We start from the raw sequence: 56,602 nt of genomic DNA, 5'->3' as shown, positions 1-56,602 counted from the left end.
CGCCGCGTTCGAGCATGCCCTGGTAGAGGGAGGGCACCGCGTAGAAGGCGGTGATCCGCTGCTCGTGGAGCCAGCCGACGACGTCGCGCGGGAAGGCCCGCAGGACGTCGGGCATGAGGACGGCGCAGGCACCCGCCGCGGCGGTGCTGAACAGGTCGAAGGTCGTGAGGTCGAAGGTCAGCGCGGCCTGCGAGCCCACGCGGTCGGTCTCCGTCAGCCCGAGCTCGGCGGCGGCCCACAGCGCGAAGTGGGCGACGTTGGCGTGCGAGAGGAGCACCCCTTTGGGGCGGCCGGTGCTGCCGGAGGTGAACAGGACGTAGCCGCCGCTGCCGGCGGGCGCGGGCAGCGGGGCGGGCTTGTCCGCGCCCGCGAGCGTGCGAACCAGGTTCAGGCCGTGGTCCAGGGCGCCCTCTTCCGGCTCCGGGCCCGCGCCCGCCTCGGCGGCGGCGCGGCGGCAGCCCTCCAGGGAGCGGTCAGAGGCGAGCAGCAGGGAGATCCCGGCGCCGCGCACCATGTGGGCCGTGCGGACGGGCGGGTCGGCGACGTCGAGCGGGGCCACGACGGCCCCGGCCCGCAGTGCGGCGTAGATGCCGAGGACCGCCTCGGGGCCCTTGGGGGCCAGGACGCCCACCCGGTCCCCGGCCTCCAGGCCGGCCGCGCGGAGCTGCCGGGCCAGATCCCCGACGGCGCGGTCGAGTTCGGCGTAGGTCCAGGTGCGGCCCCGGGCGGTGAGGGCGGGGCGGGAGGGGTGCCGTCGCGCGGACGCGGCGAGCAGGCCGTCCAGGCGGACGTCGTCGAGGTCGCTCATGGCCGGATCTCCTGGTGCGTCGCCCGGCCGGCGGGGCCGGGGGCGGTGGCGAGGAAGGTCTGGACGGCGTCGACGACGTCGTCGGGCCGTTCGAGGTGCGGGGCGTGGCCGCAGCCGGCCAGCTCCAGGCGCTGCACGGGCCCGCCGAGGGCTCGCTCGGCGGCGTCGAGGTGGGCGAAGGTGCCGTACGGGTCGCTGTCGCCCTGGACGAGGAGGACGGGGGCGGTGGCGCCGGCGAGATCGCCCTCGATGTCCCAGTCACGGAAGGCCTCGGAGAGCCACAGCCCGCTCCAGCGCCGGAACACGGTGAGCGGGTCCTGGTGGTAGAAGGCCAGCTCCTTGGCGAGCGGCCCGGACGCGTGGGCCTCGCGGGCCGCGGCGACGCCGCGGAGCGTCCGCGGCTCGGCGAACAGGTGCGGGGCGAGGGCGACGACGGCTTCGACGGGGTGCCCGGCCGCGTGCAGCAGCGCGATCGAGGCGCCTTCGCTGTGGCCGACGAGCACGGGGCGGTGGACGCCGAGCCGGTCGAGCAGCTCGGGGAGGACCTCGTGGGCCTCCTCGTGCAGGGAGCGCGGGGTGCGCTCCTGCGGGGCCGGGCCCGAACCGCCGTGCCCGTGGCGGGAGAAGACCAGGGCCCGGCGGCCGGTGGCCGCCGCCAGGCGGGCCGGGAAGCGCCGCCACATGGCGATGCAGCCGAGGCCTTCGTGGAGGAGGACGAGCGGGGCGGCTCCGGAGTCGCCTTCGAGGACGGTGTATTCGACAGGCCCTCGGGATATCGCGATGGTGGGCATGAAGTGTCCTTGGTGTGAGGGCCGGTTGTCCGAAAGGAAGCGCCGGCCGTCGCCGGGAACCGATAATTGCGAAGGTCAATGGCGGCGTCAACTGCTTTATTTTTTCATGGGGTTGAGGCAACCGTTCCGAGGGGCGTGGTAAAATGCGGCAAAACTTGGAATATGTAATTCCCCCGCATGGATATGGAGGTTTGCCTCCATGGCGCGGCGGTGTCTTCCGCCACCGCAGGGCGGGGTCGGGAGGGAATGCCGCCGCCTGTTCCGCGGCCCGCCGAACGCCTGATCGAGCGCGGTGTCCGGCGCGGCCTCCGTCCCGCAGGTGCTCCGCATCCTTCCGCCGGACGGCCGAGTCCCGCCGCAAGCCCGTTGCGGCGACTGTGCCAGGACCCGTGCGGACGCCTGTCACCTGCGGTAGGACTGAGGCATGGTGAAGATCCTGATCTCCGCGGACATGGAGGGCGCCACCGGTGTCACCTGGCCGGCCGACGTGCTGCCCGGCGCCTCGCAGTGGGAACGGTGCCGCCATCTGTTCACCTCGGACGTGAATGCGGCCGTCGCGGGCTTCTACGACGGAGGGGCCGACGAGGTCGTCATCAACGAAGCGCACTGGGGGATGCGCAATCTGCTGCTGGAGAAACTGGACGACCGGGCCCAGATGCTCACCGGCAGGCACAAGAGCCTGAGCATGGTCGAGGGCGTGCAGCACGGCGATGTCGACGGCATCGCCTTCGTGGGCTATCACACGGGGGCCGGCACCCCGGGCGTCCTCGCCCACACCTACCTCGCCAACACCATCACCGGCGTCTGGGTGGACGGCGCGCGGGCGAGCGAGGGGTTGCTCAACTCCCTCGTCGTCGCGGAATACGGTGTCCCTGTGGTGTTGGTGACGGGCGACGACCTGACCTGTGCGGACGCCAAGGGATATGCCCCGCTGGCCCGTTCGGTGGCCGTCAAGGACTGTGTCTCCCGCTATGCGGCCGTCTGCCGAACCCCCGCGCGCACGGCCGCGGACATCCGCGCCGCGGCCCGGGAGGCGACGGCCCTGGCCGTGCGGTACGAGCCCGTCACCGGCGGCGGCCCCTTCACCGTCGACATCGAGTTCGACGCCGACCACCTGGCCGGGGCGGCGACGGTGATCCCGGGCGTCGTGCCCAGCGGCGAGCGCCGGGTCTCGTACACCACGGCGACCATGTACGACGGCATCCGCTGCTTCAAGGCGGTCACGACCGTCGTGTCGGCCGCGGTGGAGGAGCAGTATGGCTGAGATCACGACGGAAGAGGCGGTAGGAGCGGAGCAGGCGGACGCCCGGGCGGATGCCCGGGTGGACGAGCGCGCCCTCGACGAGGCGGTGCGCTTCACCTCCGATCTGATCCGCATCGACACGACCAACCGCGGCGCGGGCGACTGCCGGGAGCGGCCCGCCGCCGAGTACGTGGCCGCGGCGCTGAGCGAGGCCGGCATCGAGCCGGTGCTGCTGGAGAAGGAGCCCGGCCGGACGAACGTGGTCGCCCGCGTCCCGGGCACCGACCCGGGCGCCCCCGCGCTGCTCGTCCACGGCCACCTCGACGTGGTCCCCGCCGACCCCGCCGAGTGGAGCGTCCACCCCTTCTCGGGCGAGGTCCGCGACGGCGTGGTGTGGGGCCGCGGCGCCGTCGACATGAAGAACACGGACGCCATGGTCCTGTCGGTCGTCCGGGCCTGGGCGCGCACCGGCGCCCGGCCCCCGTGCGACATCGTGCTCGCCTTCACCGCCGACGAGGAGGACCGGGCCTGGACGGGCGCCGCCTTCCTGGCCGAGGAGCACCCGGGCCTGTTCGAGGGCTGCCGGTACGCGATCGGCGAGTCGGGCGCCTACACCTTCCACGCGGACGGCGGGCTGCGGCTGTACCCGGTGGCGGCGGGGGAGCGGGGCACGGCCTGGCTCAAGCTCACGGCGCGCGGCAGGGCGGGCCACGGCTCGAAGCCCAATGAGGCCAACGCCGTCACCCGGCTGGCCGAGGCGCTGGCCCGGATCGGCAGGCACCGCTGGCCGGTGCGGCTGTCCCCGGTCGTGCGCGCCGCCCTCGTGGAGATCGCCGCCCTGCACGGCATCGAGGCCGACCCCGGCGCTCCGGGCTTCGACGCCGACGCGCTGCTGGAGGAGCTGGGCTCCGCGGCCCGGCTCCTGGCCCCGACGGTCCGCAACAGCTCCAACCCGACGATGCTGGACGCGGGGTACAAGGTCAACGTGATCCCGGGGGCCGCCGTCGGGCACGTGGACGGGCGCGTCGTGCCGGGCGGCGAGGAGGAGTTCCGCACCACGCTCGACGGGCTCACCGGGCCGCACGTGGAGTGGGAGTACTACCAGAAGGGCACGGCGCTGCAGGCCCCGCTCGCCACCCCGCTGTTCGCCCTGATGCGGGAGGCGCTCGAGCGCTTCGACCCCGAAGGGCACGCGGTGCCGTTCTGCATGTCCGGCGGCACCGACGCCAACCAGTTCTCGCGGCTGGGCATCGACTGCTACGGGTTCGCCCCGCTGAAGCTGCCCCCGGGCTTCGACTACCAGGCGCTGTTCCACGGCGTCGACGAGCGGGTGCCCTGCGACGCGCTGCACTTCGGCGTGCGGGTGCTCGACCACTTCTTGATGAATGCGGCCTGACGAACGCAGCTTGCCGCACACGGCTTGACGAACACAGCGTGACGACCACGGCCTGACGGGCCGTTTCGAGGAGGCGTAACAGATCATGGTGTCCACGGCGCCCTACGGAGCCTGGCAGTCCCCGGTCGGCGCGGAGCTCGCCGCGTCGGCCGGCGGCGGACCCGACTTCGTGGGAACGGTCGGCGACGAGCTGTGGTGGGCCGCACCACGCCCGGCGGAGGAGGGCCGCTTCACCCTCGTGCGGCGGCGGGCCGGAGGGGCCGAGGAGACGGTGCTGCCCGCCCCCTGGAACGTGCGCAACCGGGTGCTGGAGTACGGCGGCCTGCCGTGGGCGGCGGTGGCCCGCGCCTCCGGCGGCCCGCTGGTGGTCTTCACCCACTTCGCCGACCAGCGGCTCTACGCCTTCGAGCCCGACGTCCCCGGTGCCGTTCCGCGGCCCCTGACCCCGCTGTCGTCGGTGGGGGGCGGGCTGCGCTGGGCCGATCCGGTGCTGCTGCCCGGCCGCGGCGAGGTGTGGTGCGTGCTGGAGGAGTTCACCGGCGAGGGGCCGTGCGACGTGCGCCGGCTGCTCGCGGCCGTCCCGCTGGACGGCTCCGCGGCACGGGACCGTGGGGCCGTCCGGGAGCTGACCGACGGCCGGAACCGCTTCGTCACCGGGCCGCGGCTCTCCCCGGACGGCCGGCAGGCGGCCTGGATCGCCTGGGACCACCCCCGGATGCCCTGGGAGGGCACCGAGCTGAAGACCGCTCAGGTCTGCGCGGACGGCCGGCTCGCGGACGCCCGTACGGTCATGGGCGGGCCCGAGGAGTCCGTGGCCCAGGTGGAGTGGGCCGAGGACGGCTCGCTGGTCGCGGCGAGCGACCGCACCGGCTGGTGGAACCTCTACCGCGTCGACCCGGCGACGGGGGAGAGCACGGCGCTGTGCCGCCGCGAGGAGGAGTTCGCGGGGCCGCTGTGGCGCGTGGGGACGCGCTGGTTCGCGCCGCTGCCGGGAGGGCTCGTCGCCGCGCTCCACGGCCGCGGCGCCGCGGTCCTCGGCGTCCTCGACCCCCGCAGCGGGGAGATCGCGGACGTCGCCGGGCCGTGGACCGAGTGGGCGCCGACCCTCGCCGTGAGCGGCACCCGTGCCGTGGGTGTCGCCGCGAGCCCGCACAGCGCGTACGAGGTCGTCGAGCTCGACGTGTGCACGGGCCGGGCCCGGACCGTCGGCGCCCGCCACACCGACCGCGTGGACCCCGCCTATTACCCCGAGCCGCTGACGCGCACCTTCGGCGGGCCGGGCGGGCGCGAGGTGCACGCCCACCTCTACCCGCCGCGCAACCCCGGCCACGCCGCCCCGGACGGGGAGCTGCCGCCGTACGTGGTGTGGGCGCACGGCGGCCCCACCGGCCGCACGCCCCTCGTCCTCGACCTGGCGGTCGCCTTCTTCACCTCCCGCGGCATCGGCGTCGCCGAGGTGAACTACGGCGGCTCGACCGGCTACGGGCGCGCGTACCGCGAGCGGCTGCGCGGGCAGTGGGGCGTGGTGGACGTCGAGGACTGCGCGGCGGTGGCCGCGGCGCTGGCCCGCGAGGGCGTCGCCGACCCGGCCCGGATCGCGATCCGCGGCGGCAGCGCGGGCGGCTGGACGGCGGCGGCCTCGCTCGCCGCCACCTCGCTCTACGCCTGCGGCACCATCCTCTACCCGGTGCTGGACCCGGAGGCCTGGACGGCGGAGGGCGGCACGCACGACTTCGAGTCGCGCTACCTGGAGTCGCTGATCGGCCCCCGCGAGGAGGTGCCCGAGCGCTACCGGGAGCGCTCGCCGCTGCACCGGGCGAGCCGGATCTCCGCGCCCTTCCTGCTGCTGCAGGGGCTGGCCGACCCCGTCTGCCCGCCCGCGCAGAGCGAGCGGCTGCTGGCGGCGATGGCCGGCCGCGGGGTGCCGCACACCTACATCGCCTTCGAGGGCGAGGGCCACGGCTTCCGCCGGGCCGCCACGGTCGTGCGCGCGCTGGAGGCGGAACTGTCCCTGTACGCACAGACCTTCGGGGTCGCCGCGCCGGGCATGGCGGCCCTGGAGCTCGTGACCTGACGGGCCGGAACCTCGCGCCCCGCAGGGGGTGGCCGCCGGGCAGCCGGGGGCCACCCCCCTATAGGCAAGAGCGTGAGGTTAGCCTAACCTAAGCCTTGCTCGTGCGCCCCCCGCGCACGGATGGAGCAAGGCGCCCCCTCCGTGCGGCCGTTCGATCCGGCCGGGCGGGTCATGTAAGGTAAGGCTTACCTTAGTTCGAATTGGGAATCGGGGGAACCGCAAGTGCAGGAGTCAGAACTCTCCGGCCGCGTCGCGCTGGTCACCGGCGCCGGCCAGGGCATAGGCGAGGCCGTGACCCGTGCCCTCGTCGCCCGGGGAGCGCGCGTCGCGGCCCTCGACTGGACCCCGGACGGGATCAAGGACCTGGAGGCCGAATTCGGCCGCGACAAGGTCACCGCCCACACCGCCGACGTCGCCGACAGCGCCGCCGTCGAGGCCGTCGTCGAAGAGGTCGAGGACACCCTCGGCCCCCTCGCCATCCTCGTCAACGTCGCCGGGGTGCTGCGCACCTCGCCCGTCGTCGACATCACCGACGACACCTGGCACCGCACCTTCGCCGTGAACTCCACCGGCGTCTTCAACGCCTCGCGCGCCGCGGCCCGCCGCATGACGGAGCGTCGCTCCGGCTGCATCGTCACCGTCGGCTCCAACGCCGCCGGCGTGCCGCGCACCAGCATGGCCGCGTACGCCGCCTCCAAGGCCGCCGCCACCATGTTCACCAAGTGCCTCGGGCTCGAGCTCGCCCGCAGCGGCATCCGCTGCAACGTCGTCTCGCCCGGCTCCACCGACACCGCCATGCAGCGCGGGCTGTGGGCCGACGAGGAGGCGCCCCAGCGCGTCATCGACGGCGACCCCGAGTCGTACCGCGTCGGCATCCCCCTCGGCCGGATCGCCGAGCCCGCCGACATCGCCGACGCCGTCGCCTTCCTCGTCTCCGACCGCGCGCGGCACATCACGATGCACGACCTCTACGTCGACGGCGGCGCCACGCTGCGCGCCTGAGCGCACCGTTGTCCGGGGCTCCGCCCCGGACCCCGGTCCTCAATCGCCGGACGGGCTCAAGGAATTTGAGCCCGTCCGGCGACTGAGGACACCGCGCGCAGCGCGGTGCGGGGGGTTGGGGGCGCGCCCCCAAGAAACGGCGAAAGGGCGGGTCAGGGGCACCGATGGCCCACAAGGCCGGCCCCCACCCGGACACTTCACGAAACACCACCCGGTGCGACCCACCGGAGGAACGGAGCAGTAAAGGTGACCACCGCTCACCACGTCGCGGATCGGCCGGGCGGCAGCGAGCCCGGCACCCCCGTCGGGGGTGACACCGTCGGCGCCGCGACCTCGCTCCTCGACGCCTACGAACCCGGGCGCGCCCGGTTCTTCGCCTCGCCCACCCGCACCCTCCTCGCCCACGGCGTGCGCGCCGAAGTGCCGCACGGCACCGCCCCCGTGGCGCAGCGCGTCGCCGAGACGCTCGCCGCCCGGGTGCTGGCCGGCGACGAGGCGCCGGTCGTCGTCGGCGCGGTCCCCTTCGACCAGGGCGCGCCCGCCGCGCTGGCCGTGCCCGAGGCCGTCCGCTGGGCGCCGCCGCTCGCCGAGGACCCCCTGATCGCCCTGCCCGCGGCCGCGCCCGGCGCCGCCCGCTGGGACGTGCGGCCCGTGCCCGAGCCCGCCGGCTACGGCGCCGCGGTCGCCGAGGCCGTCGCCCGCATGCAGCGCGGCGACTTCGCCAAGGTCGTCCTCGCCCGCACCCTGGAGCTGTCCTCCGACCGCGACCTCGACCTGCCGGCCCTCCTGCAGCGCCTGGCCCGCCGCGACCCGGCCGGCTACACCTTCGCCCTGCCCACCGGCCCCGGCCGCACCCTGCTCGGTGCGAGCCCCGAGCTGCTGGTCTCCCGCCGGGGCGGCACCCTGGTGGCCAACCCGCTGGCCGGCTCCACGCCGCGCAGCGCCGACCTCGCCGAGGACGTCCGCCGCGCCGCCGCCCTCCTGCAGTCGGAGAAGGACCTGCACGAGCACGCCGTCGTCGTCGACGCCGTCCGCGAGGCCCTCGCCCCGTACTGCCGCACGTTGCACGTGCCCGAGCGCCCCACGCTGGTGCGCACCGCCGCCATGTGGCACCTGTCGACGACCGTCACCGGCGAGCCGGCCGACCCCGCGGTGTCCGCGCTGGAGCTGGCCTCCGCGCTGCACCCCACGCCCGCCGTCTGCGGCACCCCGACCGCCACCGCGCGCGGCGTCATCGGCGAGCTGGAGCCCTTCGACCGCGGCTTCTTCACGGGCATGGTCGGCTGGGGCGACGCGAACGGCGACGGCGAATGGGTCGTCACCATCCGCTGCGCCGAGGCGGAGGAGCGCACCCTGCGGCTGTACGCGGGCGCGGGTGTCGTCGCGCAGTCCTCGCCGGAGGCCGAGACGGCCGAGACCGGCGCCAAGTTCCAGACGTTCCTGCAGGCTGTGGGGGTTGACCAGTGACCGAGACGACCGACGCTCCGGGCTATCCGGCCGAGTTCGCCGAGCGCTACCGCGCGGCGGGCTACTGGCGTGGAGAAACGTTCGGGCAGATGCTGCGCGACCGCGCGCAGGCCCACCCGGACCGGATCGCGATCGTGGACCCCGCCGGCGACGGGCGGCGCTGGACGTACGGCGAGCTCGACCTGCGCGCCGACCGGCTGGCCGCCGGCTTCCTGGCCCGCGGCATCGGCAAGGGCGACCGCGTCGTCGTCCAGCTGCCGAATGTCGCCGAGTTCTTCGAGGTCGTCTTCGCGCTCTTCCGTATCGGCGCCCTGCCCGTCTTCGCGCTGCCCGCCCACCGCGAGACCGAGATCCGCCACTTCTGCGCCTTCACCGAGGCCGCGGCCTACGTCATCGCCGACGTCAGCGAGGGCTACGACTACCGCGAGCTGGCCACGAAGGTCCGCGCCGAGGTCCCCGGCCTCAAGCACGTCTTCGTCGCCGGCGAGCCCGGCGAGCACACCGCGCTGGCCGGCGTCCCCACCGAGCCGGTGGCCGTCGAGAACGCCCCGGCCCCGCACGAGCTGGCCTTCCTCCAGCTCTCCGGCGGCTCCACGGGCGTGCCCAAGCTCATCCCGCGCACCCACGACGACTACATCTACTCGCTGTGGGGCTCCAACGAGATCTGCGGCGTGGACGAGAACAGCGTCTACCTCTGCGCGCTGCCCGCCGCCCACAACTTCCCCCTGAGCTCCCCGGGCACCCTCGGCGCGCTCTACGCCGGCGCCCGCGTCGTCCTCGCCCCCCGCCCCAGCCCCGACGTGGCCTTCCCGCTGATCGCCGCCGAGGGCGTCACGATCACCGGCCTGGTGCCCCCGCTCGCCCTCGTGTGGACCGAGGCCGCGGCGGAGACCCCGCACGACCTGAGCAGCCTTCAGGTCCTGCTGGTGGGCGGCGCGAAGTTCAGCGAGGAGGCGGCCCGCCGGGTGCGCCCGGCCCTCGGCTGCACCCTCCAGCAGGTCTTCGGCATGGCGGAGGGCCTGGTGAACTACACCCGGCTGGACGACCCCGAGGCCACGATCGTCACCACCCAGGGCCGCCCCATCTCACCCGACGACGAGATCCGCATCGTCGACGACGAGGACAACGAGCTGCCCGCGGGCGGGACCGGCCACCTGCTGACCCGCGGCCCGTACACCATCCGCGGCTACTGGCGGGCCCCCGAGCACAACGCGACGGCCTTCACCGCCGACGGCTTCTACCGCACCGGCGACGTCGTCCGGATGACGGAGACGGGCCACATCGTCGTCGAGGGACGGGCCAAGGACCAGATCAACCGCGGCGGCGAGAAGGTCGCCGCCGAGGAGATCGAGAACCACATCCTCGCCCACCCGGCCGTACACGACGTCGCCGTCGTCTCCATGCCCGACGCCTACCTGGGCGAGCGCACCTGCGCCTACGTCGTCCTGCGCGAAGGGGCCGGGACCGTCAAGTCGATCGCCATCAAGAAGTTCGTCCGCGAGCGCGGCCTCGCCGCCTTCAAGGTCCCCGACCGGGTGGAGTTCGTGACGGAGTTCCCGCAGACGGGCATCGGCAAGGTGTCGAAGAAGGACCTCCGCGCGGCCATCGCCGCACAGGTCGCCGCCGCAGCAGCAGCACAGCACTGAGAACCGAGAAAGGCTCACCGACCACCATGGCACTTCCTGCCATCGCCCCGTATCCCATGCCGCGGGAGGCCGACCTCCCCGCGAACAAGGTCGGCTGGACCGTCGACCCGAGCCGCGCGGTGCTGCTCGTGCACGACCTGCAGAACTACTTCCTCGACGCGTTCGAGGCCGGGGCGTCGCCCGTCACCGAGCTGCTCGCCAACGTCGCCGCGGTGAAGAAGGACTGCGACCGCCTCGGCGTCCCCGTCGTCTACTCCGCCCAGCCCGGCGGCCAGAGCCCCGCCGAGCGCGGCCTGCAGCAGGACTTCTGGGGCCCCGGCCTGCCGGACGACGAGCGCGCCAAGGCCATCGCCGACGCCGTCGCGCCGACGGCCGCCGACACGGTCCTGACCAAGTGGAAGTACAGCGCCTTCGTGCGGACCGACCTCGCGGAGCGCATGGCCGCCCAGGGCCGCGACCAGCTGATCATCGTCGGCGTGTACGCGCACATCGGCGTCATGATGAGCGCCTGCGACGCCTGGATGCGCGACATCCAGTCCTTCCTCGTCGCCGACGCCGTCGCCGACTTCTCGGCCGAGGACCACGCCATGGCGCTGCGCTGGGCTGCCGCCAAGTGCGCCGTGGTGACCACCACCGACCGGCTCTTCGAAGGGGCGTAACACCCATGGCACTCACCCTCGAACAGATCCGGGCCGACGTCGCCGACGTGCTCGGCGAGGACCCCGCCGACATCCCCGACGACGAGAACCTCGTCGACTACGGGCTCGACTCCGTCCGCATCATGACCCTGGTCGAGCGCTGGCGCCGCGACCACGGCACCGAGGTCACCTTCGTGGCCCTCGCCGAGCAGCCGGCCATAGAGCAGTGGGCACCGCTGCTGGGGGCGGGGACGTGAACGCCCGCACCCTCGACCGGGCGGGGGCACTCCCCCTGACCGGCACCTCCGGCGCGGGACGGTCCCCCGCGCCGGAGGGCCTCCCCCTGACCGCCGCCCAGTCGGGCATGTGGTTCGCCCAGGCCCTCGACCCGGGCAGCCCCGCCCTCGGCACCGCCGAGTACCTCGAGATCCACGGCGACATCGACCCCGCGCGCTTCGCCGAGGCCCTGCACCGCACCGTCGGCGAGGCCGACGCCCTGCGGGTGCGCATCACCGACACCCCCGGCGGCCCGCGCCAGCTGCCCATCGCCGTCGAGGCCCCCGGCCACGGCTTCCCGCTGCACACCGCCGACCTGCGCGACGAGCGCGACCCGGACGCGAGCGCCCTCGCCCGGATGCGCGCCGACCTCGCCGAGCCCTTCGACCTGGCGCGCGGCCCGCTCTTCTCCCACGCCCTCTTCCGCGTGGGCGACGAGCGCTGGCTGTGGTACCAGCGCGTCCACCACGCCGTCCTCGACGGCTACGGCTACTCCCTCGTCGCCCGCCGCGTCGCCGAGCTCTACACGGCCCTGGCCACCGGCGAGGACCCCGCCCCGAGCCCCTTCGGCCGGCTCGCCGACCTCGTCGCCGAGGACGCCGCCTACCGCGAGTCCGCCACGCGCACCCGCGACCGCGCCCACTGGCTGACGGTCTTCGCCGACCGCCCCGAGGCGCCGAGCCTCGCCTCCGCGGGCCCCGCCGCGCGCCCCGCCCTGCCCTCCCGCAGCCACCTGCGCGCCACCGCGCACCTCGCCCCCGAGGCGACCGCCAGGCTGCGCCGGCTGGCCGCGTCCGTGCGGGCCACCTGGACCGACGTCCTCTTCGCCGCCCAGGCCCTCTACGTCGCCCGCGCCACCCGCAGCGAGGACGTCGTCCTCGGCCTGCCCATGATGGGCCGCATGGGCTCCGTCGCCCTGCGCGTCCCCGGCATGGTCATGAACGTGCTGCCGCTGCGCATGACCGTCACCCCCGGCACGACCTTCGCCGAACTCGTCCACCAGGCCGTCCTCGGCATCCGGGCCGCCCGCCGCCACCAGCGCTACCGCTACGAGGACATCCGCCGCGACCTCGGCCTCCTCGGCGAGGGACGGCCGCTCACCGGCCCGCTCGTCAACGTCATGCCGTTCGACTACGGGCTGACCTTCGCCGGCGCCCGCTCCGACGCGCACAACCTCGCCCCCGGCCCCGTCGACGACCTCACCGTGGGCATCTACGACCGCGCCGACGGCAGCGGCCTGCGCATCGACTACGACGCCAACCCCGCCCGCTACGGCCAGGACGAACTCGGCGCGCACCAGGCCCGCTTCCTGGACCTGCTGACCCGCCTCGCCGAACGCGACCCGCACCTGCCGCTCGGCGGCCTCCCGCTGGCCACCGACGCCGAGCGCGAACAGGTCCTCACGGAGTTCAACGACACCGCGACCGCGGTGCCGCCCACAACCCTCATCGGCCCCGTGGAGGCCCGCGCCGCCCGCACCCCGCACGCCACCGCGCTCGTCGACGGCGACCGGTCCCTCAGCTACGCGGCGCTCAACGCCCGCGCCAACCGCCTCGCCCGCCACCTGCGCACGCTGGGCGTCGCCCCGGGCACCCTCGCCGCCGTCGCCCTGCCGCGCTCCACCGAGCTCGTCGTGGCCCTGCTCGCCGTCCTCAAGGCGGGCGGCGCGTACGTGCCGCTCGACACCGCGGACCCGGCCGTGCGCCTGCGCGGGACGCTGGACACCGCCGCACCGGTGTGCGTCCTGACCGACCGCGCCGGGGCCGCCGCCCTGCCCGCCGGCGCCGCGCCCGTCGTCGTGCTCGACGACCCCGCGCTCGGCGAGGCGCTGGCCGCGCACCTGCCCACCGACCCCGGCCGGGCCCTGACCCCGCAGCACCCCGCGTACGTCCTGCACACCTCCGGCACCACCGGAGCCCCCAAGGGCGTCGTCGTCCCGCACTCGGCCATCGACAACCGGCTGCGCTGGATGCAGGCGCAGTACCCGCTCGCCCCCGGTGACCGCGTCCTGCACAAGACCCCCGTGGGCTTCGACGTCTCGGTGTGGGAGCTGTTCTGGCCGCTGCGCGAGGGCGCCACCCTCGTCCTGGCCGGGCCCGGCGCCCACCGCGACCCCGCGGAACTCGCCCGCACCATCCGCGAACAGGGCGTCACCGTCACCCACTTCGTGCCCTCGGTGCTGCAGCTCTTCCTCGCCGCACCCGGCGCGGCCGCGTGCACCGGCCTGCGGCACGTCTTCAGCAGCGGCGAGGTCCTGCCGCGCGCCACGGCCGAGGACTTCCACCGGCTGCTGCCCGGCGCCGCCCTGCACAACCTCTACGGCCCGACCGAGGCGGCCGTCGACGTCACCCACCACACCTGCCGGCCGGGCGCGACCGGGCCCGTCCCCATCGGGCGGCCCGCCTGGAACACCCGCCTCTACATCCTCGACGCGGCCCTGCAGCCCTGCCCGCCCGGCGTCCCCGGCGAGCTCTACCTGGCGGGCGCCCAGCTCGCCACCGGCTACCTCGGCCGGCCGGACCTGACGGCCGAACGGTTCGTGGACGACCCGTTCGCGGAGCCCGGCGCACGCATGTACCGCACGGGCGACCTCGCCCGCTGGCGGGAGGACGGCGAGGCCGAGTACCTCGGCCGCACCGACCGCCAGGTCAAGCTGCACGGGCGACGCATCGAACCCGACGGCGTCGAGGCCGTCCTGCTGGCCGACCCCCGCGTGCAGGCGGCCTGCGCCGTCGTCCGCGAGGACCGGCCCGGCGACCGCCGCCTGGTCGCCTACGTGACTCCGGTCTCGGCGGATGCCGCCGCCGAGACCGGCACCATCCCGCGGCCCGCCCCGGACGCCCTGCGCGAGTCGCTGGCCGCGCAGCTGCCCGAGGCCATGGTGCCGGGCGCCGTCGTGGTCCTGGACGCCTTCCCCACGGGCCCCAACGGCAAGCTGGACCGCGCGGCACTGCCCGCGCCCGGCCCGCAGGCCGATGCCGGGGGCCGGGCCCCCGCCGGGCCCTGCGAGGAGACCCTGACGCGTCTGTTCGCCGAGGTCCTCGGGCTGCCCCACGTCGGCGTCGACGACAGCTTCTTCGCCCTGGGCGGCACGTCGCTGCTCGCGGTCCGGCTCGTCGCCCGCGTCCGGGACGTCTTCGGCGAAGGCCTCGGCGTCACCGGTGACTCCGCCGGCGGAGCGGCGGACGACGGGGAGGACGGCCCGTTCGCCATGGGCACCCTCTTCCGGGCCCCGACCCCGGCCGCCCTCGCCCGCAGGCTGGACGGCCCGGACGGCACCGCGGACACGGACGGCCCGGACGGCGCGCTGCTGGAGCCCGTGCTGCCGCTGCGCGCCACCGGCAGCCGTACGCCGCTGTTCGCCCTGCCCCCGGCGGCGGGCCTCGGCTGGTGCTACGCGTCGCTGCTCGCCGGCCTCGGCCCCGACCAGCCCCTCCACGCGCTCAGGTCCCGCGGGCTGGCGCCCGGCGAGCCGCTGCCCGCGACGCTGGAGGAGATGGCCGCGGACCACGCGGAGCGCATCCGGGAGATCCAGCCCCAGGGCCCCTACCGGCTGCTGGGCTGGTCGGCGGGCGGCGTCCTCGCGCACGCCGTCGCCGTACGGCTGCAGGAGGCCGGGGAGAAGGTCGAGCTGCTCGCGATGCTCGACGCCTACCCCGCGGCCGCCGCGTTCGAGAAACAGGCCGTCCTGGGCGCCCTGCTGGACATGGCGGGCTGCGCGCACGGCGACGGCGCCCCGCTCACCCGGGACGGCGTCCTCGCCGCCCTGCGCGCCGACGGCGGCGCCTTCGCCGCGCTGACCCCGCGCACCCTGCAGGCGGTGGTGGACGTCGCGCTCGGCACGACGGCCCTCGCCGGGCGGCACCCGCACCGCGTCTTCGACGGCGACGTGCTGTTCTTCACGGCCACGGGTACGGCTACGGCCACGGGTGCGGCCGGGGCTGCGGGAACGGCCGCGGACGGCCCGGGCGCACCGGGTGCACCGGGCGCGGGATCCGTGACGCGGGAGGCGTGGCGGCCCTACGTCACGGGTAGGGTGATCAACCGCGATGTCGCCTGCCCGCACGCGCACATGACGCAGCCGGGGCCGGCCGCGGAGGTCGCCGAGGCGGTGACCCGCCACCTGGGGGAGAGCTGATGCGCGTGAGCGACGGGCCGGGCACCACGCCCCGGGTCCTCGGCGAGGACTCCCTTCCGGGGGTGTGGACGCCCGGCCCGCCGCACGTGTGGCTCCTGCGGACCGACCGGCCCCTGCCCGGCCCCGCGCAGGACCCGGAGCGCATCCTCGACGCCGGGGAGCGGGCGCGCGCCGCGGCGTTCGTGCGCGACCTGCACCGCGAGCGCTACGTCGCCTCGCACACCGGGCTGCGGCTGCTCCTCGGCGCCTACCTGGGCACCGACCCGGCCGCGGTCGCGCTCGTGCGCGAGCCCTGCCCCGGCTGCGGCGGGCCGCACGGCCGCCCGGCCGCCGCCGACGCCCCCCTGCACTTCAACCTCTCGCACGCGGGCGACCTCGCGCTCATCGCCTTCGCGGACACGCCCGTCGGCGCGGACGTCGAGGAGGTGCAGCCCGCCGCGACGGCCCGGGAGCTGGCGGGCGTCCTGCACCCGGCCGAGACCGCGGAGCTGACCGCGCTGCCCGCGCCGTTGCTCCCGGAGGCCTTCGCGCGCTGCTGGACGCGCAAGGAGGCCTACCTGAAGGGCACCGGCACGGGCCTGTCGGAGAACCCGTCGGTGACGTACGTCGGCGCGGGGCCCGTTCCGGCCTCGCCCGCCGGGTGGGTGCTGGAGGACGTCCCCGCGGCGCCGGGTTACGCCGCGGCCGTCGCGGTCGCGGTCGGGGGCGCGGCGACGAACGCCCCGCGCTGAACGGGGCGCGGGGCGCATTCCGGGGGCGTGCAGTGGTGAACGGCTGAATAAGCGGCGCACGGCCCGAGGGTATTCATCTGAATTACCTATAGCCTGACTGTTCCGCGGAGGGTCATGATGCGCGTCGGGGGGAACCATGCCGACCTCTGCTTCGATCATCTTATGCGTCTTCGGGGGCCTCATGGTCCTCATCTCCCTGCTCGGCAGCGGATTTTCCGTCAGGGAAATCTCCTTTCCCCGGATCAGTCCCGTGATCCGGTCCACCGCGGCCCTCCTCGGGGCCGGACTCGTGGTGACGAGCATTGTCCTGATGGAGAACGGGAATTCCCGCGGGGGCCCGCCCGGGACCGTGGTGGCGACCACCACGCCGCCGCCCTCGCCGCAGCCCTCGCCGCCGTCCGTCCCGCCTTCCGCGCCGCCCTCCACCGGCCGGCCGCCCGGCACGCCGGCACCGCCACCACCGCCGTCGCCCGCACCGCCCACGGCACCGGCCCCGGGATCCACCCGCTCCGCGACGGCAGCCCTGATCGAGCGCGTGCCCGACGCCATCCGTCCCAGCTGCTCCGACGGCGACGCGTCCAAGTTCCCGCCGTCCGTCGTCGCCGTGGTCGCCTGCACGCCGCCCGGCGGATTTCCGGTGATCTACGCCCAGTTCGTGGACGGCATCAGCATGAGCGGCGCCTATGACAGGCTGACCGGAAAGGCCACGGTCACGCAGGACGCGTGCGGCCCCTCGGTCCCGCTCGACGGGCGGCAGAGGTACAAAGTCGGCGGAAAGACCGTGGGCGACCTCACCTGTTACGGGACTTCCGACGGCGACGCCTATCTCACCTGGTCCAGCGAGGACCTGAACATCATCGCGGAGGCCCACGCCCCCCTCGCCTCGTACGGGCGGCTGTGCGCCTGGTGGATGACGGCGGGACCGCTGCACGGCGCGGGCGCGGGCACGGCCGCGTGAGAAAGCGGGAAAGGAGAATGGTGAATTCTTCCCGGGAATTGCCGGAGCCGTGATGCGCGGAGCCGCCGATTTCGTGCTGGAGGTCAGCGGCGGTCCCGGCGGCCGGTACACGGTGGCCGTCTCCTCACCGGCCGGCGAGGGGAGCCTCTCCGTCGCCCTGGACACCGACGCCATCGGCGCCCGCCTCGCCGACCTCCAGCGGGCCGTCCTCGCCTCCTCCGTGACACCGCGCGCGGCGGCGCTCGGCCTGGAGCGTCCCGTGCGGGAGGTCGGGGAACGGCTCTTCCGCGCCGTGTTCGACGGACGCCTGCGCGGGCTGTACCTCGCCAGCCGACAACAGGCCGGCGAGCGCGACGAGGCGCTGCGCGTGGTCCTGCGCATCCGCGCCCCCGAACTCGCCGCCCTGCCCTGGGAGCTGCTCTACGACGACGAGTCCGGCGAGTACCTGTGCCTGCGCCGGCCCCTCGTCCGCTACGTCGACCTGCCCGAGCCCCTCGCCCCGCTGCGCTCCGAACCGCCCCTGAAGATCCTCGGCATGACCTCGCTGCCCCGCTCCCGCGCACCCCTGGGCGCGGAGAGCGAGCGGGCCGCCCTGTCCGTCGCGCTGGGCCCGCTGACCGAGCGCGGGCTGGTCCACCTCGACTGGGTGCCCGGCCAGACCGCGGACGACCTCTCCCGCAGGCTGCTGCGGGGCTGCCACGTCCTGCACTTCATCGGGCACGGCGCGTACGACCCGCAGCGCCACGAGGGCATGATCACCCTGGCCGACGCGGACGGGCGCGAGCACCACCTGCACGCCACCGCCCTCGCCTCGCTCCTCAGCGTGGCCCGGCCCCGGCCGCAGCTGGTGATCCTCAACAGCTGCCAGAGCGGCATGGGCAACGCCGAGGACCTCTTCTCCAGCACGGCCGCCGTGCTCGTGCGCACCGTACCGGCCGTCGTCGCCATGCAGTTCGCCGTCACCGACAAGGCGGCCACCCGCTTCGCCGCCTCCTTCTACCAGGCGCTGGCCCAGGGCCGCACCGTCGACGAGGCCGTACGGGTCGGCCGGATCGCCCTGATCGTCGACAAGGACGACAGCCTGGAGTGGGCGACCCCGGTGCTCTACCTGCGCGGCGGCGACGCCCGCCTCTTCGACATGCCCGCCGCCCGGGCGGAGGCCGGACCGGCCGTGCCGCTGCCCGGCGCGGGCCCCGTACCGCCGAAGCCGCCCACGCCCCCGGCGGCAGTGGACGGCCCGCCCGCGGCACCCGGCGGCACACCGGCACCGCCCGGCGTCCCGCCCGCGGCGCCCGGCGCGGTGATCACCTCGCGCGTCCTCGACACCCGCCAGTGGGTGCACGCCCTCGCCTTCCACCCCGACGGCAGACGGCTGGCCACCGGATCCCGCAACCGGGTCAGGGTCTGGGACGCCCTGACCGGCAACCGGATCTGGGAGCAGCCGGTGGGCGGCTGGCTCTCGTCCGTCTTCGCCGCCGCGTTCAGCCCCGGCGGCCGCCGCCTGGTCACCGGGGGCGCCGACAGCACCGTCCGCATCTGGGCCTCCTCCAACGGCGAGGAGCTGCTGCGCCTGCGCCACGACCACGTCGTCTTCGGCGTGGCCTTCAGCCCCGACGGCTTCCGCGTCGCCTCCGCCTCCGCCGACCGCACGGTCCGGCTGTGGGACTCCACCAGCGGCGACACCATGCTGCGCATCACCCACGACCAGGTCGTGACGGACGTGGCCTTCAGCCCGGACGGCGCGCGCCTCGCCTCGGCCTCGGCCGACCGCTCCGTACGTCTGTGGTCGCTCGGCGGTGACGCGCTGCTGCGCCTGCGCCACGACCACGCGGTCAAGGCCGTCGCGTTCAGCCCCGACGGCGGCCGGCTGGCGACGGCCGGTGACGACGGCTGCGTCCGCGTGTGGGACGCCGGCAGCGGCCACCAGCTCCTGCTCGTGCGGCACGGGGACGCCGTGAAGGACGTGGCCTTCAGCCCCGGCGGCCACTGGCTCGCCACGGCCTCCGCGGACCGCACGGCGGGCGTGTGGGCCGTTGCGGACGGCACCCGCGCCCTGCGCGTGCAGCACCATCACACCGTCTTCTGCGTGGCGTTCGGCCCGGACGGCGACTGGCTGGCCAGCGGCAGCGAGGACAGGACGGTGAAGCTGACGCCGGTGCCGGGGGAACGCGGATGAGCCCGGCGGGGAGGCCGCCGGGCCCACCACAGGGGGACCGGTGCAGGGGGACCGGTCCCGGGGATCAGCGCGGTGCGGTGCAGATCGCGACCGCTCTGATCGTTTCGGCGCCCCCGCCCGCGGGGTTGGTGTTCGTACCGCGGATCACCCAGCCGTTGCCCTCCTGGAACGAGTCGGTGAAGAAGATGCGGATGCCGCTGGTCTTCCCTCCACCGCCGCTGGGCACCCGGCCGGCCGGGCAGGCCACGAAGGTGCGGCCGTTGGTCTGCGGCGCCACGGAGAGGGCGGGGCCCTCCACCTGGTCGAATCCACCGATCTCCGGCCCGTCCTCGGCGAATTCCCGTGCCTTGTCCGATGCGGCGACGGGCTTGTCGTCGGCGGCGTTCTCCGCCGAGGCCGTGGTGACCAGGCCGCCCGTGAGGGCCGCGACCGCCGCCATGGCGAGGATGATGGTGCGCTTCATGCCGACCTCCTGTGTCGTGAAGCCGTGGGCCGCTTCCCGAGGGATGCGGAAGCTCCGGATCCACAAGCTACGGAGGAAGGAGTGATCGAGTGCAGGGAGCGATGGTGGGTACTTCCGGGGCGCGCGGAAGTGCAGCCGCTTCCGTGGAATGGCTGACGCCCGGGGGCGGTGGGGCACCCGGTGCGCATGAGCCAACTGCTCGCTGCCGTAGGCCCGTTTCCCCTGCGCGGCTCTTGCACCGGCGCGCCCCGGAAGTACCCCCCGCGCCCCTCGTGTGGTGGATGCCCTGCTTGTCCCGTTCGCGGGCACGCTGAGTGACTCAGCACACGGTCGTGCAGCACGCGCTAACAGCCGGTACGCGCACCGGACGGCATCAGGCAGAGGGGGCTCCCGTGCCCGACCCCATCACGATCAGCATCGAACCGTACCAGGAGGGCACGGCGACGGACTCGTCCCTCGCCGGCGACCTCGTCGGCCTCCCCGCCGTCCGCGAACGCATCTCCGGACCCCGGTCGGCCGTCGCCGACTTCCGGCTCCTGGAGAAGGACGCCGGCGCCGACGCGCCGTTCCGCGCCGTCGTCCACGACCCGGACGCCTACCGCTCGGTCGAGGTCACCGGCCGGCTCGGCGACCTGGCCGGGGCGACCGCGCGCTCGGTGCGGTTCCGGCCGCTGCCCGGCCGCGAGGAGTTCGACCGGGCGGTCGAAGCGGTGCGCGCCCACGCCGAGTTCGGGCCGCAGCTGGCGGCCGACGGCGCGCTCGCCTACCGGCCCATGCCGCCGCTCGCCGACGTCACCCACGCCGACGGCACCGTGGACCGCGTCGTCACCGTCGGCCTGCGCACCCCCGGGAGCGACGTCAAGCACCGCATCGTCGGGGTCCGCACGAAGGACGGCACGGTGATCCCCGCCCCCGAGGGCGTCTCCGCCCCCTCCGCCCTGGACTGCGTGACCATCCCGCCCGCCGACAACTGCCCCGACCCGTCGGGCGGTCCGCGGGCCGTCCGCGTCAGGGTGCGCCGCGGGGCCACCGAGCTGTGGAACCTGGTGGTCAACCGGCCCAGGACCTCCTCCGGCGTCAACGGCTCCGGCGTGGAGCTGCGGTTCGTCGACCACAAGGGCGAGCGCGTCCTGTACCAGGCCCACGCGCCGATCCTCAACGTGCGCTACACGAACGACCGGTGCGGCCCCTTCCGCGACTGGGCGAACGAGGAGGTCTGCTTCAACGCGACGGGCTCCGACCCGGTCGGCCCGGGCTACCGCCTGTGCACCTCGGCGCCGCGCACGATCCTCGACACCCACAGCGACCAGGGCAACTTCCGCGGCGTCGCGTTCTTCCACGACGGCTCCGCGCTCCGCATCGTCAGCGAGCTCGCCGCCGGCTGGTACCGCTACGTCACCGAGTGGCGGCTCGCCGACGACGGGACCATCCTGCCGCGCTTCGGCTTCTCCGCCGTCACCAACCCGTGCACCTGCCTGGCCCACACGCACCACGTGTACTGGCGGCTGGACCTGGACGTCGGGGGCTCGACCGCCAACCGGGTGGACGAGTTCGACGACGCCACCGGCTGGACGCCCGTCCGCCTGGAGACCCAGCGCACCCGCAACCCCGCCGGGCACCGGCAATGGCGCGTCGTCGCCCCGGCGACCGGGCGCGGCTACGCCCTCGTGCCGGGCGCGAACGACGGCACGGCGGACGCCTACGGCGTGGCCGACCTGTGGGTCCTGCGCTACCGCGGCACGGAGATCGACGACGGGCAGCCCTCCGACACGCGCGCCCACATCGGTGACTTCGTCAACGGCGAATCCGTGGACGGGCAGGACCTCGTGGTCTGGTACGGGGCCCACTTCTTCCACGACGAGGCCGGTCCGCCGCCCCCGTCGCACGTCGTCGGCCCGGACCTCCGCCCGGTCGTGGTGTGATCGCGGCTCCTCCCCGGGGCGGTGGCCGGACCGTACGATGAAGCGGTGTCCGATCACCAGACCGCCGGCGCCCGCGCCCGCGTCCTCGCCGAGGGGCCGCGGGTCGCGATCCGGGCCGTCACGCCGGAGGACGGTCCGGAGTTCACCCGCCTGGTCCGGGACAGCGCGGACCTGCACCGCCCGTGGCTGTCCATGCCCACCACAGAGGAGGGCTTCGCGCAGTATGCCGCCCGCTTCGACGGGGAGCAGCGGGCGGGCTTCCTCGTGTGCCTGCGCGACTCCGGGCGCCCGGCCGGCTTCGTCAACATCAACAACATCGTGCGCGGAGCCTTCCTGTGCGGCGCGCTCGGCTACGGCGCGTTCGTGCCGTCCGCCGGGCGCGGCCTCATGAGCGAGGGGTTCGGGCTCGTCCTGCGCCACGCCTTCGGCCCGCTGGGCCTGCACCGCCTGGAGGCGAACATCCAGCCGGGCAACACGGCGTCACTCGCGCTGGTGAAGCGGCACGGCTTCCGGCTGGAGGGCTTCTCCCCGGATTTCCTCTTCATCGGCGGGGCGTGGCGCGACCACGAACGCTGGGCGATCACCGCGGACATGCCGCAGGAGCACCAGGATTGAGACCGGACCGCCGGGGCTGACCCCGGACCACCAGGGTTGAGAGAGGTTGCCGTGCCCACGACCATCCGACGCGCCGTGCTGTCCCTGCCCGCCGCCCCGCTCGGCGCGGAGGATCCGCTGCCGTCCCTGCGCACGGCCGCCGACGTCCACCGCATCGACGCCGAACAGCGCAGGGCCCTGCCCGCCGACATGGCCCGCCAGGCCGGCCACGCGCCCCTGCGGTCCCTGCTGCCCGTGCGCCGCCGCGACGGCTACTCCCGCAGGCGCACCCCCGCCGATCTCGAGGCGATCGTCATCGAGAACGACCGGCTGCGCGCCACCGTCCTGCCCGGCCTCGGCGGGCGCGTGCACTCCCTGGAGTACAAGCCGACGGGCCGGCAGCTGCTCTACCGCAACCCCGTCCTGCAGCCCGCCTCGTTCGCCCTGAACGGCGCCTGGTTCTCCGGCGGCATCGAATGGAACATCGGTGCGACCGGCCACACGACGCTGTCCGTGGCCCCGCTGCACGCGGCCCGCGTGCCCGCTCCCGACGGCGGGGAGATGCTGCGCCTGTGGGAGTGGGAGCGCCTGCGCGACCTGCCGTTCCAGGTCGACCTGTGGCTGCCCGACGGCTCGGACTTCCTCTACGTGGGCGTGCGCGTCCGCAACCCCCACGACCGGCCCGCCCCGGTCTACTGGTGGTCCAACATCGCCGTCCCCGAGGAGGCGGGCACGCGCGTGCTCGCGCCCGCCGAGGCGGCCTGGCGGTTCGGCTACGAACGCAGCCTGAGCCGGGTCCCGGTGCCCGGGTGGGACGGCGCCGACCGCACGTACCCCCTGAACAGCACGCACGCCTCCGACTTCTTCTACGACGTGCCGGGCTCGGAGCGCCGCTGGATCGCCTCCCTCGGCGCGGACGGCCACGGCCTCGTGCAGACCTCGACCGATCTGCTGCGCGGCCGCAAGCTCTTCGTCTGGGGCTCGGGCCGCGGCGGCCGGCGCTGGCAGGAGTGGCTCACGGAGCCGGGCACCGGCGGCTACGCCGAGATCCAGGCCGGGCTCGCCCGCACCCAGCTGGAGCACGTGCCGCTGGAGGCGGGCGGCGCGTTCGCCTGGCTGGAGGCCTACGGGCCGCTGGCCGCGGACCCCGCCATCGTGCACGGCGGCGACTGGGCGGCGGCCCGCGGCGAGGCGGCCGCCCGGCTGGAGGCGGCCCTGCCCCGTGCCGACGTGGACGCGGCGTACGCGGCGTGGCGCCCGTACGCCGACGCCGAGCCGAAGGAGAGCCTGCACACCGGCTCCGGCTGGGGCGCCCTGGAGGCCGAGCGCGGGCACTACGACCTGCCGGGCACGCCCTTCGCGCCGGAGACGCTGGGGGAGGAGCAGGAGCCCTGGCTGGAGTTCCTGCACCGGGGGGAGTTCCCGCGGCCGGACCGGAGCCTGCCGCCCGGGCCCTCGCTCGTCTCGCCCCGCTGGCGCGAGCTGCTGGAGACCATCGGCGACGGAGACCTCTGCGGCGCCTACCACCTCGGGGTCGCCCGCTGGCACACCGGCGACCGCTCGCAGGCCGTCCGCGCCTGGGAGGCTGCGGGCGGCCTGTGGTGGGCGAAGCGCTGCCTGGCCTTCGCCGACGCCGAGGACGGCCATCCCGAGCGCGCCGCCGACCGCTATCTGGAGGCGTTCGGCGAAGCCTGCGGGGAGCGGCGCGAGAACGCCTCGTGGACCGCCGCCATGGCCGCGCTCGGCCGCGAGGCGGTGGAGGCGCTGCTGGCCGCCGGCCGGGCGGACGACGCCTCGGCCGTGCTGGACGGCCTGCGCCCGGACCTCCGCGAGCACGGCCGCTTCCGGCTGCTGCGCGCCCGGGTGCTGCTCGCGCAGGGGGACGCCGCGGCCGCGCAGGAGGTCTTCGACGGCGGCTTCGAGGTGGAGGACCTGCGCGAGGGGGACGAGTCCCTCGGCGAGACCTGGTACGCGATCCAGGCGCGGCTGCTGGCGGGCGAGGGGCCCGTCACCGAGGAGATCCGCGCGCGGGCGCGGGCCCGGGCGCTGCCCCGGCCGTACGACTTCAGGATGCGGCCGGTCCCGTAGGCCTCCCGCGCCGCCCGGCCGTCCCCGGCGGCCGGGCTTTCTGGACCGTTCATTCTTGACCGAACGTTCTCGAATCCGCTACGGTCAACTCATGGCCAGGACCAAGGAATTCGATCCGGATGCCGCGCTCCAGTCGGCCGTCGAGCTGTTCTGGCGGCGCGGCTACGAAGCGACGTCGATGGCCGACCTCGTCGGTCACCTGGGCATCGCACGGGCCAGCCTGTACGCGACGTTCGGCAGCAAGCGCGAGCTCTACCTCAAGGCGCTGCAGCGCTACAGCGAGCAGCACAGCCCGCGCATCGCCGAGGAGCTCTCGCGCCCCGGCCCGGCCCTGCCGGCCGTGCGGAGGCTGGTGACCCGCTTCGCCGACGAGGCGGCCGACGACGAACTGCGGCGCGGCTGCTTCGTCACCAACACCGCCGTCGAACTGGCGCCGCACGACCCCGCCGCCGCCCGCGGCGTCGAGGAGAGCTGGCTCGCCCTGGAGGCGGCGCTCACCGCCGCGCTGACGCGGGCTCAGGAGCAGGGCGAGCTGCCCGCCGGCCGCGACCCCGTGGCCCTCGCCCGGATGCTGCTCGTCCTGATGCAGGGCATGCGGGTGGTCGGCAAGGCGGTTCCCGGCCGGGCCCGCCTCCGGGACGCGGCCGCGCAGGCCCTCGCCCTGCTGGAGTGAAGCGAGGCGAAGGTGACGGACTCCTGCCGCTCTTCCGGACCGCTGCCGCCGTCACGGCATCTCATGCAACACAACCGCCTTGATGCGACCCATTGCTTAGGAGTGTCGACATGACCGCACGTTTCACCGGCCGGACCGTCCTCGTCACCGGCGGTGGTACGGGAATCGGCCAGGCCATCGCCCTCGCCTTCGCCCGGGAGGGCGCCCGGGTCGTGGTCGCGGGCCGCAGGGAGGAGCCGCTGAAGGAGACCGTGGCCTTCGTGGAGGCGGAGGGCGGCGAGGCCGTCGCCGTCACCGCGGACGTGACCCGGGCCGAGGACGTGCGGGCCCTCGTGGAGCAGACCGTCGCGCGCTTCGGCAGCCTCGACGTCGCCGTGAACAACGTGGGTCTCGCCGTGCCCCCGGCCAAGGTGGCGGACGTGCCCGAGGAGGACTTCGACCGGATCGTCGAGACCAACCTCAAGGGCGTCTGGCTGTCCATGAAGTACGAGATCGGGCACATGCGCGCCAACGGCGGCGGCGCCATCGTGAACATCGCGTCCAACGTGGGCGCCCACCGCAGGAAGCCCGGATTCGGCGCGTACACGGCCACGAAGGCGGCCGTCTCCGCCCTGACGCGCAACGCCGCGCTGGACCACATCGCCGAGGGTGTGCGGATCAACGCCGTGAGCCCCGGGCCCGTCGAGACGCCGATGTCCTCGCGCCCCGGCGAGTCCTCGCTCGACAAGGCCGAGCGCATGAGCCGCGAGGTGCCGGCCGGCCGCGCGGGCACCCCCGACGAGATCGCGTCCGCCGTGCTCCACCTCGCCTCGGACGAGGCCGGCTACACCGTGGGCGCCGACCTCGTCCTCGACGGCGGCGTCACGGCCTGACGGCCTCCGCCTGCTCTGTCTGCTCCGCCGTCCCGGCCAGCTCCGGGGCGGCGGACTGCGCCCCGGCCCCGTCCTGCGCCGCGTCCTGTGCCCCGGTCTGCGCCGCGGGGCGGCGGGCCGTCAGCCACACGTAGACGAGGATGCCGGCGAAGAGGAACAGCACGCCCTGGTAGACGGCCGCGTACCCGGCGCCCGCCACCAGCCAGAAGGAGAAGGCGAACGCGCCCAGCGCGAGCGCCATGTCACGGACGAAGCGGCCGGTGCGGACCTTGTCCCGCTGCCCCGTGAGCAGGAAGTACACCTGCGCGGCGGCGGCCAGGAGGTACGGGACCGTCGCGGAGAACGTCGTGATGAGGACCAGGATCTCGAAGACCCCGCCCACGCCCGAGGTGTAGTTGACGACGGTCAGCAGCGAGGCGAGGACCGCGGCGGCGAGCACGCCGAACGTCGGCACCCCGCGCTTCTTCTTCCCGAACGCGGCCGGGAACAGCCCGTCCTGCGCGGCGGCGTAGGGGGCCTGGGCGCTCATCAGCGTCCAGCCGTTGAGGGCGCCCACGATGGAGATCACGGCGCAGAGGGCGATCAGCGTGCCGCCCCAGTGGCCGCCGAACATCACGTCGACCGCGTCCGAGAACGGCGCCGTGGACTCCACCAGCTTGTCGTGCTCGACGGTGCCGAAGACCGAGACGGTGCCCAGGAGGTAGACCAGCGCCGCGCCCACGGTGCCCAGGACGCTCGCGCGCCCCACGTTGCGCTCCGGGTCGCGGACCTCGCCCGCGCTCATCGCGGCGGACTCCACGCCCACGTAGGAGTAGAGCAGGATCGCGGCCGACGCCGTCAGCCCGCCGGTCCAGTTGCCGTCGGAGGTGGTGAACGAGCCGAGCTTGTCCGGGTCGAAGAAGAACAGGCCGACGACCGCGACGAACAGCAGCGGCACGAACTTCATCACCGTGGAGATCATCTGGACCGCGCCCACCCAGCGCGTACCGGCCAGGTTCGCGAGCGTGGGCAGCCACAGCATCGCCAGCGCCATGGCGAGGTCCCCGGCCATGGAGCCCTTGCCGGTCATGACGTGCAGGTAGCCGACGCCGGCCACGGCGAGGGCCGCGTTGCTCACCCACGTCATGGTCCAGAACGACCAGGCGGACAGGAAGCCGGCGAAGTCGCCGAAGGCCTCGCGCGCGTAGACGTACGGGCCGCCGGTCTTCGGATGGCGCTCCGCGAGGCGCCCGAAGACCAGGGCCAGGGCGATGGCGCCGACGGTCAGGACGCCGAACGCCAGCAGGCTGACCGTGCCGAACGGGGCGACGGACGCGGGCAGCAGGAAGATGCCGCCGCCGATGATGTTGCCCATGACCAGGGCAGTGGCGGTCGGGAGGCCGAAACGGCGGGTGTGCGTGCCGTCGGTGTCGTGCATGAGGGGGTGTGCCTCTCGGTCCAGCGGGCAGGTTCGCCAGGATGTGCGACACGACATGGTGACCGGAGCTGGGCAGTCCGCAAAATCCTTTGTTTTTGTCCCGCCGCCCCCGCCCGGCGGCCGCAAATGGTGCTGCGAGACGGGCTCCGGGCCGTGATTCGTCCAGCCGCCCCCGGACCGGCCGCCGCCCCCGCCCCGCGGGGGCCGCGCCCGCCCGGCCACGGCCGAAGGACGTCACCCGCCCGCCCGTGTCGGCCCGCTCCGCACCCCCTGATCTGCGAAGGTGGACGGGGGCGGCAGCAGGCGGCCCCGGTGCCGTACAGGCGCTGCCGCCCGGTGCACACGGCGCGGCGGTCGGAGGTACGGACGGATGCAGGTCAGCTTTCCCGTGCTCCCGGCCGGCACCGTGCCCGAGCGCGGGCTGCCCGTGCTGCCGGAGCTCGCCGCGCGCCTCGCGCAGGCCGCCCGGGACAGCGCGCCCGAACCGGTCGGCGGAGGGGACGCCCTGCGCGCCGCCGCCTGCGGCTACTGGGCGCGCCGCGGCCTGCCGACCGCGCCCGAGCACGTCGTCGCCGCGCCCGGGGCCCAGCCCCTGCTGCTCGCGGTCCTCGCGGGGGCCGGCGGCGACGTCCTGCTCACGCGCCCGTGCGCCGCCTGGTACCCCCCGCTCGCCCGGCTCGCCGGCCGCCCCACCTACCACGTGCCCGTGCCCGCCGAGTGCGGCGGCGTGCCCGACCCCTTCGCGCTGCTGGAGACCGTGCGCCGGATCCGCGCCGAGGGCGGCAGGCCGCGCGTGCTCGTCCTGTCGGTCGCCGACGACCCCACCGGCTCGGTCACCCCGCCCGAGCTCCTGCACGAGGTGTGCGAGGCGGCCGTCGGCGAGGAGCTGACCGTCGTCAGCGACGAGACCTGGCGCGACATGCGCCACGACCCCGGCGGAACGGTCTTCTTCGGACCCGCCGAGATGTGGCCCGACCACGTCGTCGTCCTCACCGACCTGGCCGGCGGCCTCTTCCCCACGGCCTGGCCCGCCGCCGTCGCCCGCTTCCCGGCCGGGGGGCGCGGCCCGGTCCTGCGCGCCCGGGTCACCTCCGCGCTCGCCGCCGTACGGGCCGAGCTGGCACCGCCCGTCGCCGCGGCCGCCGCCTACGCCCTCGACGAGCCCGGGCCGGTCCGCGCCCGGGCCGCCGCCGCGGTCCGGATCTACGGCGCCCTCGCCGGCGCCGCCCACGAGCACCTCACCGCGGCCGGCGTCCTCAGCCGCCCCTCGCAGGCCGGGCCCTACCTCTACGCCGACCTCGGCGAGCTGCGCGCCGCCCTCGCCGGCCGCGCCATCACCGACTCCGTCGAGCTCGAGGCGCACCTCAGCACCGCCCTCGGCCGCCCCGTGCCCGGCGGCCACCGCTTCGGCGACGCCCCCGACGCCCTGCGGGTCCGCATCTCCACCCCGCCCCTCCTCGGCGACACCGACGAGGAGCGGCAGCGCGCCCTGGACGCCCCGGACCCGCTGGCCGCGCCGGGGGTCGCCGCCGCACTGACCAGTTTCGGATCGGCCTTCGGCCGGCTCGCCGGCGGCTGACCTACCGTGGCCGGTCGTGCGGGACCCGGCGCACGCCACGCCAGGACATGCCGCACCGCCCCGGTTCCCCAGCGATTGGAGCCCCCTCGATGACCGAACAGACCGAGCGCCCTCTCGCCGAGCCGCGCCCGCTCGGTGAGCTCCGCATCTGGCCCAAGTCGTTCGCCGACCGCCTCACCGCGCCCCTGCCGGGCGTGCGCGCCCTCGCCCGGCTGGCCCGCGAGGGGCGGCTGCGGCCCGGCGCCGAGGCCCTGCGGGAGGTCGCCGCGCTGCCGGTCGAGCCCGGTCCGCTGCCGGTCACCGACGCCGCCACGACCGCGGTCACCTGGGCCGGGCACGCCAGCTGGGTCGTGCGCACCGGCGGTCTGACGGTGCTCACCGACCCCGTCTGGTCGCGCCGGATCCTCGGCACGCCGCCCCGGCTCACCCCGGTCGGGGTCCGCTGGGAGGACCTGCCGCCGGTCGACGCGGTCGTCATCAGCCACAACCACTACGACCACCTCGACGCGCCCACCCTCAAGCGGCTGCCCCGCCACACCCCGCTGCTCCTGCCGGCCGGGCTGGCCCGCTGGGCCCGGCGGCGCCGCTTCACGCACGTCACCGAGCTCGACTGGTGGGAGGCCGTCGAACTGCCCGGCCCGGCCGGCCCCGTCCGCTTCGACTTCGTCCCGGCCCACCACTGGAGCAAGCGCACCCTGACCGACACCTGCCGCTCGCTGTGGGGCGGCTGGGTGATGACCGCCCCCGGCGGGCAGCGCGTCTACTTCGCGGGCGACACCGGCTACGGCCACTGGTTCGAGCGCATCGGCCGCCGCTACGACGGCATCGACCTCGCCCTGCTGCCGATCGGCGCGTACGACCCGCGATGGATGCTGGGCACGGTCCACACCGACCCGGAGGAGGCCGTCGCCGCCTGCCAGGACCTGGGCGCCCGGGCGATGGCCCCCATGCACTGGTCGACCTTCATCCTCTCGGCCGAGCCGCCGCTGGAGCCCCTGCGCCGCGTCCGCGCCGCCTGGGAGGCGACGGGCCGCCCGCGCGAGGACCTCTGGGACCTGCCCGTCGGCGGGTCCCGGATCCTTCCCGGGGCCCGGACCGTTCCGGGGTGGCCGGGCCCGGCGCCCTCCTCCCGGAGCGCCCGCCCCCTGACCCTGCCCGGCAGCGACCCGGCCGGGGGCGCGCACGGAGGTCCTACGGCCGCGCCTCGATGACGTGGACGCAGACCGGCACGCCGTACTCCGGGTGCGTCGTCTCCCGGTCGTGCCGCATCCCCAGCTTGCGCATGACCGCCGCGGGGGCCTCGTGGCCGGTGCGGTGCACGCCGACGACCCGGGCGAGCCCGCGGTCGCGGAACGCGAAGTCCAGGACGGCGCGCGCGGCCTCGGTGGCCAGGCCGTCGTCCCAGAAGGGGCGGCCGAGCCGCCAGCCGATCTCCACGGCCGGGCGCAGCTCGGGCAGTTCGGCGGGCACGGACAGGCCCGCGAAACCGGCCAGCCGGCGCGACCGGCGCACCTCGACGGCGAAGAGGCCCACGCCGTGCTCGTCCCACCCCTGTTCCCAGGCCGCGACGGCGGCCGCGGTCCGTTCCCGGTCGTGCACCGAGCCGTCGCCGGTCCAGCGCATCACCTCGGGGTCGGCGTTGACGGCGGCCATCGGCTCGACGTCGGCCGCGCGCCAGCGGCGCAGGGTCAGGCGGGGCGTGAGGAGCGTGAGTGGGGAGGCCATGGCGGCATCCTGCCCAGCGCGGTGCCGATTACCCGGCCCCTGCCGGTCGGCCGTCCGGGGAGGTGCCGGCGGCCCGGGGGACGGGCCTTCAGACCCGGCGCCCGAGCTGCGCGAGCAGCAGGGTCTGCGCGTCGGCGCCCGGCGGCGGCTCCACCGGCTCGGCGAACAGGCCGGTTCCCGCCAGGCTGTCGATGTACGGCTCCACCTCGCGCCGCGTGAGCTCCACCAGCGGCCCGGGCAGCCGCTCGTCCGCGCCGATCGCGCGGGAGAGGTCCCACGCGTGGACGACCGCGTCCGCCGTCATCTGCGAGCAGTACCCGCGGGTGTCGGACGGCCCGGAGGACAGCTCCACCGTCCGCTCCAGGGCCCCGGGCGCGGAAAACGCCTCGCGCGCGGCGGCCTCGGCCGCGTCCCAGGCGGCCACCGGGTCGTCCCCCAGCTGGTCGCCGTCCAGCGCGTCGCCGACGTCGTCGATGGACCGGCCCTCCAGCAGCGGCGGTACCCACAGCTGCTCCACGGCCAGATGGTTGACGAGGTCGCGCACGGACCACTCGGTGCAGGGCGTCGGTTCGTCCCACTGGCCGGGGCGGACGGCGTGCACGCGCTCCGTGAACAGCGCGAGCGCCTCCCGGTGCCGGTTGAGCAGCGTCGCATCGGTCATGGGCCCATTGTCGGGGCGCGGCGGCCCGGGCGCCCGCCCGGCGGGTCCGGGTGGTGGGTCCGGGCGGTGGGCCCGGTGGGTCGGGGTGGTGCGTCCGGGCGGCGGTCCGGCGGCGTCGTACCCCGCCGGCGGGGTACACGTGGGCCATGCGGAAGATCGTGAGTTCCTGGGACCGGGCGGCGTTCCACGCGGTGGCGTCCCGGCACTGGCCCGGCGGCGACCGCGTCCTGCCCCGCCTGTCGCGCAGCGCGGACCACGGGCTGCTGTGGTTCGGCATGGCGGCGGGCGCGGCCCTGGCCGGCGGGCGGCCCGCGCGCCGCGCCGCCCTGCGCGGGGTGGCGTCGCTGGCCGTCGCCTCGGCGACCGTGAACACGGTGGGCAAGCGGTCGGTGCGGCGGCTGCGCCCGGTGCTGGACGCGGTGCCGCTCGTACGGCAGCTGTCCCGGCAGCCCTTCACGACGTCGTTCCCCTCGGGGCACTCGGCGTCGGCGGTCGCCTTCACCACGGGCGTCGCGCTGGAGAACCCGGCGTGGGGGCTGGCCCTCGCGCCGCTGGCGGCCTCGGTGTGCTTCTCGCGCGTCTACACCGGTGTCCACTATCCGGGTGACGTGCTGGTGGGGGCGGCGCTGGGCGCGGGCGCCGCGTTCGCCGTGCGCGGCGTCGCGCCCACCCGCGCCCAGCTCGCGCCCCCGGCCCGGCCCCGGGCGGACGCCCCGGCCCTGCCGCGCGGCGAGGGACTGGTGGTGGTCGTCAACGCCGGGTCCGGGCAGCGGGCGGCGGGGGTGCGCACCGATCCGGTGCAGGAGGTGCGCTCGGCGCTGCCGCTCGCGGAGGTCACCGGGTACGGCCAGGACGGCGGGGACGAGGGAGGGGGAGGGGACCTCGGGAAGGCGCTGGAGTCGGCGGCGCTCCGGGCCCGGGAACTGGACGGCGCCCTCGGCGTGTTCGGCGGCGACGGCACCGTCAACGCGGCCGCCGCCGTGGCCCGGCGCCACCGCCTGCCGCTCGCGGTCCTGCCGGGCGGAACGTACAACCACTTCGCCTACGACCTGGGCATCGAGTCCCTCGCCGACGCCTGCCGGGCCGTGGAGGCCGGGGAGGCCGTGGCGGTCGACATGGTGCGGATGCGCACGGGCGGCGGTCAGGAGGCGGGCTGGTTCCTCAACACCTTCAGCATCGGCGCGTACCCGGAGCTGGTGCGCGTGCGCGAGCGCTGGGCGCCGCGCACCGGGGCCTGGCCCGCGGGCGTGCTGGCGGCGGTGCACGTGCTGCGCACGGCGCGGCCGCTCCGGCTGGAGGTGGACGGCAGGCGGCGCCGGCTGTGGATGCTGTTCGCGGGCAACTGCACCTACCGCGGGCTGGGTCTCGCGCCGGTGCGGCGGCACGACCTGGCGGACGGCGTGCTGGACGTCCGTACGGTCTCGGGCGGCCCGCTGGCCCGCACGCGGCTGCTCGCCGCGGCGCTGGGCGGCGGCCTGAAGCACTCGCCGGTGCTCAGGACGGCCCGGGTGCGCAGCCTGCGGATCAGCGGCATCCGGCCGGGGACGCACCTGGCGTACGACGGTGAGATCGCGCCCGCGCCGGGCGAACTGACGCTGCGGAAGGAGAACGAGGCGCTGGTGGTGTACCGCCTCCCGACGGAGTGAGGGGCAGGGGGCAGGGTGTTTTGAAATACGAGACGGCACTCTCGAAATCCGAGACGAGGATCTACGGTGCTGTCATGGCTGACGACGACACCACCCTGTACACCCATGGCCACCACGAGTCGGTCCTGCGCTCGCACACCTGGCGCACGGCCGCCAACTCCGCCGCGTACCTGCTGCCGGAGCTGGAGCCGCACCTGGAGATCCTCGACGTCGGCTGCGGGCCGGGCACCATCACCGCCGACCTGGCCGCCATGGTCCCGCGGGGCCGGGTCACCGGCCTGGACGCCGCCGAGGAGGTGCTCGGCGCGGCCCGCGCGACGGCCGCCGCCCGCAGGCTGACCAACGCCGACTTCACGGTCGGCGACGTCCGGGCCCTGGACTTCCCCGACGGGTCCTTCGACGTCGTCCACGCCCACCAGGTGCTCCAGCACGTCGGCGACCCCGTGGGCGCGCTGCGCGAGATGCGCCGCGTCTGCCGCCCCGGCGGGCTCGTCGCCGTCCGCGACGCGGACTACTCCGCCATGACCTGGTACCCGGCCGTCCCCGGCCTGGACGACTGGCGGGACCTCTACCGGCGTGTCGCCCGCGCGGCCGGCGGCGAGCCCGACGCGGGACGCCGCCTGCTGTCCTGGGCCCGGCAGGCGGGCTTTGCCGACGTGACGGCCACCGCGAGCGCCTGGTGCTACGCCACCGAAGAGGAACGCTCCTGGTGGAGCGGGCTGTGGGCGGACCGCACGACCGCCTCCGCGTACGCCCGGCTCGCCGTGGCCGGCGGCCACGCGGACCGGGCCCGCCTCGACCGGATCGCCGCGGCCTGGCGGGAATGGGGCCGCCGCGAGGACGCCTGGTTCGCCGTACTGAACGGCGAACTCCTGTGCCGCGCGTGAACCGCCCCGCACCGTGCCGTGCGGCCAACTAGCCTTGTTCCCATGAACATTCTGGGGACCTCGCTACGGGTGTGCGTCGATGATCTGGACCACGCGATCGGTGTCTACGAACGCCTGACCGGTGCCGAAGCGCTGCGCTTCCACCGCGGCGGCGTCGCGGTGGCCGCGGTCGGCTGCTTCTTCCTCATGAGCGGACCGGAGAAGGAACTGTCCATCCTGCGCAAGATCACCGCCACGATCGCGGTGACGGACGTCGAGGAAGCACTGGACGACCTGGAGTCAGTGGGCGCCCAGATCATCGCCGGCCCCGTACCCACCCCGATCGGCCGCAACCTGGTGGCCCGCCACCCGGACGGCTCGGTCTTCGAATACGTGGACCGCAAGCAGGGCTGAACGGAACCGAACGCCATTACAACGCCATTACCTGGGCGGTAATCGACCCTCCCTGCCGCACCCGGCATCGTGAGGGGCACGTCCTCCCGGGCCGGCGCACTCCGGCCCGGGGGTGCGGGAGTCCCCTTCGGCACCCGCTGCCCGGCGTCAGAGGTCACGGCATGAGGGTGACCAGCAGGCGCGCGGTTTCCGGGTCTGCCGGGAGGAACGTTTCGACCGCCAGTTCCGAGACCGTCACGTCCATCGGCGTGTTGAACGTCGCGATGGTCGAGACGAAGGAGAGGGTGCGGCCCGCGTGGTCGATCACCATGGGAAGGGCGAAGGGGGCTTCGTTCTCCCGCCGGCGCGCAGGGCGAGCTCCAGCTGGCTGATGCGGCGCCGCTCCCGCCACTCCCGCAGCAGCGGACCCACCCCGGGGGCGTCCACGTCAGTCGTCATGATCCGACCGTAACGCGCCGCCACCGGGGCACCTCACCCCGGTCGGGCGACCCCGGTGGGGTCACCCAAGGTCGAGCGCGTTGGGCAGCCCCATCCGGTAGCGGATCGCGTCCTCGGTCTTGAACAGTTCGAGCTCCGGGGCCCGGTAGAGCGGGGTGATCCTGCACCGCTCCGCCCGCGAACCCGCCGCGTCCAGCAGGGCGTTGACCGCGGCCCGTGCCGCGGCGTTCGCGCCCTCCATGGTCGCGAGGTCGATGTCGGTGGCCACGTAGTCCCCGCACAGGAAGAGGTTGGGGATCGCCGTGCGCGCCGCGGGACGGTTGTACCAGGTGCCGGCGGGGTGGATGAGGAGCTGTTCGTCGTTGACCGGGCGGGGGCCGCCGATCTCCACGGCCGGGTCCAGGAACCAGGAGTGGAGCTTCGCGTCGCTCAGGATCGTGCGCCTGGTGTCGTTGAGCCCGGCCTTCATCTGCGCCCACACCTCGCGCGCGACCTCCTCGCGCGTGCACTGCTTGGCGGTCCTGCCGTAGAGGATGCCGGGCCTGTCCCACTCGGAGACGTCCACCGACAGGCAGTCCGCGGCCGCACCGTCCCCGTAGTCGGCCCGGAAATCGCGCCCCGACCAGTACTGCGCCTGCCCGACGGAGGTGATCGACCAGGGGGAGTCGATGTGGTTGACGTGCCCGTGCAGGACGGGCGTGGGCTCCGTCAGATAGAACTGGATGCCGGTCATCCAGTCCGTCTGCAGCTTGTCGCAGCGCGCCAGCTGCGGGTCGGCCGCCCGCACCTGGGCGTTCCAGGTGGTACGGGCGTGCTCGACGGGCATCGCCGAGACGAAGTGGTCGGCGGTCACCGACTGCTTGGCGCCGGAGGCGTCCTGCACGACCGCCTCGGTGATCCGGCCGCGCGCGATCCGCAGATCCCGTACGGCCCAGCCGATCCGGAAGGTGACGCCCAGGGAGCGGAGGTGGGCGACCCACGGGTCGATCCACGCCTCGTTGGTGGGGGCGTTGAGCACCCGGTCCGGCTCGCCGTCCGCGCCCCGCCCCAGGGCGTTGAAGAGGAACGCCTCGATGCACGTCGACACCGTCTTGGTGCTGGCCACCTCGGCCTTGGTGGCCACGATGTTGCGGGTGATGCCGATGGCCAGCAGCCGCTGGTAGTTCGGGGACATCTTCGCGGCGCGGATGAACTCCCACCACGGCACCCGCTCCCACGCGCCGGTCCGCCGCGCGTCGCAGCTGGTGAGCCAGACGAGCAGCCTGCTCGCGAAGTAGACCGTCTCGTGGACGGGGATGTTGCCGAAGGCGTCGAGGAAGCCGGCCAGCGCGCGGCGCAGGGCGTCCGGGGTGAGCAGCGGCGGCGGCTTGCCGACCGTGCGGAACGGCAGCCGGATGTCCTCGTGGCCGGTGCGGGCCAGCATCACCTCGGTCGAGGCCACGAGGTTGTCGTGGCAGCCGTTGGGGTTGCCGGGGAAGGGGATGCGGCGCATCGTGTCCGGCAGGTTCTGGTAGAAGCCGGGGAAGAAGCGGAAGCCGTGCTCGCCGGGCAGGGCCTTGCGGCCGCCCCGCGCGCTGCCGGGCACGTCCATGCTGCGGGCCTTGCCGCCGGGCGCCTTCTTCTCGTACACGGTCACCTGGAAGCCCCGCTCGGCGAGTTCGTGCGCGGCCGTGAGCCCCGCGACGCCGCCGCCGAGCACGGCGACGCTCGGGCCGCCGCCGGATCTGCGGGCGCCCGCCCCGGCGGGTCTGGCGCGCGGTGCCGCCTCCGCCCGCCCGCCGAGCGCGGCCGTGCCGGCCGTCGCCGCGACGGCCGCCGCTCCGCCGATGAAGTTCCTGCGCGTGCTGCCCGTACCGTCCATGCCCAGCCCCCTGCTGCCGGTGACGCGTCACGTCCGGCGCAGGAGCATAGGAGCGGCACGTCGTACCCGGTAGTACATGTCCGACTCACCGTGCGCCGCGGCGCACATTGGCGCGAAAGCACCCCTGCCCCGTGGGACGCTTGAGTCACCGGCACCCGGCGCGGGCACACCCCGGGCAACCACTACGGCTCACTACGGCACTCCCCACGGCACCCACCACGGGACCCACCCACGAAAGGGACAGTCATGGCCGTCGAACCGCTCTCGCAGAAGGACGTCGAGGAGCGCCTCCAGGAGCTGCCCGGCTGGACCACGGACGGCGAGCGCATCAGCCGCACCTACCGCTTCGACGGGCACTTCCAGGCCGCCGCCATGGTGATCCACATCGCGCAGATCCAGGAGGAGCTGGGGCACCACTCGGATGCGACCCTGGGCTACAACACCGTGTCGCTCAGCGTGAACACGCACAGCGCGGGCGGCAAGGTCACCGGCCTGGACGTCGAGCTGGCCCGCCGCATCGAGGCCGTCGCCCCGGGGCACGGCGGGCGCTGACCGCGGTCCTGGGCCTACGGCGGGGGCTGACGCGCCCCCCGCCCCGGCGGGCGCTGACCGCCGTTCAGGTGAGCCCGCGCGCCTGCCGGAACCGGGCCAGGCCCTCTTCCAGGGAGACGACCGGCTCCGGGTAGTCCAGGCGCGCCCGCTCCCCGGCCGGCAGCCGCCACGGCCGGTGGACGGCCCGGCCCGGCACGCCGGCCAGCGCGGGCACCCAGTGCCGCACGTAGGCGCCGTCGGGGTCGAAGCGGTCGGCCTGGGCCAGCGGGTTGAGGACCCGGTGGGGGCGGGTGTCGCTGCCGGTGCCCGCCACCCACTGCCAGTTGAGCTGGTTGTCGGCCACGTCCCCGTCCACGAGCAGGTCCAGGAAGTGCCGGGCGCCGTGGCGCCAGTCCAGGTAGAGGGTCTTCGTCAGGAAGCTCGCGGCGATCAGCCGGGCCCGGTTGTGCATCCAGCCCTCGTGGGCGAGCTGCCGCATCGCCGCGTCGACGAGCGGATAGCCGGTCAGGCCCGCGCGCCACGCGGCGAGCTCCGCGGGCGCCTCGCGCCAGCGGTCGTGCCGGGGCCGGTAGTCGCGGCGGGCCGTCTCCGGCCGGGCGGCCAGCATCTGATGGTGGAAATCCCGCCAGGCCAGCTGCCGTACGAACGCCGCGGCGCCCGCGCAGCCCCCGGCGGCCCGCTCCCGGGCCGACGCGACGAGCTCCACCGGAGAGAGGCTGCCGAAGTGGAGGTGCGGGGAGAGACGAGAGGTCGCGTCCCCCGCAAGGTCGTCGTGGCGGTCGGCGTAGCGCGCGAGCCCGCCGCGCCGCCAGGCGGCGAGCCGGCGGCGCCCCTCGCCCTCCCCGCCGCGCGGCAGCCCGGGCGACGCCGCGCCCCGGGCCAGGGCGGCCGCCGCGGGCAGCGGCTCCGAGGCCGCCTCGGGCAGCCGGACCGCGCGCGGGGCGGGCAGCACCGGCCGCAGCGGCTCGGCCGACCAGCGGCGGAAGTACGGGGTGAACACCGCGTAGTGGTCCTTGCCGGCAGGCAGGACGGCGCCGGGCGGCACCGCCGTGACCACCGCGTCGTGCACCCGCAGCACCCGCCCGTCCGCCTCCAGAGCGGACCGCAGCCGCTCCTCGCGGCGCAGGGCGTACGCGCTCACGCCCGCGGCGACGTGCACCTCGCCCGCACCGGTGGCGGCGGCCAGCCTGCAGGTCTCCGCCACGACCTCGCCGCTGCGGACCACGAGCCGCCCGCCGCGGGCCCGCAGCCCCTCGTCGAGCGCGGCGAGGCAGTCGGCCAGGAACGCGGCGCGGTTGGGCACGGCGAAACCGGTGGCGGCGATGCCCGAGTCCACGACGAACAGCGGGACGACGTGCGGCGCGCTCCGCAGGGCCGCGGTGAGCACGGGGTTGTCGTGCAGCCGGAGATCGGAGGTGAACAGGGCGACGGACACGCCGGCGTCCCGGTTCGCCGCGCTTTCCCGTCCTCGGCCGCTACGTCCATCCACGCCCATCCCGTGATTGTCCGTCCGGCGCCCCGCGGGGGCGGGGCGGCAGGGCCGTCACGACCAGGGAATGTTGCGCCAGGGACTGGCCGGGTCGCCGAGGAGCAGGCGGTGCGCGTTCACGGCGGCGTCGTGTCCGGAGACGGCGGCGCGCGGGTCCCCTGCGTGCGGATGCCCTGCGTACGGGTTCCCCGCGTGCGGATGCCCTGCGTACGGGTTCCCCGCGTGCGGAACCCCCGCGTACGGGTTCCCGGCGTGCGGGCCCCCTGCGCGAGCGTCCCCGGCTCCGGACCCGAGGGCGGCGCCCAGCAGGAAGCCCGCGGAGAAGGCGGGCCACGACGCGTACGTCCTGCGGGCGGCCTCACCGGCCGTCAGGACGACCCGTTCCGCGTCGGCCGGGGAGCACAGCCGCGCGGACAGCCCCAGCCGGGCGAGGACGACCGCGCACGCGAGGCCGTGGGCCACGGTGGAGCCGACGCGCCGGCCGGGCTGCAGCACGGCATCGCGCACCAGCTGTTCCTCGGCCGCGGCTATGCGCGTGACGGTGGCGTCCAGCGCCTGCACCTCCGCTGCGCCCGCGGCGCGGTGCGTCAGCACGTGGGTGACCGCCTCCCGCCACTGCGCGGTCGCCGGCGCCCCGTCGGCGGAGTGCTCGGCGAGGCCCTCGCGGGCCCGCAGCGCGAACTCGGCCTCCCGGTCCGCCCCCTCCCCGGCGAGCAGCCGCTGCGTCAGGTGCCACCAGCCGGCGGGATCGGCGACGCCCCACGTGCCGTACAGGGTGACGCGGTCCTCGTCGTAGTCGCGGTAGACGCCGCCGAGCTCGTTCCAGGGCACGCCGTCGCGCACGGCGAGGGGCGCGCCGCAGGCCAGACCGTGGGCGAGCGGGCCGTGCAGGGGGCCCGTGTACAGGGACAGCAGGAGGCCGGGCACGCGCGGCGGCGCCTCGGCACAGACCTCCAGCCAGGCCTCCCGGTCCAGCGGGGTGGCCGGGACGACCGCCGCGGACGGGTGCCCGGGGTTCACCGCCAGGTGCCACTTGTCGTGCGGCCACTCCAGGGCCAGTTCGTCCAGCGTGGTGCGCTGGAGGACCCGGTCGGGGCGCCAGGGCGGCAGCGCGCCGCGGGTGAGCACGGGCAGGCAGCGCTTGCCCGAGGCCGGGTCGCGGTACGGCACGAGCGGTGCGGGCGGCACCAGCCCGTCGGCCTCGGCCCGGCCCTCCTCCATGTACAGCTCGGCCACCGCGAGGGCGCCGAGCTGGCCGTCCCAGTCCCCGTGTGCAGTTGCGGCCTGCAACTGCGCCTCGATGTGGGTCGGCGGGGTCCAGGGCGTGGGGAACATGGACATGACCCTATAAGCGGCCCGCAGGGGCGCCGGCCCGGGCCGCCACCCCTGCGGCACCCCGGGGGCGGGATATCGCGGGGTGGTGTTACCGGAGGGCGCTAGATGTCGAACTCGTCCGGGTCCGGGCCCAGACGGGTGCCGCTGTCCAGCGCCGCGATCGCCGCGAGGTCCTCGGCGTCGAGGGAGAAGCCGGCGACGTCGATGTTCTCGCGGATGCGGGAGGGCGTCACGGACTTGGGGATCGCCACGTTGCCCAGCTGCAGGTGCCAGCGCAGCACGACCTGCGCCGGGGTGCGGCCGTGCTTCTCCGCGACTCCCGCGATGACGGGTGCGGAGAGCAGGTCCTTGCCCTGGCCGAGCGGCGACCACGCCTCGGTGGTGATGCCGTGGCGCTCGTGGAAGGCGCGGAGCTCGGCCTGGGGCAGGAACGGGTGGAGCTCGATCTGGTTGACGGCCGGGACGACGGTCGTCTCGGCCAGCAGCCGCTCCAGGTGCGCGGGCTTGAAGTTGGAGACGCCGATCGCCCGGGCGCGGCCGCTCGCGGCGATCTCCTCGAACGTGCGGTAGATGGTGAGGTAGTCGTCGCGGACGGCGCGCGGCCAGTGGATGAGGTACAGGTCGACGTAGTCGAGCCCGAGCCGCTCGAGCGAGGCGTCGAACTCGCGCAGGACGCCCTCGCGCGTCCAGGTCTCGGCGGCGTGGTTCCACAGCTTCGTCGTCACGAACAGCTCGTCGCGCGGGATGCCCGAGCCGGTGAGGGCCTTGCCCGTGCCGGTTTCGTTCTCGTACACCGCCGCCGTGTCGATGCTGCGGTATCCGGCGGCCAGGGCCGTCTCGACGGCGGCCGTCGCCTCGGCGTCGGGGACCTGCCAGACGCCGAAGCCGATCCGCGGCATCTCGACGCCGTTGTTGAGGGTGACGGTGGCGGGGAAGGCGGAGGAACCGGAGGAACCGGAGGAACCAGGGAAGGGTGCCTTGCTCACGGGTGCTCGTTCCTTACGTTCGGAGAAAGCGGTACGTGCTACTCCACTTGTGAACGAGTGTAGCTACCACGCTATTCCCCGGAGGTCGTCGGCGGTTTCGCCGCGCGGGGGCCGTTGTGGTGTTACCTGCGGTACAGCGCATCGACCTCGCGTGCGTACGCCGCCTCGATCGCCTTCCGCCTGAGCTTCAGCGACGGGGTCAGCAGGCCCTCCTCCTCGGTGAACCGGGCGCTGAGGATCCGGAAGGTCCGGATGGACTCGGCCTGCGAGACGAGGGTGTTCGCGGCCACCACGGCCCGCCGGATCTCGGCCTCCAGGTCCGCGTCGCGCAGCAGCCCGCCGGGACCCGCCGGCTCCTTGCCGTGCAGGTGCAGCCAGTGCGCGACCGCCTCCTCGTCCAGCGTCACCAGCGCGGCCACGTACGGGCGGTCGTTGCCCACGACGACGCAGTGGGCGACGAGCGGGTGGGCCCGTACGCGCTCCTCCAGGGCCACCGGCGACAGGCTCTTGCCGCCCGACGTCACCAGGATCTCCTTCTTCCGCCCGGTGATGGTCAGATAGCCGTCCCCGTCCAGCCGCCCCAGGTCGCCCGTCGCGAACCAGCCCTGCTGCAGCACCGCGCCCGTCGCCCCCGCGTCGCCCAGGTATCCGGCGAAGACCTGGCCGCCGCGCAGCCAGATCTCGCCGTCCCCGGCGATCCGTACGGTGGTGCCGGGGACCGGCTGCCCGACGGTGCCGAAGCGGGGCCGCTCGGGCGGGTTGGCGGTCGCGGCCCCGGTCGTCTCGGTCAAGCCGTAGCCCTCCAGCACGGTCACGCCCGCGCCCGCGTAGAACAGCCCCAGCCTCCGGTCCATCGCCGAGCCGCCCGACATGGCGTGCCGCACCCGCCCGCCCAGCGCCTCCCGCACCTTGGCGTAGACGAGCCGGTCGAAGACCTGGTGCTGGAGCCGCAGTGCGGCCCCGGGCCCCGCGCCGGTGCCGAACGCCCGGTGCTCCAGCGCCTCCGCGTACCGCACCGCCACGTCGACGGCCCGCTCGAACGGCGCGGCCCGGCCCTCCGCCTCCGCGGCGCGCCGGGCCAGCGCGAAGATCTTCTCCAGGACGTAGGGGACCGCGAGGACGAACGTCGGCCGGAACGCCCGCAGGTCCGGCAGCAGCGCGGCGGCGGTCAGCTGCGGCTGGTGGCCGAGCTTGACCCGCCCGCGCACCGCCGCGACCTGCACCATCCGCCCGAACACGTGGGCCAGCGGCAGGAACAGCAGCGTCGCCGCCTCGTCGCCCGGGCGGGAGCGGAAGACCTGCTCGTAGCGTCTGACGACGTTGTCGGCCTCGGCCATGAAGTTGGCGTGGGTCAGCACGCAGCCCTTGGGGCGGCCCGTGGTGCCGGAGGTGTAGACGACGGTGGCGGGCGTCGCCGGGGTGAGGGCCAGCCGGTGCCGCTCCACCACGTCGTCGCCGATCCGGGCCCCGGCGGCGCTCAGCGTCTCGACGGCCCCCGCGTCCAGTTGCCACAGGCGGCTCAGCCCCGGCAGCCGGTCGACGACCGAACCGACCGTCATCGCGTGGTCCCCGTGCTCGACGACGCACGCCGTCACGCCCGCGTCGTGCAGGATCCAGCAGACCTGCTCGGGGGAGGCCGTCGGGTACAGCGGTACGGGCTGGGCGCCGATCGACCACAGCGCGAAGTCGAAGAGCGTCCACTCGTAGCGCGTACGGGACATGACGGCGACCCGGTCGCCGAACCGCACGCCCTCGGCGAGCAAACCCTTGGCCAGCGCCAGTACTTCGTCCCGGAACGCGGCCGCCGTCACGTCCCGCCAGCGGCCGTCCGGCCCCTTCCGGCCGAACGCCGCCTGCCCGGGATCCTCCGCGGCACGGTCGAACACGACATCCGCCAGGCCTCCGACGGGGGGTGCCGTCACGAGGGGCGGCACGGTGTACTCGTGCAACGGGCAGCTCTGGCGCAACGGCAGCTCCTTGTCATGCTCCGCACAGCGCGATGCCCCTACCCGGCCCCCGCTCCCCTCAATCCCCCCGAAAGGGTGTTCTGTTGGGGCGGATCCCCTAGCGCGCCCGGAATCCGGACGTGGCCGGATTCCGGACGTGCGGGGGGTGTCTCGTGCGGCCGCGGGCAGGCCGCCTGCGGCGGCGGGGCCGGGGCGGGGCGGGTGCCGCTCCGGCCGTCCCTTTCCGCCGTGGCGGCGAGCAATGTTGTGCGCGCTGCTGGTCACCGCCGGGGTGGGTGCCGGAGTGCCGCTCCGGTCATTCCCTTCCGCCGCGGCGGCGTGCAACCCCCTACGGCGTATCCGGCGGTGCCGAACGACGTGTCCGGCGGTGCCTGACGGCGTACCCGGCGGTGCCGGGACCGCCCGGCCGCCCGGCCGGCACCGCCCCGCGCGCCCGCGCTACGTCTGCAGCCGGTCGCCCGCCGCGAGGACGGCCTGGGCCAGGGCCTCCGCGGGCTGTCTCGCCGCGCTGTCCGGCGCGGCGCCGTGCAGCAGCACCACGTCGACCCCGCCCAGCTCGGGCAGGCCCGGACCGGACGGGAGGTGCACCAGCCCGGGAGGGATCATGCCCAGGGTGTGCGCCATGACGCCGAGGCCGGCGCGGGCCGCGGCCACCAGGCCGTTGAGGCTGCCGCTCGTGCAGACCACCCGCCAGGCCCGGCCGCTGCGCTCCAGCACCTCCAGGGCGCGCGCCCGGGTCACTGCGGGCGGCGGGAAGGCGATCAGGGGCAGCGGCCGGTGGGGGTCCAGGCGCAGCCGCTCGCCGCCGATCCACACCAGCCGGTCGCGCCACACGAGCCGCCCGTGCGGTTCGTCGGGGTGGCGCTTGGCGAGCACCAGGTCCAGCCGCCCGGCCGCCAGCCGCCGCTGCAGCGTCTCCGACAGGTCGACGGTCAGCTCCAGGTCCACTTCCGGGTGCTCGCGCCGGAACCCCTCCAGGACCTCGGGCAGCCGGGTCAGCACGAAGTCCTCCGACGCCCCGAACCGCAGCCGCCCGCGCAGCCGGGTGCCCGCGAACCAGTGCGCGGCGCGCTCGTTCGCCTCCAGGATCGTGCGGGCGAAGCCCAGCATGGCCTCGCCGTCCTCGGTCAGCCGCACGCTGTGCGTGTCGCGGGTGAACAGCTGCCGCCCGGCCGCCGCCTCCAGCCTGCGGACCTGCTGACTCACGGTCGACTGCCGGACGCCCAGGCGGACGCCGGCCTGGGTGAAGCTCAGCGTCTGCGCGACGGCCAGGAACGTACGGAGCTGCACGGGCTCGAACACCCGACGAGCCTATCGCCGCTCACCCTGCTCACCCCCGCTGCTCATCGCGATCCGTGATGACAGTCAGAGCGGCAACCGGGGTTCCGGATAGGCGCCCGGGGCGGCAGGCTGGGGTCCATGCCGCGCATTCGCATACGCGTTCCCATCGACCCTTATGTAGCGGCCCTCCTGGGCACCGTGGCCCTCGCCGCCCTCCTGCCCGCCCGGGGCCAGGCGGCGACCGTCGTGGGCGGCGCCTCCACCGGCGCCGTGGCGCTGCTGTTCTTCCTCTACGGCGCCCGCCTCTCCACCCGCGAGGCGATGGACGGCCTGCGCCACTGGCGGCTGCACCTGACCGTCCTCGGCTGCACCTTCGTGCTCTTCCCGCTGCTCGGCCTCGCCGCCCGCGGCCTGGTCCCCGTCGTCCTGACCCCCCAGCTGTACTCCGGGCTGCTGTTCCTGTGCCTGGTGCCCTCGACCATCCAGTCCTCGATCGCCTTCACGTCCATCGCGCGCGGCAACGTGGCGGCGGCGGTGTGCGCCGGATCGTTCTCCAGCATCGTCGGCATCGCCCTCACCCCGCTGCTCGCAGCGCTCCTCCTCGGCAACAGCGGCGGCGGATTCTCCTCCCGTTCGCTGCTGTCGATCGTGCTGCAGCTCCTCGTGCCCTTCCTCGCGGGCCAGCTGCTGCGCCGCCGCGTGGGCGGCTTCCTCACCCGGCACAAGAAGGTGCTCGGCTACGTGGACCGCGGCTCGATCCTCCTGGTCGTCTACACGGCGTTCAGCGCGGGCATGGTCCGCGGCATCTGGCACGAGGTCACCCCGCTGCGGCTGCTGGCCCTCCTGGGGGTGGAGGCCGCGCTCCTGGGGCTGATGCTCACGGTCACCACCTTCGGCTCGCGCCGGCTCGGCTTCAGCCGTGAGGACGGGCTGGCCATCATCTTCTGCGGTTCGAAGAAGAGCCTGGCGGCGGGCCTGCCCATGGCGGGCGTGCTGTTCGGGGCCGAGGCGAGCCTGGCCGTGCTGCCGCTGATGCTCTTCCACCAGATGCAGCTGATGGTGGGGGCGGTCCTGGCGAAGAGGTACGGGCGCCTGGCGGTGCAGGAGCCCGCCGCGGTGCCGGCGCCGGTCCGCACGTGACGCCCGGACCGTGACCGGTGCGGCGCTGCCGGCGGCGGTGCCTGGACGGGGGGGAGGGGGCAGGGGTGGCTGGACGGTGACAGGCGGGCGGGCGGCGGCGAGCGCGTTCGCCCGGACCGCGTCGGGCGGGCCGGACCACAACGGGCGGTGCCGGATCGCGTCGGGAGGGTCCGGACCGCGTCAGCCGGGCGGCCCGGGCCGAGCCGGTCAGCCAGTCAGCCGGTGCGGTCCAGCGGCAGCCACAGCACGAGGTCGCGCGGGGATCCCGATCCCCATCCCGAGCCTGCTCCTGATCCCGAGCCTGCTCCTGATCCCGACCCTGGTCCTGATCCCGACCCTGGTCCTGACTCCGGCCTCCCACCCCCGCGCAGCCGCGCGACCTCACGGCCCGTCAGCGTCCGCCCGTACACCCGGACGTCGTCCAGCTCCCCGGCCAAGTGCTCCCGGCCGTCCGGGCGCTGCCCCAGGTGCACCCCGAACGTCGAATTGCGGCTCACCGCCCCCGGTACGCCGGCCGCCGTCACCGCCACCCCGTCCACGGTGAGGACGATCCGCCCCCCGCCGCGCCGCAGCACCGCCTGGTGCCACAGCCCGTCCCCGTACGCGCCGGCGGACCGTACGACGACCGTGCGGGCGGGCCCAGCCCCGGCAACCGCCGTCACCTGTCCGGTGACCCGCCCCCCGGGCGTGAGCCGGAGCGCCACCTGGGGCGCTCCGCCCATCCCGCCCATCCACAGCAGTGGCTGCTCGCCCCGCGCGGCCGCGGTCCTGGACCCGGTTCCGGACCCGGCTGCCGGCCGGGACCGGAACCACAGGGACGCCGTGAAGTCCCGTGTCCCCAGAGGCAGGGAGGGCCGGTAGGGCAGCCGCACGGCGTCGTCCGCGCCGTCGAAGGCGAGGGCCCCGCCGAAGCGCCCGGCGGCCGGTCGCGGACCTCCCAGGACGAGCGCGCCCCGCGCCCCCGGCGCCCGGTCCGGCGTCACGGGTGAGGGCGCGGGGCGGGGCCCCAGCCACTCCTCCGTGAAGCGGGCGAACCGGATCTCGTCGCGCGCGTCGCGCTTGCCCGCCTCGTAGAGCAGGCCGGTCGTGACGCCGTCGGCGTCCGCAGCGCGGCCCTCGGCGTCGGGGCTTTCGGAGCCGGATCCGGAGCCGGGGTCGGAGCCGCGGCCGGCGCCTTCGGAGGCTCCCTCGGCCTCGACGACGGCCATGTCGGAGTACCCCGCCCAGTCGGCCGTCACGAGCCTGCCGTGCTCCACGCCCTCCCAGGTGCGCCCCTCGTCGTAGGAGGAGCGGATCGTCATCGAGCGCCGCCGGTCGGGGTCGGCGGGCGAGGCGAAGAGCCAGCGCCCGGGGCGCGGTACGGCCACCGACCCCTGCACCATGGGCGTGTAGAGGTCCGGGACCGCCCGGAAGGGCCCGTCGAAGCCCGTGCCCCCGTCCGGGCTGACGGCGAAGTCGCGGTTGCCGAGCTCGGTGCCGTCCTGCTCGCGCCCGCCCGCGTACACCGATCCGTCGGACCGCTCGGCGAGCGTCAGCTCGGACGGCTTCTGCCCGTACGTGCCCTCAGGGGTGATGTCGTGGGTGTCCACGGCCCCCAGCCGCCAGTGCGCGCCCCCGTCGTCGCTGAGGGCGAGCGCCGCGTGGTTGGCGCGGACGCGGGTGCCGTCGTGGCTCTCGGCGTTGAGTCCGACGACCAGGCGGCCGCGGTGCGGCCCGTGGGTGAGCCGGAGGCCGTGCCCGGGGCCGGTGGCGTACCAGGAGTTCCAGCCGGGCGGCCGCAGTTCCCGGGTGACGTCCTGCGGCGCGGACCAGCTCGCGCCGTCGTCCTCGCTGTACTGCAGGTGGGGGGTGCGGTCGCAGGGCACGTCGCAGTTGCCGCCGCCGGGACGGCCCTTGTTGTACGTCGTGAGGAGGGTGATCCGGCCGCTGCGCGCGTCGACGACGGGGGCGGGGTTGCCGTGGGTGTCGCCGCGGCCCTCGTCCACCACCTGCAGCGGGCTCCACGTGCGGCCGGCGTCGGCCGAGCGCTTGACCACGACGTCGATGTCGGTGGCGTCGCTGCAGTCGCCCTTCCTGCCCTCGGCGAAGGCGAGGACGGTGCCGCGGGCGGTGGTGGCCAGCGCCGGGATGCGGAAGCAGGCGTAGACGCCGTCGTCGGCCTCCTGGCCGGCCTTGAACAGGACCTGCTCCTCGAACGCGGCGGGCGAGGTGCCGGTGAGCCCGGCGGACGGGGTGCCCGTGAACCCGGGCGCCGGGGTGCCGCCCGTGGCGCGGGCCTGCTGCGCCGCGACGGGCGGGAGGAGGAGGAACGAGCCCGCCAGCGCGGCAGCGGCAACCGCGCTTCTGACGGGGCGTCGGGGGAAGGCGGGGACGGCGGGGACGGTTTGGGCGGTGGGGACGGCGGGGACGGCGGGACCAGTGCGGACGTGCGGCGGCGCCATGAGGCCGAACGTAGGTGCCGTACGACTGTCACACAAGGCGGACTCGGCCGATGAGCCCATACGGGTTCACGCCGGCCGCAGGACGACCTTGCCCAGGTTGACGCGCGTCTCGGTGATCTCGTGCGCCCGCGCGGCGGCCTCCAGGGGCAGTTCGGCGTGCACGCGCGGCCGAAGCCGGCCGGCGGCGAACAGCTCCCACAGCTCCTGCCGCCACTGCTCCATCAGCTCCGGTCGGTGGCGGGCGATCAGCGCCATCTGGAAACCGATCACGGACTTCGCGCCGACGAGCAGGTCGTACGCCTCGATCGTGCCGCCGCCCGAGCTGTACGCGACGAGCCGGCCGCCGGGCGCCAGGGCGGCGAGGGCCGGGGAGAGGAACTCGCCGCCGACGGCGTCCAGGACGACGTCGACCGCACCGCCCCAGCGGTCGGCATCGGCCTCCTCGCGGGCGAGGTCGTCGTACGTCACGACGTGGTCCGCGCCCAGCTCCCGCAGGAAGCCGGCCTTGGCCTCCGCCGCCGCGGAACCGACCGCCGCCACGACCCGCCCGGCGCCGAGCTCCTTGGCGAGCTGCACGGCGAGGTGGCCCACACCGCTCGCCGCGGCCGTCACCATCACCGACTCGCCTGCGGCCGGCCGGGCCGCCGCGTAGGCGCCGCGGGCCACCAGGCCGCAGCGGACCAGCGCCACGGCGTCCGTGGCGCTCGCGTCGTCGGGTATCGGGGAGGCCATCGCCGTGTTCAGGAGGGAGTGGTCGGCGTAGGCGTCGGCGAAGCACAGACCGGTGACGCGGTCGCCGACCGCGAAGCCCGTGACGCCGGGGCCGGTCGCCACGACCTCCCCGGCCACCTCGCCGCCCGGGCTCGCGGGCAGCGGGAGGCCGCCGCCGCGCACCTTTCGTACGACCGGCAGGGTGACGCCGACGGCCTCGGTACGCAGCAGCAGTTCGCCGGGGCCGGGGCGGGGGACGTCGGTCTCCTCCAGCTGCAGGACCTCGGGGCCGCCGTTCTGGTGATAGCGGACACGGCGCATGGGGCGCACCTCCGGGATGTCGTGGGGGTCCCCAACGGTTTTCGTTGGGAGTCCCAACGATAGACCGGCTTTCATTGGGATGTCCAACGTTTTTTATTGGGGGTCCCAACGGATATCTCGGTAGGGTCGCACCATGACAGAGCCCCACGAGCCCGCGCTCGACCAGATCCGCGCCCTCCCCAGCTGGCTCCTCAACCGCGCCTCCGCACGGGGCCGCCGCCTGCTCACCGAGGCGTTCGCCCGCGAGGGCCTGCGCATGCCGCACCACGCCGTCCTCGCCGCCGTAGCCGACTCCGGCCCCGTCGCACAGGCCGCCCTCGGCCGGATGACCGGCTTCGACCCCAAGGACATGGTCGGCATCCTCAACGACCTCCAGCGGGCCGGCTTCGTCACCCGCACGCCCGACCCCGGCGACCGCCGCAAGAACGCCATCGCCCTCACCGCCGAGGGCCGCAGCTGCCTGCACCGGCTCGCCCGCCTGGGCGACGAGGCCAACGAGGCGCTGCTGGGCGCGCTGACGCCCGCGGAGCGGCAGCAGTTCACCGCGCTGCTCGCGCGCGTGGCGGAGGAGCGGGAACAGGGCCCGGTGGCCTGAGGCGTCTGCGGGGTGCGCTTGCCGGTTGTGCGTGTCTGAGGTGTCTGTGGGGTGCGCTTGCCGGATGTGCCTGTCCGGCGCGCCTGTGGGGTGCGCCTGCCGGACGTGCCCGCCTGACGTACCTGGTGGATGTGCCCGCTGGACGTGTCCGCTGAGAGCGTTCGCCCGGCGTGTCCGCCGGGAGCGGCCTCCTGACGTGTCCGCCGGGAGTGTGTTCGTCAGGCGTGCCCGCCGGGAGTGGTTGGCGGATGTGGCGGACGGGAGTGCCCCCCTTGGCGTGTCCGCCGGGATGCGCCTGCCGGACGTGCCCGCCTGGCATGTCCGCCGGGCTCTCGCCGCCGTGGCCCTGCGCCCGTGCCCGTCGCGGCGGCCGTGCCCCGCTGCGGCGGTGCGCAGCCGGGCCGTGGCGGTCCCGCGGTGCGCAGCCGGGCCGTGGCGGTTCGGCGGTGCCGTACCGGTTGTATGGGTTGTACCGGCCGCATCCCGGCCGTATCCCGGCCGTTCCGTCGCCCGCAGACGCGACGTCAGTCGTTCGCCGCCCGCTCCCCGAGGGCGATCCGCTGCTCTCCCGCGTACACGTTCATCGACGTCCCGCGCAGGAAGCCCACCAGCGTCAGCCCCGTCTCCGCCGCGAGGTCAACGGCCAGCGACGAGGGCGCCGAGACGGCGGCGAGTACGGGGATCCCGGCCATCACCGCCTTCTGCGCCAGCTCGAACGAGGCCCGCCCGGAGACCATCAGCACCGTCCCGGACAGCGGCAGGAGACCCTGCTGGAGCGCGCGGCCGACGATCTTGTCAACGGCGTTGTGCCGGCCCACGTCCTCGCGCGCGTCCAGCAGTTCGCCGTCCGCCGAGAACAGCGCCGCGGCGTGCAGCCCGCCCGTGCGGTCGAAGACCCGCTGCGCCTCCCGCAGCCGGTCGGGGAGGGAGGCCAGCAGCGCCGGTTCGAGCCGCATCGGGCCCTCCGGCCCGTCGGACAGGGGATGCCGCGCCGTGGTCCGTACGGCATCCAGGCTCGCCTTCCCGCACAGGCCGCAGGAGGACGTCGTGTAGACGTTGCGCTCCAGGGTGACGTCGGGGACGGGCACGCCGGGCGCGAGGCGCACGTCGACGACGTTGTACGTGTTGGACCCGTCCTCCGTCGCGCCCGCGCAATAGACGATGTTGGCGAGCTCGTCGGCGCGGCCCAGCACGCCCTCGCTCACCAGGAAGCCGGCCGCGAGCGCGAAGTCGTCGCCCGGCGTGCGCATGGTGATGGCCAGCGGTTTGCCGTTCAGCCGGATCTCCAGGGGCTCCTCGGCCACGAGCGTGTCGGGGCGGGCGGTGACCGCCCCGTCCCGGATGCGGATGACGCGGCGGCGTTCGGTGACCCGTCCCATGAGCGATCAGTCCCGGTGGTGGTGGGGTTGCTGGACGCTCCATTGTGGCCCGGGCGTGACGTGGGCCTCATCGGGGGCCGGGGCGCCTCCGGCGGCCCGCCGCATGGCTACCGTTCCGTATGACTACCGTCCGGTAGTGGACCGCCGACGTTCCCGCCCCTCCCGTACCGAGAGCGGAGATCAGCGATGGCATCCGACCGCACCCCTCCCTTACGTCCTTTCCATCCTTTCCATCCCTTGCGCGAGACGCAGACGCCTCCCGTGGGCGCGCCTGCTGCCCCCCTCGTGCTCAAGCCCGGCACCGAGTGGGCCGGAGCCTGGCAGCGTTGCCTGGCCGCGGCCCCCGAGGCGTTCCGCGACGAGCGGGTCCTCAACCTCTGGGCCGGCACCTGGCAGCCCGACGGCACGCCGCTGCCCGCGGTCACGCCCGTCGACGGCACCCCCGTCCCCGGCCCGCCGCGCCTCGACGCGGCCACCGCCCACCGGGCCGTCCGCGCCGCCGTGGACGCGCACCGCGAGTGGCTCCACGTCCCGCTCGCCGACCGCAAAGCGCGCGTCGCCGCGGCCCTCGACGCCCTGGACGCCCACCGCGACCTGCTGGCGCTCCTGCTGGTCTGGGAGATCGGCAAGCCCTGGCGCCTGGCCCGGGCGGACGTGGACCGCGCGGTCGACGGCGTCCGCTGGTACGTGGCGGAGATCGACCGCATGCTGCCGGGGCGCGCCCCGCTGCCCGGCCCCGTCAGCAACATCGCGAGCTGGAACTACCCGATGAGCGTCCTCGTCCACGCCATGCTCGTCCAGGCGCTGGCCGGCAACGCCGTGATCGCCAAGACCCCCACCGACGGCGGCCTGGCCTGCCTGACGCTGGCCTCGGCGCTCGCGGCGCGCGAGGGAGTCCCCCTGACCCTGGTCAGCGGCAGCGGCGGCGAGCTCTCCGAGGCGCTCGTGCGCGCCCCGGGCATCGGGTGCGTCTCCTTCGTCGGCGGCCGGGACACCGGCGCGCGGGTCGCCACCGCCGTGGCCGACCTCGGCAAGCGCCACGTACTCGAACAGGAGGGCCTCAACGCCTGGGGCGTCTGGGGCTTCAGCGACTGGACGGCGCTCGGTGCGCGGATCCGCAAGACCTTCGAGTACGCCAAGCAGCGCTGCACGGCCTACCCGCGGTTCGTCGTGCAGCGGGAGGCCTTCGCGGACTTCCTCGCGGTCTACCTGCCCGCGGTGCGCGACGTCCGCTTCGGCCACCCGCTCGCCGTGGAGGCACCCGGCGACGACCTTCCCGAGCTCGACTTCGGCCCCCTGATCAACGCCGCCAAGGCGGAGGAGCTGACCGGCCAGGTGGCCGAGGCCGTCCGCCGGGGCGCCGTCCCGCTGCACCGCGGCCGCCTGGCCGACGGCCGCTTCCTGCCCGGCCAGGACACCGGCGCCTACGTACCTGCCGTCGCGCTCCTGAGCCCGCCGCCCTCCTCGCCCCTCCACCACGCCGAGCCCTTCGGCCCCGTCGACACCGTCGTCCCGGTCGACACCGAGGCCGAGCTGCTCGCCGCCATGAACGCCAGCAACGGCGCGCTCGTGGCGGCCCTCTCCTGCGACGACGAAGCGGTCTTCGCGCGCCTGGCCCCGCAGATCCGGGCGTTCAAGGTCGGCCGCAACGGCCCCCGCTCGCGCGGCGACCGCGAGGAGCTCTTCGGCGGCTTCGGGGCGTCGTGGCGCGGGGCCTTCGTCGGCGGGGAACTGCTGGTGCGAGCGGTGACGGAGGGCCCGACCGGCGAACGGCTGCCGGGAAACTTCCCGGAGTACCACTTGATGCCGTGAGGGTGGGTGGCGATGCGGTGGGGTGGGCTGTGATGCCGTGACGGCGGGCTGCTGCTGTGGCGGAGGCCGCGGTGCCGTGGGGCCCGGATGAGCGCCGCCATGGCCGGGGGGCGCGGGGCTTGCTGGGCTACCGGGCCACCGTGGCGCCCGACCGCCGCGATGCGGCGGGTGCGGGTGCGGGTGCGGCGTGGCGGGTGCGCAGGCGCCGGCTCAGCGGCCGGACGCCCTGACTGATCCCTGCCGACGCCTCGAGGGATTTCTCCCGGGCAGACGCTCCCCGCCCGCCGGGCTATCCGATCCCCTGCCGATCGGCCAGCAGCGCGAATTCCCGGTCCGCCGCGTCCGGCACCGTGCGCGACACGGCGTGCTCCAGCAGTGCGCGGTGCCGTTCCAGCGGCGGGCGCCGGTCCTCGGGGGCCAGCCACCACAGGTCCTCCAGGGCGGCCATCAGCCGCCGGGTCACCTGGGGGCTGCCGGTCGCGCAGCCGCGGATCTCCGCGAACCCCAGGTCGACCAGGTCCGCCCAGCCGGGCACGTCCTGCACCAGGCGGACGGCGCCCCGGCGGTCGCAGTGGTGCAGCGCCCCGAGCGGGCGGCGGGCCAGGGCGGCGAGGAACTGGGTGATCCGGTCCAGGCACTGCACGGCGGTCGTCGGATCGTTCACGGCGGGGGACAGAGCCCGCTGCGCGATGTCCGACAGCTGCCGCAGCCCGAAGCCCAGGTCCTGGTGGAAGGTCCGCTCCACGCCCACGGACACGGTGTACCGCAGCGCGCGGGGCGGCGGCGCGGCCCCGCCGTGGACCGCCAGCACAGGCGTCCCGGGCACCACGAAGTCCCCGATCCGCGGGATCAGCCGCAGGACGACGCCGTGCCGCCGCGCGACCCGCACCAGCCGGGCGACGTGCACGTCCCGAAGCACCCCGGCCCGGCCCGTGTGGGCGATCTCCGCGGTCGGCTCCGCGAGCGCGGGCCGCTGGTCGTCCGCGACACCGTGCTTGTCCAGCACGCGGAAGGACTCCCGGGTGATCCGGTCGATCACGTAGCTCACGCGCATCAGCCGCAGCGTGGAGTTCACGTAGGCGATGAACAGCCCCAGGCTCACCAGCACCAGCACGACGCACACGATGCCGGAGAAGACCGGGACGGTGGAGACGGTGCGGGGGTTCTCGTCGCCCTCGTAGGCGGCCTGCACGAGCAGGGCGAACAGGAACGTCGCCAGGAAGACCGCGAACGTGCACTTGGTGATCCGGCTGCGGACGTACAGCCGCACCACGCGCTGGGAGAACTGCCCGCCGGCCACCTGCAGCGCGACCAGGGAGATCGAGAAGACCACACCGATGAAGGTCAGCATCGCCGAGCCGACGGTCGTGATGATCGTCTTGGCGTCGTCGGCGATCCCGATCAAGGACTCGACGGCCTCGTAGTCCCCGTCCGCCTGCAGCATCCCGACGACGAACCGGTCCACCTCCAGCACCCCGGCGGCCAGCCCCGCAGCGCCGACGAGCCCGGCGGTGGGCGTGAACCAGAACGTGTCCCGCAGGTGCTCCCGCAACGGCGACAGCGGCCGCGGCCGCCGCCGCGCACCCACCGCCGCCCGGGGTTGCCCCGTATTGCCCATAAGTAGACCTTATGCCCCGCGCAGATACCCAGGTGAAAGGCACTCCGAAACCTTGGTATTGTTATCCATGTCGCCGCGGGGAACACCCCGCCGGAGACAACACCTGGTCCGGGTGGCGGAATGGCAGACGCGCTAGCTTGAGGTGCTAGTGCCCTTTATCGGGCGTGGGGGTTCAAGTCCCCCCTCGGACACCAGCAGGAACCCCAGTTGACCTGGGGTTTTTCTGTTTTCCCGGACCGAGTCGGGCGTCAGTCTCGAATCGGTCGGCACCGGCAGGGGCGCCCTGGTCCTGCTCCAGATCAAGGACACCGTGCGGGCTGGGAGCCCGCAGCTCGCTGCCCTACCGCCTCACTGCTCGTGGACGTGGCAGGTCATTTCGTTGTCCGACACATAGCAACAGCTAGAGGCGCTTCCGGCGTCTTTCCTCAGCACCCACCCCCGCTCCGGCGAGTAGGCGTCGGCCCACTTGCTGAGCGTGATGCTATTGGCTGCCGAGGCGGGCAACCCGGCGTCCTCGAGGAAGCGGCGAGGGTCGGCGATCAGCTGTCCCAGCTCTTCCGCGGTTGCGTCGAAGTGGTACAGGGGCGGGTCGCTTTCCAGTCCCGCCACACCCTTGCCGGACAGCTGCGTTACCTTGACCATGATGACCTCCGGTCAGGCTGTTCGAGGTTCGGCCGTTGCCTCCAGTCCACCGCCGGCAGTTGTGCCGTGCAACTTCGGCTCTCCGGGATCATGAAGACCACCGCGCCAAAGGGGAAATCGCCACAGCGCCTCGTTCTGGTTCCGGGTTACGGACACCCGGCGGCGGCACTCCGAACGTCTCCGTCCAGTCCTGTGCCACCCTGTGGCGCCCCGGTCTCTTCGGGGGTGGGTGTTTTCGCAGGACAGAGGCGTAAAGGCACTGTGAAACCTTGGTATTGTTATCCATGTCGCCGCGGGGAACACCCCGCCGGAGACAACACCTGGTCCGGGTGGCGGAATGGCAGACGCGCTAGCTTGAGGTGCTAGTGCCCTTTATCGGGCGTGGGGGTTCAAGTCCCCCTTCGGACACCAGTAAAAGCCCCCGGTTCGCCGGGGGCTTTTCTGTTTTCCGGCTGCGGCGTGACCAATAGTCGAGTGGGATCGTCCCGGTCAGGGTCAAGGCCGGCTGATACGGCCGGTACCTTGCGTCCGAGAGTCACGGCAACCGCGCGGCGCGGCCGGGATGTTGTTCGTCCCGGTCGCTTGCTCCCGTCGGCGGTCAGCGGCACGCCGACAGGCTCAGGGCGAGTACTCCGACCAGGGCGAGGACCGTGGCCTCGGCTCGGACTATGAGGAGGACGCCGGTTCTTTTGATGCGGTCGCGGTGCAGGAGGCGGTTCAGGGCGCGTTCGGCGTCGGCGTCCAGCGGGCCGTCGCGCCAGGGGCCGTCGGTGGAGGGTACGGGGTTGGCCGTGCGCAGCAGTTCCAGTTCGTCATGCATCGTCGTCGCCTCCAGCGCGCACGTCGGTTCGTGTGTCGGACCCTACGGGCAGGGCAGTGGGCCGTAAGCGGTCGGCCTCGGCGCGCAGGCGGCGGCGGGCCCGGTGCAGGCGCATGGCGGCGGCGCTGCGGCTGCAGCCCAGGGCCACGGCCAGTTCGTCGAGGGTCAGCTCCTCCCAGGCGGTCAGGCGCAGCGCCTCCTGGTCGGCCGGGGAGAGGCGGGCGAGGGCCTCGTGCACCCAGGCACCGGGGCGGTCCGCGTCGGGGCTGTCCACGGTGTGCCGGCGGTGGGCGGTCTCGTGGTGGCCGAGCCTGAGCAGGAGGCGGCGGTAGCGGGACATGCCGCGGACGGTGTTGGCCAGGCAGTTGCGGGCCACACCGTACAACCAGGGCAGTGGCGGGTCGGGCATCTCCGCCCGGCGTCTCCAGGCTATGGAGAACACCTCCGACACCACTTCTTCCACCTCGTGCGCCTGCCCGTCCAGCCGTCGCGCCACGAAGCGGCTGACCGCCCAGTAGTGCGCGCGATAGGCAGCGGCGAAGGTTTCCTCCGTGCTCATGATCGGCTGATGTCCGGCATGGCAGAGATCTTCACATGCGTGTGGTGTGAGGTGGATCGCACCTCGGTGGGCCCGGCGCCTGTGAAGGAACGCGAACGTCCGGACACGTACGGGGCATGAGATCCCCCGTGAAGTGGCTGACCACCACCGACCACAAGACGATCGGCACGCTCTACCTGGTCACGGCGTTCGCGTTCTTCTGCGTCGGCGGGCTGCTCGCCCTGCTGATGCGCGCCGAGCTGGCCCGGCCGGGTCTGCAGATCGTGTCGAACGAGCAGTTCAACCAGGCGTTCACGATGCACGGCACGATCATGCTGCTGATGTTCGCGACGCCGCTGTTCGCCGGTTTCGCGAACTGGATCATGCCGCTGCAGATCGGCGCGCCCGACGT

At 74.8% G+C, this 56,602-nt stretch carries 47 protein-coding genes, 2 tRNA genes and 1 pseudogene (1 of these 50 cut by a window edge); 29 read left to right on the top strand and 21 right to left on the bottom strand.

Features of this window, described 5'->3' with window-relative positions; all coding sequences use genetic code 11:
• Both ACFPP6_RS20150 and ACFPP6_RS20145 read right to left on the bottom strand, forming a co-directional pair.
• Positions 1–808, bottom strand: the 5' portion of a protein-coding gene (locus ACFPP6_RS20150) for an amino acid adenylation domain-containing protein (RefSeq protein WP_382044134.1). 821 nt of this gene lie to the left of the window's left edge; the window shows 808 of its 1,629 coding nt (coding positions 1–808); it begins with the start codon at positions 806–808; the stop codon falls past the left edge of the window.
• Positions 805–1,599 (bottom strand): alpha/beta fold hydrolase, encoded by a 795-nt coding sequence (locus ACFPP6_RS20145; protein ID WP_382044131.1) that lies wholly within the window; start codon positions 1,597–1,599, stop codon positions 805–807. Before ACFPP6_RS20145 ends, ACFPP6_RS20150 begins: the two co-directional genes overlap by 4 nt.
• A gap of 427 nt (positions 1,600–2,026) precedes the next feature.
• Between ACFPP6_RS20145 and ACFPP6_RS20140 the strand changes: the two genes are divergently transcribed.
• The 12 genes from ACFPP6_RS20140 to ACFPP6_RS20085 all read left to right on the top strand — a co-directional run bounded on the left by ACFPP6_RS20140 (position 2,027) and on the right by ACFPP6_RS20085 (position 19,344).
• A complete protein-coding gene (locus tag ACFPP6_RS20140; RefSeq protein WP_382044584.1) occupies positions 2,027–2,863 on the top strand; it encodes a M55 family metallopeptidase in 837 nt (278 codons plus the stop codon).
• Positions 2,856–4,238, top strand: a complete 1,383-nt coding sequence (locus ACFPP6_RS20135; RefSeq protein WP_382044128.1) for a M20/M25/M40 family metallo-hydrolase — start codon at positions 2,856–2,858, stop codon at positions 4,236–4,238. The genes ACFPP6_RS20140 and ACFPP6_RS20135 overlap by 8 nt, the downstream gene beginning before the upstream one ends.
• Positions 4,239–4,323: 85 nt before the next feature.
• On the top strand, positions 4,324–6,312 hold the full coding sequence (locus tag ACFPP6_RS20130) for a S9 family peptidase (RefSeq protein ID WP_382044125.1): 1,989 nt from the start codon (positions 4,324–4,326) through the stop codon (positions 6,310–6,312).
• 222 nt (positions 6,313–6,534) lie between these two features.
• Positions 6,535–7,314, top strand: coding sequence for a 2,3-dihydro-2,3-dihydroxybenzoate dehydrogenase (locus ACFPP6_RS20125; protein ID WP_382044122.1), 780 nt, complete (start codon positions 6,535–6,537; stop codon positions 7,312–7,314).
• A 246-nt stretch (positions 7,315–7,560) separates the two neighbouring features.
• Positions 7,561–8,781 (top strand): isochorismate synthase DhbC, encoded by a 1,221-nt coding sequence (dhbC, locus tag ACFPP6_RS20120; RefSeq protein WP_382044119.1) that lies wholly within the window; start codon positions 7,561–7,563, stop codon positions 8,779–8,781.
• Complete coding sequence (locus ACFPP6_RS20115; RefSeq protein ID WP_382044117.1) at positions 8,778–10,427, top strand: (2,3-dihydroxybenzoyl)adenylate synthase; 1,650 nt, start codon at positions 8,778–8,780, stop codon at positions 10,425–10,427. Before dhbC ends, ACFPP6_RS20115 begins: the two co-directional genes overlap by 4 nt.
• A 26-nt stretch (positions 10,428–10,453) precedes the next feature.
• Positions 10,454–11,086 carry an isochorismatase family protein gene (locus ACFPP6_RS20110; RefSeq protein WP_382044115.1) on the top strand — a complete coding sequence of 211 codons (633 nt, stop codon included), beginning with the start codon at positions 10,454–10,456 and terminating at the stop codon, positions 11,084–11,086.
• 5 nt (positions 11,087–11,091) lie between these two features.
• Positions 11,092–11,322: a phosphopantetheine-binding protein gene (locus ACFPP6_RS20105; RefSeq protein WP_058042512.1), complete on the top strand. Its 231-nt coding sequence runs from the start codon at positions 11,092–11,094 to the stop codon at positions 11,320–11,322.
• The gene (locus ACFPP6_RS20100; RefSeq protein WP_382044112.1) at positions 11,319–15,479 is read left to right on the top strand and encodes an amino acid adenylation domain-containing protein; all 4,161 of its coding nucleotides are present in this window, start codon (positions 11,319–11,321) and stop codon (positions 15,477–15,479) included. Before ACFPP6_RS20105 ends, ACFPP6_RS20100 begins: the two co-directional genes overlap by 4 nt.
• Positions 15,479–16,210 (top strand): 4'-phosphopantetheinyl transferase family protein, encoded by a 732-nt coding sequence (locus ACFPP6_RS20095; RefSeq protein ID WP_382044110.1) that lies wholly within the window; start codon positions 15,479–15,481, stop codon positions 16,208–16,210. Before ACFPP6_RS20100 ends, ACFPP6_RS20095 begins: the two co-directional genes overlap by 1 nt.
• Before the next feature lie 250 nt (positions 16,211–16,460).
• Positions 16,461–17,168: a hypothetical protein gene (locus ACFPP6_RS20090; RefSeq protein WP_382044107.1), complete on the top strand. Its 708-nt coding sequence runs from the start codon at positions 16,461–16,463 to the stop codon at positions 17,166–17,168.
• 52 nt (positions 17,169–17,220) lie between these two features.
• Positions 17,221–19,344: a CHAT domain-containing WD40 repeat protein gene (locus tag ACFPP6_RS20085; RefSeq protein ID WP_382044104.1), complete on the top strand. Its 2,124-nt coding sequence runs from the start codon at positions 17,221–17,223 to the stop codon at positions 19,342–19,344.
• 64 nt (positions 19,345–19,408) lie between these two features.
• Here ACFPP6_RS20085 and ACFPP6_RS20080 read toward each other — a convergent pair whose 3' ends face one another.
• Positions 19,409–19,807, bottom strand: a complete 399-nt coding sequence (locus ACFPP6_RS20080) for a hypothetical protein (RefSeq protein WP_382044101.1) — start codon at positions 19,805–19,807, stop codon at positions 19,409–19,411.
• 392 nt (positions 19,808–20,199) lie between these two features.
• On the opposite strand from ACFPP6_RS20080, the gene ACFPP6_RS20075 reads away from it, so the two are divergent.
• The 5 genes from ACFPP6_RS20075 (at position 20,200) to ACFPP6_RS20055 (ending at position 25,956) form a co-directional block, all read left to right on the top strand.
• Complete coding sequence (locus ACFPP6_RS20075; RefSeq protein WP_382044098.1) at positions 20,200–21,729, top strand: hypothetical protein; 1,530 nt, start codon at positions 20,200–20,202, stop codon at positions 21,727–21,729.
• Between the two features lie 45 nt (positions 21,730–21,774).
• Positions 21,775–22,344, top strand: coding sequence for a GNAT family N-acetyltransferase (locus ACFPP6_RS20070; RefSeq protein ID WP_382044095.1), 570 nt, complete (start codon positions 21,775–21,777; stop codon positions 22,342–22,344).
• Positions 22,345–22,395: 51 nt separating this feature from the next.
• Positions 22,396–24,411: a DUF5107 domain-containing protein gene (locus ACFPP6_RS20065; protein ID WP_382044092.1), complete on the top strand. Its 2,016-nt coding sequence runs from the start codon at positions 22,396–22,398 to the stop codon at positions 24,409–24,411.
• Positions 24,412–24,502: 91 nt separating this feature from the next.
• Positions 24,503–25,084, top strand: coding sequence for a TetR/AcrR family transcriptional regulator (locus ACFPP6_RS20060; protein ID WP_382044089.1), 582 nt, complete (start codon positions 24,503–24,505; stop codon positions 25,082–25,084).
• Positions 25,085–25,194: 110 nt separating this feature from the next.
• Positions 25,195–25,956, top strand: a complete 762-nt coding sequence (locus ACFPP6_RS20055) for an SDR family NAD(P)-dependent oxidoreductase (protein ID WP_382044087.1) — start codon at positions 25,195–25,197, stop codon at positions 25,954–25,956.
• Here ACFPP6_RS20055 and ACFPP6_RS20050 read toward each other — a convergent pair.
• Positions 25,946–27,373, bottom strand: a complete 1,428-nt coding sequence (locus ACFPP6_RS20050; RefSeq protein WP_382044084.1) for an amino acid permease — start codon at positions 27,371–27,373, stop codon at positions 25,946–25,948. The genes ACFPP6_RS20055 and ACFPP6_RS20050 overlap by 11 nt on opposite strands.
• Before the next feature lie 370 nt (positions 27,374–27,743).
• On the opposite strand from ACFPP6_RS20050, the gene ACFPP6_RS20045 reads away from it, so the two are divergent.
• Both ACFPP6_RS20045 and ACFPP6_RS20040 read left to right on the top strand, forming a co-directional pair.
• Entirely contained in the window at positions 27,744–28,952 is a 1,209-nt protein-coding gene (locus ACFPP6_RS20045) for an aminotransferase class I/II-fold pyridoxal phosphate-dependent enzyme (protein WP_382044081.1), read from the top strand.
• Between the two features lie 89 nt (positions 28,953–29,041).
• Positions 29,042–30,163 carry an MBL fold metallo-hydrolase gene (locus ACFPP6_RS20040; protein WP_382044078.1) on the top strand — a complete coding sequence of 374 codons (1,122 nt, stop codon included), beginning with the start codon at positions 29,042–29,044 and terminating at the stop codon, positions 30,161–30,163.
• On the opposite strand, the gene ACFPP6_RS20035 is transcribed toward ACFPP6_RS20040, so the two are convergent.
• Positions 30,144–30,677, bottom strand: a complete 534-nt coding sequence (locus ACFPP6_RS20035; RefSeq protein ID WP_382044075.1) for a GNAT family N-acetyltransferase — start codon at positions 30,675–30,677, stop codon at positions 30,144–30,146. The two genes, ACFPP6_RS20040 and ACFPP6_RS20035, sit on opposite strands and share 20 nt — an antisense overlap.
• Positions 30,678–30,765: 88 nt before the next feature.
• Positions 30,766–31,338 (bottom strand): TIGR03086 family metal-binding protein, encoded by a 573-nt coding sequence (locus ACFPP6_RS20030; RefSeq protein WP_382044072.1) that lies wholly within the window; start codon positions 31,336–31,338, stop codon positions 30,766–30,768.
• Positions 31,339–31,484: 146 nt separating this feature from the next.
• On the opposite strand from ACFPP6_RS20030, the gene ACFPP6_RS20025 reads away from it, so the two are divergent.
• From ACFPP6_RS20025 to ACFPP6_RS20015, 3 genes are all read left to right on the top strand, one after another.
• Complete coding sequence (locus ACFPP6_RS20025; RefSeq protein WP_382044070.1) at positions 31,485–32,984, top strand: bifunctional phosphatase PAP2/diacylglycerol kinase family protein; 1,500 nt, start codon at positions 31,485–31,487, stop codon at positions 32,982–32,984.
• A 74-nt stretch (positions 32,985–33,058) separates the two neighbouring features.
• Entirely contained in the window at positions 33,059–33,871 is an 813-nt protein-coding gene (locus tag ACFPP6_RS20020) for a methyltransferase domain-containing protein (RefSeq protein ID WP_382044068.1), read from the top strand.
• 42 nt (positions 33,872–33,913) lie between these two features.
• Positions 33,914–34,264, top strand: a complete 351-nt coding sequence (locus ACFPP6_RS20015) for a VOC family protein (protein ID WP_382044065.1) — start codon at positions 33,914–33,916, stop codon at positions 34,262–34,264.
• 154 nt (positions 34,265–34,418) lie between these two features.
• On the opposite strand, the pseudogene ACFPP6_RS20010 reads toward ACFPP6_RS20015, so the two are convergent.
• From ACFPP6_RS20010 to ACFPP6_RS20000, 3 genes and pseudogenes are all read right to left on the bottom strand, one after another.
• Positions 34,419–34,595 (bottom strand): annotated as a pseudogene (locus ACFPP6_RS20010) (transcriptional regulator); the annotation flags it as partial.
• Positions 34,568–34,702, bottom strand: coding sequence for a hypothetical protein (locus ACFPP6_RS20005; protein ID WP_382044624.1), 135 nt, complete (start codon positions 34,700–34,702; stop codon positions 34,568–34,570). The gene ACFPP6_RS20005 and the pseudogene ACFPP6_RS20010, both read right to left, overlap by 28 nt.
• A gap of 61 nt (positions 34,703–34,763) precedes the next feature.
• Entirely contained in the window at positions 34,764–36,563 is a 1,800-nt protein-coding gene (locus tag ACFPP6_RS20000; RefSeq protein ID WP_382044062.1) for a hydroxysqualene dehydroxylase, read from the bottom strand.
• A 246-nt stretch (positions 36,564–36,809) separates the two neighbouring features.
• Here ACFPP6_RS20000 and ACFPP6_RS19995 point away from each other — a divergent pair, with 246 nt between their 5' ends.
• The gene (locus ACFPP6_RS19995) at positions 36,810–37,115 is read left to right on the top strand and encodes a 4a-hydroxytetrahydrobiopterin dehydratase (RefSeq protein WP_168093213.1); all 306 of its coding nucleotides are present in this window, start codon (positions 36,810–36,812) and stop codon (positions 37,113–37,115) included.
• Positions 37,116–37,179: 64 nt separating this feature from the next.
• On the opposite strand, the gene ACFPP6_RS19990 is transcribed toward ACFPP6_RS19995, so the two are convergent.
• The 5 genes from ACFPP6_RS19990 to ACFPP6_RS19970 form a co-directional block, all read right to left on the bottom strand.
• Positions 37,180–38,550 carry a cryptochrome/photolyase family protein gene (locus tag ACFPP6_RS19990; protein WP_382044060.1) on the bottom strand — a complete coding sequence of 457 codons (1,371 nt, stop codon included), beginning with the start codon at positions 38,548–38,550 and terminating at the stop codon, positions 37,180–37,182.
• Positions 38,551–38,658: 108 nt separating this feature from the next.
• Entirely contained in the window at positions 38,659–39,939 is a 1,281-nt protein-coding gene (locus tag ACFPP6_RS19985; RefSeq protein ID WP_382044057.1) for a DUF1266 domain-containing protein, read from the bottom strand.
• A gap of 101 nt (positions 39,940–40,040) precedes the next feature.
• On the bottom strand, positions 40,041–40,838 hold the full coding sequence (locus tag ACFPP6_RS19980; protein ID WP_382044582.1) for an aldo/keto reductase: 798 nt from the start codon (positions 40,836–40,838) through the stop codon (positions 40,041–40,043).
• Between the two features lie 209 nt (positions 40,839–41,047).
• Complete coding sequence (locus ACFPP6_RS19975) at positions 41,048–42,874, bottom strand: AMP-dependent synthetase/ligase (protein ID WP_382044579.1); 1,827 nt, start codon at positions 42,872–42,874, stop codon at positions 41,048–41,050.
• Positions 42,875–43,330: 456 nt separating this feature from the next.
• Complete coding sequence (locus ACFPP6_RS19970; RefSeq protein ID WP_382044054.1) at positions 43,331–44,194, bottom strand: LysR family transcriptional regulator; 864 nt, start codon at positions 44,192–44,194, stop codon at positions 43,331–43,333.
• A 117-nt stretch (positions 44,195–44,311) separates the two neighbouring features.
• Here ACFPP6_RS19970 and ACFPP6_RS19965 point away from each other — a divergent pair, with 117 nt between their 5' ends.
• Complete coding sequence (locus ACFPP6_RS19965; protein WP_382044052.1) at positions 44,312–45,313, top strand: bile acid:sodium symporter family protein; 1,002 nt, start codon at positions 44,312–44,314, stop codon at positions 45,311–45,313.
• A gap of 215 nt (positions 45,314–45,528) precedes the next feature.
• Here ACFPP6_RS19965 and ACFPP6_RS19960 read toward each other — a convergent pair whose 3' ends face one another.
• Together ACFPP6_RS19960 and ACFPP6_RS19955 are read right to left on the bottom strand one after the other, a co-directional pair.
• Positions 45,529–47,754 carry an exo-alpha-sialidase gene (locus tag ACFPP6_RS19960; protein WP_382044049.1) on the bottom strand — a complete coding sequence of 742 codons (2,226 nt, stop codon included), beginning with the start codon at positions 47,752–47,754 and terminating at the stop codon, positions 45,529–45,531.
• A 66-nt stretch (positions 47,755–47,820) separates the two neighbouring features.
• Positions 47,821–48,786 (bottom strand): quinone oxidoreductase family protein, encoded by a 966-nt coding sequence (locus ACFPP6_RS19955; RefSeq protein WP_382044046.1) that lies wholly within the window; start codon positions 48,784–48,786, stop codon positions 47,821–47,823.
• Positions 48,787–48,919: 133 nt separating this feature from the next.
• Here ACFPP6_RS19955 and ACFPP6_RS19950 point away from each other — a divergent pair, with 133 nt between their 5' ends.
• Positions 48,920–49,381, top strand: a complete 462-nt coding sequence (locus tag ACFPP6_RS19950; RefSeq protein WP_382044043.1) for a MarR family winged helix-turn-helix transcriptional regulator — start codon at positions 48,920–48,922, stop codon at positions 49,379–49,381.
• A 524-nt stretch (positions 49,382–49,905) separates the two neighbouring features.
• Here ACFPP6_RS19950 and fdhD read toward each other — a convergent pair.
• Positions 49,906–50,760: a formate dehydrogenase accessory sulfurtransferase FdhD gene (gene fdhD, locus ACFPP6_RS19945; RefSeq protein WP_382044040.1), complete on the bottom strand. Its 855-nt coding sequence runs from the start codon at positions 50,758–50,760 to the stop codon at positions 49,906–49,908.
• 186 nt (positions 50,761–50,946) lie between these two features.
• Here fdhD and ACFPP6_RS19940 point away from each other — a divergent pair, with 186 nt between their 5' ends.
• Positions 50,947–52,572, top strand: coding sequence for an aldehyde dehydrogenase family protein (locus ACFPP6_RS19940; protein WP_382044038.1), 1,626 nt, complete (start codon positions 50,947–50,949; stop codon positions 52,570–52,572).
• A 289-nt stretch (positions 52,573–52,861) separates the two neighbouring features.
• Here ACFPP6_RS19940 and ACFPP6_RS19935 read toward each other — a convergent pair whose 3' ends face one another.
• Complete coding sequence (locus ACFPP6_RS19935; RefSeq protein WP_382044035.1) at positions 52,862–54,190, bottom strand: DUF2254 domain-containing protein; 1,329 nt, start codon at positions 54,188–54,190, stop codon at positions 52,862–52,864.
• Between the two features lie 106 nt (positions 54,191–54,296).
• On the opposite strand from ACFPP6_RS19935, the gene ACFPP6_RS19930 reads away from it, so the two are divergent.
• Positions 54,297–54,384: transfer RNA gene (locus ACFPP6_RS19930), tRNA-Leu, on the top strand.
• A 154-nt stretch (positions 54,385–54,538) separates the two neighbouring features.
• On the opposite strand, the gene ACFPP6_RS19925 is transcribed toward ACFPP6_RS19930, so the two are convergent.
• Positions 54,539–54,832, bottom strand: coding sequence for a hypothetical protein (locus ACFPP6_RS19925; RefSeq protein ID WP_382044032.1), 294 nt, complete (start codon positions 54,830–54,832; stop codon positions 54,539–54,541).
• A gap of 323 nt (positions 54,833–55,155) precedes the next feature.
• Between ACFPP6_RS19925 and ACFPP6_RS19920 the strand changes: the two genes are divergently transcribed.
• Positions 55,156–55,243: transfer RNA gene (locus ACFPP6_RS19920), tRNA-Leu, on the top strand.
• Positions 55,244–55,430: 187 nt separating this feature from the next.
• Here the strand turns inward: ACFPP6_RS19920 and ACFPP6_RS19915 are convergent.
• Both ACFPP6_RS19915 and ACFPP6_RS19910 read right to left on the bottom strand, forming a co-directional pair.
• On the bottom strand, positions 55,431–55,652 hold the full coding sequence (locus ACFPP6_RS19915) for a hypothetical protein (RefSeq protein WP_382044029.1): 222 nt from the start codon (positions 55,650–55,652) through the stop codon (positions 55,431–55,433).
• On the bottom strand, positions 55,645–56,211 hold the full coding sequence (locus ACFPP6_RS19910) for an RNA polymerase sigma factor (protein WP_382044026.1): 567 nt from the start codon (positions 56,209–56,211) through the stop codon (positions 55,645–55,647). The genes ACFPP6_RS19915 and ACFPP6_RS19910 overlap by 8 nt, the downstream gene beginning before the upstream one ends.
• 116 nt (positions 56,212–56,327) lie before the next feature.
• Between ACFPP6_RS19910 and ACFPP6_RS19905 the strand changes: the two genes are divergently transcribed.
• A partial coding sequence (locus tag ACFPP6_RS19905; RefSeq protein WP_382044024.1) for a cbb3-type cytochrome c oxidase subunit I occupies positions 56,328–56,602 on the top strand: 275 nt, incomplete at its 3' end.

It is taken from the genome of Streptomyces aureoversilis (assembly GCF_042657885.1).
Lineage (GTDB): Bacteria > Actinomycetota > Actinomycetes > Streptomycetales > Streptomycetaceae > Streptomyces > Streptomyces aureoversilis.
The sequence above is the reverse complement of the archived record's forward strand: the minus strand, read 5'-3'. Positions and strand labels throughout refer to the sequence as shown.

Excerpts from the sequence above, each read along its gene's own strand:
- ACFPP6_RS20145 (WP_382044131.1), bottom strand. The coding sequence starts at position 1,599 with ATGCCCACCATCGCGATATCCCGAGGGCCTGTCGAATACACCGTCCTC.
- ACFPP6_RS20135 (WP_382044128.1), top strand. The coding sequence starts at position 2,856 with ATGGCTGAGATCACGACGGAAGAGGCGGTAGGAGCGGAGCAGGCGGAC.
- ACFPP6_RS20130 (WP_382044125.1), top strand. The coding sequence starts at position 4,324 with ATGGTGTCCACGGCGCCCTACGGAGCCTGGCAGTCCCCGGTCGGCGCG.
- ACFPP6_RS20110 (WP_382044115.1), top strand. The coding sequence starts at position 10,454 with ATGGCACTTCCTGCCATCGCCCCGTATCCCATGCCGCGGGAGGCCGAC.
- ACFPP6_RS20105 (WP_058042512.1), top strand. The coding sequence starts at position 11,092 with ATGGCACTCACCCTCGAACAGATCCGGGCCGACGTCGCCGACGTGCTC.
- ACFPP6_RS20095 (WP_382044110.1), top strand. The coding sequence starts at position 15,479 with ATGCGCGTGAGCGACGGGCCGGGCACCACGCCCCGGGTCCTCGGCGAG.
- ACFPP6_RS20085 (WP_382044104.1), top strand. The coding sequence starts at position 17,221 with ATGCGCGGAGCCGCCGATTTCGTGCTGGAGGTCAGCGGCGGTCCCGGC.
- ACFPP6_RS20080 (WP_382044101.1), bottom strand. The coding sequence starts at position 19,807 with ATGAAGCGCACCATCATCCTCGCCATGGCGGCGGTCGCGGCCCTCACG.
- ACFPP6_RS20060 (WP_382044089.1), top strand. The coding sequence starts at position 24,503 with ATGGCCAGGACCAAGGAATTCGATCCGGATGCCGCGCTCCAGTCGGCC.
- ACFPP6_RS20055 (WP_382044087.1), top strand. The coding sequence starts at position 25,195 with ATGACCGCACGTTTCACCGGCCGGACCGTCCTCGTCACCGGCGGTGGT.
- ACFPP6_RS20050 (WP_382044084.1), bottom strand. The coding sequence starts at position 27,373 with ATGCACGACACCGACGGCACGCACACCCGCCGTTTCGGCCTCCCGACC.
- ACFPP6_RS20045 (WP_382044081.1), top strand. The coding sequence starts at position 27,744 with ATGCAGGTCAGCTTTCCCGTGCTCCCGGCCGGCACCGTGCCCGAGCGC.
- ACFPP6_RS20040 (WP_382044078.1), top strand. The coding sequence starts at position 29,042 with ATGACCGAACAGACCGAGCGCCCTCTCGCCGAGCCGCGCCCGCTCGGT.
- ACFPP6_RS20035 (WP_382044075.1), bottom strand. The coding sequence starts at position 30,677 with ATGGCCTCCCCACTCACGCTCCTCACGCCCCGCCTGACCCTGCGCCGC.
- ACFPP6_RS20030 (WP_382044072.1), bottom strand. The coding sequence starts at position 31,338 with ATGACCGATGCGACGCTGCTCAACCGGCACCGGGAGGCGCTCGCGCTG.
- ACFPP6_RS20025 (WP_382044070.1), top strand. The coding sequence starts at position 31,485 with ATGCGGAAGATCGTGAGTTCCTGGGACCGGGCGGCGTTCCACGCGGTG.
- ACFPP6_RS20020 (WP_382044068.1), top strand. The coding sequence starts at position 33,059 with ATGGCTGACGACGACACCACCCTGTACACCCATGGCCACCACGAGTCG.
- ACFPP6_RS20015 (WP_382044065.1), top strand. The coding sequence starts at position 33,914 with ATGAACATTCTGGGGACCTCGCTACGGGTGTGCGTCGATGATCTGGAC.
- ACFPP6_RS20005 (WP_382044624.1), bottom strand. The coding sequence starts at position 34,702 with ATGACGACTGACGTGGACGCCCCCGGGGTGGGTCCGCTGCTGCGGGAG.
- ACFPP6_RS20000 (WP_382044062.1), bottom strand. The coding sequence starts at position 36,563 with ATGGACGGTACGGGCAGCACGCGCAGGAACTTCATCGGCGGAGCGGCG.
- ACFPP6_RS19995 (WP_168093213.1), top strand. The coding sequence starts at position 36,810 with ATGGCCGTCGAACCGCTCTCGCAGAAGGACGTCGAGGAGCGCCTCCAG.
- ACFPP6_RS19985 (WP_382044057.1), bottom strand. The coding sequence starts at position 39,939 with ATGTTCCCCACGCCCTGGACCCCGCCGACCCACATCGAGGCGCAGTTG.
- ACFPP6_RS19980 (WP_382044582.1), bottom strand. The coding sequence starts at position 40,838 with ATGCCGCGGATCGGCTTCGGCGTCTGGCAGGTCCCCGACGCCGAGGCG.
- ACFPP6_RS19965 (WP_382044052.1), top strand. The coding sequence starts at position 44,312 with ATGCCGCGCATTCGCATACGCGTTCCCATCGACCCTTATGTAGCGGCC.
- ACFPP6_RS19960 (WP_382044049.1), bottom strand. The coding sequence starts at position 47,754 with ATGGCGCCGCCGCACGTCCGCACTGGTCCCGCCGTCCCCGCCGTCCCC.
- ACFPP6_RS19955 (WP_382044046.1), bottom strand. The coding sequence starts at position 48,786 with ATGCGCCGTGTCCGCTATCACCAGAACGGCGGCCCCGAGGTCCTGCAG.
- ACFPP6_RS19950 (WP_382044043.1), top strand. The coding sequence starts at position 48,920 with ATGACAGAGCCCCACGAGCCCGCGCTCGACCAGATCCGCGCCCTCCCC.
- fdhD (WP_382044040.1), bottom strand. The coding sequence starts at position 50,760 with ATGGGACGGGTCACCGAACGCCGCCGCGTCATCCGCATCCGGGACGGG.
- ACFPP6_RS19940 (WP_382044038.1), top strand. The coding sequence starts at position 50,947 with ATGGCATCCGACCGCACCCCTCCCTTACGTCCTTTCCATCCTTTCCAT.
- ACFPP6_RS19935 (WP_382044035.1), bottom strand. The coding sequence starts at position 54,190 with ATGGGCAATACGGGGCAACCCCGGGCGGCGGTGGGTGCGCGGCGGCGG.
- ACFPP6_RS19925 (WP_382044032.1), bottom strand. The coding sequence starts at position 54,832 with ATGGTCAAGGTAACGCAGCTGTCCGGCAAGGGTGTGGCGGGACTGGAA.
- ACFPP6_RS19915 (WP_382044029.1), bottom strand. The coding sequence starts at position 55,652 with ATGCATGACGAACTGGAACTGCTGCGCACGGCCAACCCCGTACCCTCC.
- ACFPP6_RS19910 (WP_382044026.1), bottom strand. The coding sequence starts at position 56,211 with ATGAGCACGGAGGAAACCTTCGCCGCTGCCTATCGCGCGCACTACTGG.